Source organism: Stenotrophomonas muris (genome assembly GCF_052751275.1).
On sequence record NZ_CP199879.1, the window covers coordinates 3817501 to 3875171 of the forward strand.

A 57671-nucleotide genomic window follows, 5' to 3' on the forward strand; every position below is an offset into this window, starting at 1 on the left:
GGGGTGCATAACTTTGTTATGCGCGGTAGAGGAGCGTTCCGTAAGCCGTTGAAGGTGGATTGAGAAGTCTGCTGGAGGTATCGGAAGTGCGAATGCTGACATGAGTAACGATAATGCGGGTGAAAAACCCGCACGCCGAAAGCCCAAGGTTTCCTTGCGCAACGTTAATCGGCGCAGGGTGAGTCGGCCCCTAAGGCGAGGACGAAAGTCGTAGTCGATGGGAAGCAGGTTAATATTCCTGCACCTCGCGTAAGTGCGATGGAGGGACGGAGAAGGTTAGGTGTACCAGGCGTTGGTTGTCCTGGGGAAAGGCGGTAGGTTTGGATCTTTGGCAAATCCGGGATCCTCTAAGACCGAGCACCGAGACGAGCCTTTATGGCGAAGTCACTGATACCACGCTTCCAGGAAAAGCTCCTAAGCTTCAGCTTACGCAGACCGTACCGTAAACCGACACAGGTGGGTAGGATGAGAATTCTCAGGCGCTTGAGAGAACTCGGGTGAAGGAACTAGGCAACATGGCACCGTAACTTCGGGAGAAGGTGCACCCTTTTTGGTGGCTCGTGCGAGCTATAGCTGAAGAGGGTCGCAGTAACCAGGCCGCTGCGACTGTTTATCAAAAACACAGCACTCTGCAAACACGAAAGTGGACGTATAGGGTGTGACGCCTGCCCGGTGCTGGAAGGTTAATTGATGGGGTCAGCCGCAAGGCGAAGCTCTTGATCGAAGCCCCAGTAAACGGCGGCCGTAACTATAACGGTCCTAAGGTAGCGAAATTCCTTGTCGGGTAAGTTCCGACCTGCACGAATGGCGTAACGACAGCGGCGCTGTCTCCACCCGAGACTCAGTGAAATTGAAATCGCTGTGAAGATGCAGCGTTCCCGTGGCAAGACGGAAAGACCCCGTGAACCTTTACTATAGCTTTACACTGAACGTTGAGTTCGTCTGTGTAGGATAGGTGGGAGGCTATGAAACTGTGGCGCTAGCTGCAGCGGAGCCATCCTTGAAATACCACCCTGTCGTGCTTGACGTTCTAACCTGGGCCCATTATCTGGGTCGGGGACCGTGTATGGTGGGTAGTTTGACTGGGGCGGTCTCCTCCTAAAGAGTAACGGAGGAGCTCGAAGGTACGCTCAGCGCGGTCGGACATCGCGCACTGTGTGCAAAGGCATAAGCGTGCTTGACTGCAAGATCGACGGATCAAGCAGGTAGGAAACTAGGACTTAGTGATCCGGTGGTTCTGTATGGAAGGGCCATCGCTCAACGGATAAAAGGTACTCCGGGGATAACAGGCTGATACCGCCCAAGAGTTCATATCGACGGCGGTGTTTGGCACCTCGATGTCGGCTCATCACATCCTGGGGCTGTAGTCGGTCCCAAGGGTATGGCTGTTCGCCATTTAAAGTGGTACGCGAGCTGGGTTCAGAACGTCGTGAGACAGTTCGGTCCCTATCTGCCATGGGCGTTGGAGATTTGAGAGGGGCTGCTCCTAGTACGAGAGGACCGGAGTGGACGAACCTCTGGTGTTCCGGTTGTCACGCCAGTGGCATTGCCGGGTAGCTATGTTCGGAAGCGATAACCGCTGAAAGCATCTAAGCGGGAAGCGCGCCTCAAGATGAGATCTCCCGGGGCACAAGCCCCCTGAAGGAACCATGTAGACTACGTGGTTGATAGGTCAGGTGTGTAAGTACAGCAATGTATTGAGCTAACTGATACTAATGATCCGTGCGGCTTGACCATATAACCTCAAGTTGCCTTGGCTTTACGACAACGTCGTAAGAGCATCCAAGTGCACGCTACGTCACAAGAACTATGCGAGGCTGGCGCCTCGTCCCCCGGGACGAGTGCGACTCTCCAAAAGCCTCCCTGGTGAAATTAGCGCTGTGGAACCACCCGATCCCATCCCGAACTCGGAAGTGAAACGCAGCTGCGCCGATGGTAGTGTGGCTCAAGCCATGCGAGAGTAGGTCATCGCCAGGGTTTATACCCCAAACCCCGCTGCTCACGCAGCGGGGTTTTTCTTTGTGCGCAGAACATGTGGGTAGTACCGGCCGCCGGCCGGCACCGCCATAGCTGCACACCGGCCGGTAGATGCACGCCATGCGTGGATATTCTCCGCGGGCAGCCCCAGCGCCAACCAAGGTTGGCGACTACCGAGGGCATGCGGGCGCACAGTAGATCCACGCCGTGTGTGGATGCGGCGCCAGCCAGGGTTGGTCGCTCCTCACGGCAGGTCCGGAAGCGGACTTTCCTGACCCATCACGCAAAAGCAGGCAAAAAAACGGCGCCCTGCGGGCGCCGTCTTGACCGGGATGGAACTGCAGGCCCGGATCAGGCGGCCCGCGAGACCTCGTGCGGTTCCTGCTGGCGGAACACCGATACCGCCTCGGTAAGCGTACCCGCCTGCGATTGCAGCTCGCGTGCGGCCGCGGTGGCTTCCTCCACAAGCGCGGCATTCTGCTGCGTCGCCTGGTCCATCTGCACCACGGTCTGGTTGATCTGCTCGATGCCGACCGACTGCTCCTGCGAGGCCGCCGAGATCTCGTGCATCAGGTGGCTGACATTCTCAACGCCCCCGACAATGCCCTGCATCCGCTGGCCCGCATCGGCCACCAGCTGGGCGCCTTCGCCCACCTGGCGACCTGCCTCATCGATCAGCTTCTTGATTTCTTGAGCCGCAGCGGCGGAGCGCTGCGCCAGCACGCGCACCTCGCTGGCCACCACCGCGAAGCCACGGCCCTGCTCGCCGGCACGGGCGGCCTCCACTGCCGCGTTGAGCGCGAGGATATTGGTCTGGAAGGCGATGCCATCGATCACGCCAGTGATGTCGCCGATCCGCTTCGAGGCTCCCTCGATCGCCTGCATGGTGTCGACGACCCGCTGCATGGCGACGTTGCCATCGCTGGCGGCGCTCTGGGTGGTGATCGCCAGCTGGCTCGCCTCGCGCGCATGGGCAGCGTTCTGGCGCACGGTGGCAGTCAGCTCTTCCATCGAAGCGGCCGTTTCCTGCAGGTGCGCTGCCTGGCGCTCGCTGCGCTCGGACAGCGCGCCATTGCCCGCAGCGATTTCGCTGGCAGCGGTGCTGATCGAGGACGCGCACTGCTGGATACGGCCCACCATGCGCGCCAGCTGGCCGGCGGTGGCGTTGGCATCGCGCTGGATCGCGGCAAAGGCGCCGTGATACTCGCCATGCATGCGTCGATCGAGATCGCCGCTGGCCAGCGCCGAGAGCATCTGCCGCACCTCGTCAACCGTACTGCCCAACGTATCCAGCAGCCGGTTGATGCCACCGGTGAGGCCATCGAGGAAGCTGGCACCTTCGGTTGCCTGCAGGCGCTGGTCGAGGTCGCCGGCGGCGGCGGCCGCGACGATGCCGGCGACGGCGTTCTCCAAGGCGAGCTCATGGGTACGGTCATGCCACTCCACGGCAAAGCCCAGGCGCACGCCCTGTGCGTCGAAGACCGGAGTAACCACCTGTGCGAAGTGCACCGGGCCGATCTGTACCTTGCCGTTGTGGCTGACCTGCAGGCCATTGAGGATGGCGCGGATCCGGTCCGGGTTGGCGTGGAAGCGATGAATGCTGCTACCGACCAGGCGCTCGGCATCGAAATCGGGGAAGGCCTGGCGCAACGTTGCCTGCTGGTTGCGCAGCAGGGCCACCACCGAGCGGTTCACGTAGCGGATCACGTGATCGTTGTCGGCAATCATCATCGCGGTGCGCGAGGCATCGAGGGCCTGGCGGATCTGCGCGTTCTCGGCGTGTGCCTCCGCTTCGCGTCCACGCTGGGCCTGCACATGGCGTGCGGTGTCGGCCAGCGCATGGGCCAGCGAACCCGGTGCGTAGGCGGTGGTGTCAGCATGTGCACCAAGATCGGCGCCGGTGGCGATGTCGCGCGCCAGCGCGGCCAGCCGGCGGGGACCGTGGCCAAGTGCTTCGGTCTGCTGGCGGAGCCGCAGTGCGACCTGGCCAAGGAACAGGGTCAGGCCGGCCAGCATCGCGGCCTGCAGCAGCGCCGGCCCCACCGCAGCACCGGCCGGCAGCGGGGCCAGCAGTGCAAGCGTGCCGATGCTACCGGCCAGCCACACCGGCAGACGATCGCGATGGCCCAGCAGCACGCCCAGCAGCAGGGCGATCGGCAACGCCGGCGACAGGCCGGTGATCGCGGACAACAGGGCCAGCTGCAGCGCCACCAGGATCGCCAGGGCGTTGCGGGCGATGCCGCGGCCTGCCAGCGGACCGGCCAGCCACAAGGCGGGCAGCACAGCGCCCGCGGCCAACGCGGCGGCCACACCGTGCGGACCGCGCAGGGCCAGCACCAGCCCGGTCACGGCCAGTGCCGCGCTGCCGGTCAGCAGGCGGCGGTCAGCACCGCGGGCGAGCTGTTGCAGGTGCGACAGGCGGGCGGTATCGGGGGGACGGGCGGATGCAATGGACATCGGAGGCTCCTGGGTCAGCAGACGACAACGAGCACGCCGCAACGCACGCAGCAGGGCGTGACGAGGGCGGGTGCCGGGAATTCGAGGGATGCGGCGCGATCAGCGACGCGGAGAGGGGACACCGCGGCCACATCCTGTGGGTGACGGTGCAGCAGAGCGGGCATGCGGACTTCCTTGCAGAACCAGACACATGCCGCAGGACCGACCGGGCCCGCGTGCAGCGGGCGCAGGGGCCCGCAACTGATGTATCGGCCGCAAACGCGCGGAGTGAAGCGCGCGGACGCCTGCGCTCAGCCGGCGTTGTCGTTGCTGAAGAAGTGCAGGATCACGCCTGCGATCTGTTCCGGATCTTCCATGTGCAGGTGATGGTTGCCGGGAAACACTGCCAGCCGGCCATCCCGCAGGTGCTGCAGGCGATCGCTGCGCATCGGCTCGGGATAATACGACTGCGCCGGCGTGGCATAGATCACCTGTGTCGGGCACGCGATGGCCTGCAGCAGGTTGTCGATCTGGCCCTCGCTGAGGCGGATCGCGGTGGGCAGCATCAGGCGCGGATCGCTGCACCAGCGATACCCGCCTTCGACCGGTTCCACGCCGCGCTCGACCAGCAGTCGTGCGCACGGTTCGCTGAGCTGGTTGGTCATCATCCGTGCGCGGATCGGCGCGGCCAGGTCGGGGAACACGCGCAGCTGCTTGCGCGCCAACGCACGGGTTGCGTTCACGTGCTCGCGCAGGCGATGGGCGGTCTCTTCTTCGGGGCCGCGCAGGCCGCCGAGAGCTTCGATCGCCACCAGGCGTTCGACGCGGTCGCTGACCGAGGCGGTGAGGCTGGCGATGCCGGCGCCCATCGAATGGCCGAGCAGGCTGAAGCGGTCCCAGCCCAGGGCGTCGGCCACATCAAGCACGTGGCAGATCGCGGCCGCCGTGGTGTAGCTGGCACCGGCCGGCAGGTGCGCGCTGTGGCCATGGCCGGGCAGGTCGATCGCCACCAGCTGCAGCGACGCCAGGTGCGGCGCCAGCGGCACGAAGCTGGCGGCATTGTCGAGCCAGCCATGCAGGGCCAGCACGCGCGGGCCGTCGCCGCTGTTGCGCAGGCCGGCGACGCGGGTGCCGCCCACCTCGAGTTCAAAGGGTTGCAGACTCATGCCAGCGAGGCCACGGCCAGTCGTGCCAGGGCGCGCGCGTGTTCCGGTTCGGCATTGAGGCAGGGGATGTAGCGCATCGTCGCGCCACGTTCGGCCAGCGTTTCGGTGAAGCCCATCGCGACTTCTTCCAGCGTTTCCAGGCAATCGGTGGCGAAGCCGGGGCAGACCACGTCGATCTGCTTCACACCGGATTCGGCCAACGCCCACAGGCTCGGCTCAGCGTAAGGCTGCAGCCAGCGCTCGCGGCCGAAGCGCGACTGGTAACCCATCTGCCAGTCGTCCTTGCCCAGGCCCAGCGCGTTGGCGATGGCCTGCGCGCTGGCCTCGCAGCGCTGCGGATACGGATCACCCGCGTCGGCCAGGCGCTGCGGGATGCCGTGGAAGGAGAACATCAGTTTCTGGCTGCGGCCGTGCTGTTCCCAGTAGCGGCGGATCGAGCCGGCAACGGCCTCGACCCAGCCCGGGTCGACCGAGTAGTCGCGTACCAGACTGACGGTCACGCCCGGGTTGCGCCGCTGCCAGGCGTCGACGCGGTCCTCGACCGAGGCGGTGGTGGTGGTGGAGTACTGCGGGTACAGCGGCAGCACCACGATGCGGCGTGCGCCTTCGCCGGCGAGGCGGTCGAGCTCGTGGGCCAGGGCCGGTTCGCCATAGCGCATTGCGTGGCGCACTTTCAGGGTTGGCAGCAGGGCCTGCATCGCCTGCGCCAGCTGCCGGGTATGGACCATCAGCGGTGAGCCATCCGGCAGCCAGACCTGGGCGTACTTGGCCGCCGAACGGCTGCTGCGCAGCGGCAGGATCAGTCCGCGCAGCAGCGGCTGCCACAGCAGTGGCGGGATCGCGACCACGCGGCGGTCGGACAGGAATTCGGCCAGGTAACGGCGTACGGCGGGGGCCGTCGGCGTATCGGGCGTGCCTAGGTTGACCGCCAGCACGGCGGTATCGGGTGCGTCGAGCATGGGGTGCATTGTCGCCGATCCGGTGTCGCACCGGGATGCAGGGTTCGGATTGCAGGCATAGCGGGCATCTATGTGAGCGGGGAGCGCTCATTGGCGATTCATGACAACACTACTAATTTCAGTCACTTGCTATATCTTCCTATGGACTGACTTCTGGAGCCTGCCATGCGTCGCCCGATCCAAGCCCTGCTGATCGCCGCCAGCCTGCTGTCCAGCCAGGCCATGGCCGGACCGCAGGAAGACCAGCGCGCCCGCAATGCCGTGCGCGTGCTGGCGGAGATCCAGGAAATCCCTGAACAGGGAATTCCGGACAAGTTGCTCGACGAAGGCCGCGCGGTCATCGTCATTCCCGACACGATCAAGGCCGGCCTGGTCATTGGCGGTCGTCGCGGCCACGGGCTGATGTCGGTGCGCATGCCCAATGGCGCCTGGTCCAGCCCGGTATTCGTCAAGCTGACCGGTGGCAGCATCGGCTTCCAGGCCGGCGTCCAGTCTTCGGACGTGGTGCTGGTGTTCCGCAACGACCGCAGCCTGGACAACCTGGTCAATGGCAAGTTCACGCTTGGCGCCGATGCCGGCGTTGCCGCCGGTCCGGTCGGCCGCAATGCCGCCGCCGCCACCGACGGCCAGCTGAAGGCCGAGATCTGGTCGTGGTCGCGCGCGCGCGGCCTGTTCGCCGGTGTTGCGCTGGATGGCGCGGTGCTGCAGATCGACGATGCCGCCAACCTTGACGCCTACGGCAGCAACACCACGCCGCGCATGATCTTCGAAGGTCGCGCCGTCGGTTCGCCGTCGATGGACGTGGTCGCCTTCCGCGATCGCCTGGAAGAGGCCACCTACGCCGCCCGCAACAACCGCAACGGCAACGGTGGCAATGCACCGCGTCCGGCGCCGGCGCCGGCTGCCGCCCCTGTGCCTGCGCCTGTTCAGGCAGCACCGGCGGCCCCGGCCGAAGCCACCACCGCGCCGCTGCAGAACGTTCCGCAGAACCCGCCGCCGCAGCAGCAGGGCTTCCAGCCGGTCAACGACGGCGAAATCCGCACGGAAACGCTGGGCGGAAACTGACTTTCGTCACGCGCGCCGGCTAACAGCCGGTGCGCTATGCTCGACAGCCTGATCACTAACGTAACGAGCGTCTTTATGGGCAGTTTCAGCATCTGGCATTGGTTGGTCGTGCTGGCCATCGTCCTGCTGGTGTTCGGCACCAAGCGCCTGACCAGTGGCGCCAAGGACCTCGGTTCGGCGGTCAAGGAATTCAAGAAGGGCATGCGCGACGACGACAAGCCGAACGCGCAGCTGGGCGACGAGTCGCGCAGCCAGGACGCCTCGCGCACCGCGCAGGACGAGCACGACCGCACCCCTCGCTGATCCGGAGCGGTCGCGGTGTTTGATATCGGCTTCAGCGAACTGCTGGTGATCGCCGTGGTCGCCCTGGTGGTGCTCGGTCCCGAGCGCCTGCCCAAGGCGGCCCGCTTTGCCGGCCTGTGGGTGCGTCGCGCCCGCAATCAATGGGATTCGGTGAAACAGGAACTGGAGCGCGAACTGCAGGCCGAGGAGATCAAGCGGCAGATGCAGGACGTTCGCCAGGGCATGCAGGACACCGAGAACCAGCTGCGTGCCAGCGGCGAAGCGATCCGTCGCGAAGCGCAGGAGGCGCAGCAGCAGGGCGATACGCTGGCGCAGGAGGTACGCGCACCGGCGCCTGCGGATCTGCCGCCGCATATGAGCGGCCTGACCCGTGCCGATGCACCGGTACAGGAGGGCGTCGCTCCCGAGCCGACGCCGGCGACACCCCCTGAAGCCGGTGCGCCGCCGCCGCCGCGCACGGAGCGCCAGCCATGAGTGAACAGGATTTCGGCGAGAGCTCGCTGGTCGAACATCTGGTGGAACTGCGCGGCCGCCTGGTGCGCGCATTGCTGGGCCTGGGCGTGGTGCTGCTGGCGCTGCTGCCGTTCACCCAGAAGCTGTACAACGCGTTGGCCGAGCCGCTGGTCTCGCAGCTGCCGAACGGGCAGACGATGATTGCCACCAATCCGGCCGGCGCCTTCTTCGCGCCGTTGAAGCTGACCTTCTTCGTTGCCCTGTTCGTGGCGGTGCCGTGGCTGCTGTACCAGCTGTGGGCCTTCGTCGCGCCCGGCCTGTATGCGCGCGAGAAGCGCCTGGCGGTGCCGCTGCTGGTGTCCTCGGTGCTGCTGTTCTACACCGGCTGTGCCTTTGCCTACTTCCTGGTGCTGCCGGCGGTGTTCCACTTCCTCACCACCTTCAGCCCGGACGTGATTGCGATCACCCCGGATGCAAATGCCTACCTGGATTTCGTGCTGGCGATCTTCTTCGCCTTCGGCGGCAGCTTCGAACTGCCGGTGGCGATGGTGATCCTGGTGCTGCTGGGCTGGGTGACGCCGCAGCAGTTCAAGGAAGGCCGCGGCTACGCGATCGTCGGCATCTTCGTGCTGGCGGCGGTGCTGACCCCGCCGGACGTGGTTTCACAGCTGATGCTGGCGATCCCGATGTGCCTGCTCTATGAGCTGGGCATCCACGCCGCACGCTGGCTGGTGCCGTCGTCGGCAGTCAAGAAGCCCGCCGCCTGAAAGAAAAAAGGGGACGGAGGGGATTAAGTCGTTTATGCCCAGTGTGTGCAGCTAACGACTTAATCCCCTCCGTCCCCTTTTTTCATCAGGCGTGGAAGATGTCGCTCGAGGTCGGCGTGGTCGGGATCGGCGGTGCGGCGCGGCTGCCACGGTGCACGAACATCTGCTTCCACGCGGCGTAGACCGCGCCGACATACAGCGGCATCAGCACCGTGGTCAGCACCAGCTGGGCGATGAAGGCGGCGGCCAGCGGGCCGCCGATCAGCATCGCGATCTGGATCACGATCACGAACAGGATGTAGATGCAGAACGCGGCGATCAGGCCGAGCACGGCGAACACGATCATTGCGCCGATGTTCTCGATGCAGCCCTGCAGGCTCAGGCGCAGCGCGTGCATGCCGCTCTGCTTGTCGAACACCACCAGCGCCGGCTGGGTGAACATTGCCAGCGACAGTGCGACCGCGCTCAGGAACACCAGCAGCATCCACAGTGCGATGCGCTTGGCCGGCAGGTTGGCCACCAGCGCCGCGGCATCGTCCGGCTTGATCTGCTGGCCACTGCGGCTGATCTCTTCCATCTTGGTCATGACCTCGCTGAAGGCGGTGAAGCCTTCGCGGCCGATCATCAGGAACAGCAGCGCGCCCAGCAGCAGCACCGCCAGCACCTGGATCGCCAGCGGCACCAGCAGGTGGCTGACGCGGTGGTCGCGGATCGGCTGCAGCAGGTGCGAGGCCAGGCCCGGGCGACCTTCGTCGATCTCACCCACGGCGTACAGCATGCCGCCGAACATGATCGGCGAGATGGCCAGGGTCATCAGCTGCACGGCCATGCCGGCAGCGCCGGGAATCAGCGTCGACAACAGGGTGACCACCCAGCTCACCAGCAGCCAGGTCAGACCGATCCGGGCCAGCTGCAGCGGCGCACGCCGATACAGCGAGAACGTATCCAGCAACCACTGGGCGCCCGCCGAGGCCGGCAGCTTGCGAATCTCTTTCATGGACATCCGGGAAGGACAGGAGGGGGCCGGGCGCTTGCCCGTGCCGCCGATTATCCCTGTTTTGCCGCCGGCTGGGCTGAAGACAGCCGCGCCTGGCGAACGAAGCGGCGCAGCAGCTGGCGCGCCAGCGGTGCGGCGCTGACCGCGCGCTCGATGCTGCGGGCACAGCCGCCATGGCGGCCGATGCAGTCGGCGCGGGCACGCACGTAGCCGCGCATGTGGTGGGTGGCGAACTCGGGGTGGAACTGCACGCCCCAGGCCTGGCGCCCCCAGCGGAAGGCATGGCAGCCATCCAGCGGCGAGCGTGCCAGTACTTCGGCGCCGTCGGGCGCGCGCAACACGGTCTGCAGGTGGGTGGCGTGGGCGGCGAAGTGCTGCGGCAGGCCCTGGAACAGCGGGTCCTGCGCGGCCTGCGGCTGCAGCTCCAGTTCGATCGTGCCGGACTCGCGCCCGGCCGGGTTGTAGGCCACCTCCCCGCCCAGCGCGTGCGCCAGCAGCTGGTGCCCGTAGCAGATACCGAATACCGGCAGGTCGTCGTGGGCGGCCTGGCGCAGCCATGCGGCACTGCGCTCACTCCATTCGGCGTGGTCGGTGACGAAGGCGGCCGAGCCGGTCACCAGCACGCCGGCGAAGGCATGCGGGTCGGGCAGGGCATCCCCGTGTTCGACATCGACCACCACCGTCTCGTGCTCTTCCAGCCCGGCGGCCACCCGGATCCAGTGCGGGAAGCGCCCGTAGCGGCGCAGCGACGGCACCGGGCGGCCGGTTTCAAGGATCAGGAACGGGGCTGGGTTCATCCGGGGGCGGCAGGACTGACAGGACTTCCTCGATTGTAGTCAGCCCCTGCGCCACCTTTTCAAGCCCGGCCTGGCGCAGGGTTCGCAGCCCTTCAGCCCGCGCGGCACGGGTGAAACCGGCCAGATCCATGTCGGCGCGGATCTGCCCACGCAGCCGCGAGCCCAATGGCAGCAACTCATACAGGCCGATGCGGCCGAGGAATCCGGTGCGCCGGCACTCCAGGCAACCAACCGGCCGACAGGGCGTGGCGGCATCTGGATATGCAGCTTGGCTATCAGCCAGCACCGCCCAGTCGGCAGCACCAAGGGTGTGCGGCTGCTTGCAGTGCGGGCACAGGGTGCGCACCAGGCGCTGGGCGAGGATGCCGTTGAGGGTGCTGGCCAGCAGGTAGTGCGGCACGCCCAGGTCGAGCAGGCGGGTGACCGCCGACGGCGCGTCGTTGGTATGCAGCGTGGACAGCACCAGATGGCCGGTCAGCGAGGCCTGCACCGCCATCTGCGCGGTTTCCAGATCGCGGATCTCGCCGATCATGATGATGTCCGGGTCCTGCCGCAGCAGGGTGCGCACGCCGCTGGCGAAGTCCAGGTCGATGTTGGCCTGCACCTGCATCTGGTTGAACTCGGGCGCGATCATCTCGATCGGGTCCTCCACGGTGCACACGTTCACGTCCGGCGTGGCCAGCCGCTTCAGCGTGGAATACAGGGTGGTGGTCTTGCCTGAGCCGGTCGGGCCGGTGACCAGCACGATGCCGTGCGGGCGTTCGACCAGTGCATTCCAGCCGGCGGCCTCCTGCGGGCTGAAACCCAGCTGGTCGATGCTCTTGAAGGCGGCATCCGGGTCGAAGATGCGCATCACGCACTTCTCGCCGAAGGCGGTGGGCATGGTCGACAGGCGCATCTCGACCTCGCGGCCGCCCGGCGAGCGGGTCTTGATGCGGCCGTCCTGCGGGCGCCGGCGTTCGGCCAGGTCCATGCGGCCGAGCACCTTGATGCGGCTGACCACGGCGGTCATCACCGCCGGGGGCACCTCGAAGACCTTGTGCAGCACGCCATCGATGCGGAAGCGCATGCGCCCCATCTCGCGGCGCGGTTCCAGGTGGATGTCCGAGGCGCGCTGTTCGTAGGCATATTGCAGCAGCCAGTCGACGATGTGCACGATGTGCTGGTCGTCGGCATTGACGTCGCCGGTACGGCCCAGCTCGACCAGCTGCTCGAAGCTGGGCAGGGTGGTGCTGGCTTCGCCGCGGACATCGCCGCGCGCGCCACGCACCGAGCGGGTCACCCCGTAGAACTCCATGGTGTAGCGGTGCAGGTCGAGCGGATTGACCACCGCCAGCTCGATGCTGCGGCGGGTCAGGTGCTGCAGGTCGCGGCGCCACTCCTGCACCAGCGGCTCGCTGGTGGCCACCAGCACCCGTTCGGCATCCACCGCCAGCGGCAGGAAGCGGTGGCGGCGGGCGTAGGCATGGGAGACCAGCGCGGTGACCGCAGCGACGTCGACCCGGGTCGGATCGATGCGCAGGTAGCGGCTGCCGGTGCGCCGGGCCAGCCATTCGGTCAGGCGTTCCAGGGTCAGTTCGCCACCGTCGCGGGCGGCCAGCTTGAGGTTGGACAGCAACACCAGCGGGTGCACTTCACTGGCGTTGCGCGCGCCCTGTGCGGAAAACCGCATGCGCTCGACGTCGTGCTCGGCCACCAGGCCATCGGCCAGCAGCGCTGCGCAGACCTGTTCGAAATGCAGGCGGCCCCACGGCAGCGGGATGTCGCCTGGCTCGCCGGGCGTGCCCACCGGCAGCCGATGTTCCATCTGCCTGCTCCTCCCGGGTACGGAATGCCCCGCAGGTCGGCCGTTATACTAACGCACCCCCTTGCCGGCCAAGACTCGTACGCATGTCCGCGACCCCGACCGTTCCGATCACCTTCCAGGGCCTGATCCAGACCCTGAACCAGTTCTGGGCCCAGCAGGGCTGCGTGCTCATCCAGCCGCTCGACCTGGAGGTGGGCGCCGGTACCTTCCACCCGGCCACCTTCCTGCGTGCGATCGGTCCGGAACGCTGGAACGCGGCCTACGTGCAGCCGTCGCGCCGCCCGACCGATGGCCGCTACGGCGAGAACCCGAACCGCCTGCAGCGCTACTACCAGTACCAGGTGGCGATGAAGCCGGCGCCGGACAACATCCAGCAGCTGTACCTGGATTCGCTGAAGGCGCTGGGCATCGACCCGCTGGTGCACGACCTGCGTTTCGTCGAGGACAACTGGGAATCGCCGACGCTGGGCGCCTGGGGCCTGGGCTGGGAAGTCTGGCTCAACGGCATGGAAGTGACCCAGTTCACCTACTTCCAGCAGGCCGGTGGCCTAGAGTGCCGCCCGGTGCTGGGCGAGATCACCTACGGTCTCGAACGCCTGTGCATGTACCTGCAGAACTGCGACAACGTCTACGACCTGGTCTGGACCTACGGCCCGGACGGGCAACCGGTGACCTATGGCGACGTCTACCACCAGAACGAAGTCGAGCAGAGCACCTACAACTTCGAATACGCCGACGTGGACGAAATGTTCCACCGCTTCGATGCCTGCGAGCGTGAAGCGCAGAAGCTGGTCGAGGTGGGCCTGCCGCTGCCGGCCTACGAGCAGGTGATGAAGGCCAGCCACACCTTCAACCTGCTCGATGCACGCCGCGCGATCAGCGTGACCGAGCGCCAGCGCTACATCCTGCGCGTGCGCGCGCTGGCCCAGGCGGTGGCCAAGGCGTACTACGAGCAGCGCGAGAAGCTGGGCTTCCCGGGCGCGAAGAAGGCCTGACGGGCCGTCGGCACCCACCCGCTTTTCATCAACTACCCGGGGCGCCGGACGCGTCGCGCGCTGCGCCCCCACCACAGGATCGAACCGATGAGCCAACTGTCCCCCCTGCTGATCGAACTGGGCACCGAGGAGCTGCCGGTCAAGGCGCTGCCGGGCCTGGCCCAGGCGTTCTTCGACGGTGTTGTCGAAGGCCTGCGCACGCGCGGCGTCGCGCTGGAACTGGGTGATGCACGCCCGCTGTCGACCCCGCGCCGCCTGGCCGTGCTGCTGCCGGGCGTGGGCCTGGAACAGCCGGAACAGCACAGCGAAGTGCTGGGCCCGTACCTGAACATCGCACTGGACGCCGAAGGCCAGCCGACCAAGGCGTTGCAGGGCTTCGCCGCCAAGGCCGGGATCGACTGGACCGCGCTGGAGAAGACCACCGACAACAAGGGTGAGCGCTTCGTGCACCGCGCGGTGACCCCGGGCGCACGCACCGCCAGCCTGCTGCCGGAGATCCTGCGCGAGGCGATTGCAGCGATGCCGATTCCCAAGCCGATGCGCTGGGGCGACCACACCTGGGGCTTTGCCCGCCCGGCGCACTGGCTGGTGCTGCTGCACGGTACCGAGGTGGTGGAGGCCGAACTGTTCGGCCTGCAGGCCGGCCGTGTCAGCCGTGGCCATCGCTTCCACCACGACCAGCCCGTGTCGCTGGCCCAGCCGCAGGACTATGTTGAAGCCCTGCGCGCCGCCTTCGTGCTGGTCGACCCGCGCGAGCGCCGTGCGCGCATCGTCGCCGAGGTCGAGGCCGCCGCGGCCAGGGCCGGTGGCAGCGCCCGCATCACCGACGACAACCTGGAGCAGGTGGTGAACCTGGTCGAGTGGCCGTCGGCGGTGCTGTGCAGCTTCGAACGCGCGTTCCTGGCAGTGCCGCAGGAAGCGCTGATCGAAACGATGGAGATCAACCAGAAGTTCTTCCCGGTGCTGGATGCCGCAGGCACGCTGACCGAGAAGTTCATCGGCATCGCCAACATCGAATCGAAGGACGTGGCCGAAGTGGCCAAGGGCTACGAGCGGGTGATCCGCCCGCGCTTTGCCGACGCCAAGTTCTTCTTCGACGAGGACCTGAAGCAGGGCCTGGCGTCGATGGGCGACGGCCTGAAGACGGTGACCTACCAGGCCAAGCTCGGCAGCGTGGCCGACAAGGTGGCGCGCGTGGCCGCCCTGGCCGAAGTGATCGCACCCCAGGTGGGTGCCGATGCCGTGCAGGCCAGGCGGGCTGCCGAATTGGCCAAGAACGACCTGCAGTCGCGCATGGTCAACGAGTTCCCGGAGCTGCAGGGCATCGCCGGCCGCCACTACGCCGTGGCCGGTGGCGAATCGACCGAGGTGGCGCTGGCCATCGACGAGGCCTACCAGCCGCGCTTCGGCGGTGATGACATCGCGCTGTCGCCGCTGGGCAAGGTGCTGGCCATCGCCGAACGCGTCGACACGCTGGCCGGTGGTTTCGCCGCGGGCCTGAAGCCGACCGGCAACAAGGACCCGTTCGCGCTGCGCCGCAATGCGCTGGGCCTGGCCCGCACGATCATCGAAAGCGGCTTCGAGCTGGACCTGCGCGCGCTGCTGGCCAGCGCCAACGCCGGCCTGGCCGCGCGCAACGTGCAGGCCGATGTCGGCGAGCTGTACGACTTCATTCTCGACCGCCTGAAGGGCTATTACGGCGACAAGGGCGTGCCGGCCACGCACTTCAACGCGGTGGCCGAACTGAAGCCGGCCTCGCTGTACGACTTCGACCGCCGCCTGGATGCGATCGGCACCTTCGCCGCACTGCCGGAAGCCGAAGCACTGGCTGCGGCCAACAAGCGCATCCGCAACATCCTGCGCAAGGCCGAGGGCGACATTCCGGCGCAGATCGACCCGGCGCTGCTGCAGGAAGACGCCGAGCGCGCGCTGGCCGAAGCGGTCACCGCCGCCATCGACGACACCGGCGCCAGCCTGCACCAGAAGGACTACGTGGCCGTGCTGGCACGCCTGGCGCGCCTGCGCCCGCAGGTCGACGCGTTCTTCGACGGGGTGATGGTCAATGCGGACGATCTGGCGCTGCGTGGCAACCGCCTGGCGCTGCTGACGATGCTGGGCGAGCGCCTGGGCAAGGTCGCGGCGATCGAGCATCTGTCGAGCTGATGCCCGTATCGGTAGTGCCGGCCGCTGGCCGGCATTACCCCGCGCACCGCATCGCCGGTGGATGTCCATCGGGGTCATTGCCGGCATCGCGCACGATGCCGGCATCCTCGCCTGCATTCACGATGATCGCCACAAAGGTGCGTATTTTGACCGCCACTTAACAACCGATCCCGAATGACGTGATGCATTTCGCATCGTCACCTTCGGTCGGTATGCTGTCCCGCATGCAGCCAAAGAAATACGCCCTGCCGCTGATGGTCCTGTCGTTGGCCGCCACTTCCGTGGCCCACGCGCGCGGCACCATCGACAAGGTGGACATCAAGGGATTGGACAAGGGCGACGACGCCGCAATCATCGAGAACATCCAGGAATCGCTGTCGCTGTACGACACGATCGGCAAGGAACAGGGCGAATCACGCCTGGAGTACCTGCTGTCACAGGCCGAGCGGCAGACCCGCCAGGCACTGGAACCGTTCGGGTACTACAACCCGGTGATCAAGGTCGAGGCACCGCGCGAGGACGAACACGTGCGCGTGCTGATCCATGTCGACAAGGGCACCCCGGTGACCGTGCGCCGGGAGCACATCGACATCACCGGTCCGGCGATGTACGACCAGTACCTGCAGGATGACCTGGCCGCGTTCAAGCCGCGCAAGGGCCAGCGCTTCGAGCACACCCAGTACGAAGCCAGCAAGATCACCATCACCCGGCGCCTGGCCGAGCGCGGCTACTTCGACGCCGACTACACCCAGCGCCAGGTGCAGATCACCCGCGCCGACAACGCCGCCGACATCGACCTGACCTGGGACAGCGGCCGCCGCTACAACATGGGCCCGGTGCGCTTCCAGCAGGACTACTTCGTCGACAAGCTGTTCGATCCACTGGTCTACTGGGACCAGGGCAGCTACTACCACGAGGGCAAGCTGGACCGGCTGCGCGAGTCGCTGACCAAGCTGGACTACTTCAGCGTGATCGACATCCAGCCGCGCCCGGACCAGGCCGACGAGAACGGCGAAGTGCCGGTGGACGTGAAGCTGACGCGCGCCAAGCGCACCATCTATACCGCCGGCCTGAGCTACGGCAGCGAGAGCGGCCCGGGTGTGCGCGGTGGCATCGAGCGGCGCTTCCTGAACAACCGCGGCCACAAGATGAACACGCAGCTGGACTATGCGCAGAAGCGCAAGAGCCTGGTCACCAGTTACCGCATTCCGGCCTTCAACTGGCTCGACGGCTGGTACACCTTCGCCGCCAGCGCGTACGACGAGCAGACCGACTACATCGATCTGCGCAACTTCAAGCTGATCGCCAGCCGCAGCGGCGAGATCAACGAGCACTGGACCGCGATCGCCTCGATCAACGCACTGCGCGAGCGCTGGCGCTACGCGTCCGGCACCGAATTCACCGACGCCGTCTACAACACCTCGACGCTGGTGTACCCGCAGATGGTTGCCGACTACGTCAACGTCGACGACGAGATGTTCCCGCGCAAGGGCATCAGCGGCGCGGCGACGGTGCGTGCCGGCGTGGAAGGCGCCGGCTCGGATACCAGCTTCGTGCAGGCCAACGCCGTGCTGCGCTGGTACATCCCGGTGGGTGAAAGCAACCGCCTGATCCTGCGCGGTGAAGGCGGCACCACGTGGACCAGCGACCTGGTGGCGATGCCACCGAGCCTGCGCTACTTCGCCGGCGGAGACCGCAGCATCCGCGGCTACGCTTACCGCGAAGTTGGTCCGCGCACGCCCAAACCCGACAAATATGCGCTGGGCGCCAAGAACCTGGTGATCGGCTCGGCCGAGTACGAACACTACTTCAATGGCGGCCCCTGGGGCGCGGCGGTGTTCGTCGATACCGGCAGTGCCTTCGACAACACCATTGACCTGCATACCGGCGTCGGCTTCGGCGTGCGCTGGAAATCGCCGGTGGGCCCGGTGCGGGTGGATATCGCGCACGGCCTGAACAATCCGGACTCGCAGTTCCAGCTGTACCTCAACATCGGAGCGGACCTGTGAGCACGCCCGCACCGAGCCCCGGCACGCTACCGCCGCGCGTGCGCTTCTACCGACGCCGCCGCTTCTGGGCCTGGTCCGGCGTCGGCGTGATCGGCGTGGTGCTGCTGGCCCTGCTGGCGGTGTACTGGCTGCTGCAGACCGTGGCCGGCCGCGATGTGCTGCTGGCACAGGTGGTGGCGCGACTGCCGGCGGGCGCCAGCTTCACCTGGGACAAGGTGGACGGCCCGGTGGCCGGTCCGCTGACCCTGTACAACGTCGACTTCCGCTACGACGACATCCATTTCCACGCCGAGCGCGCGCACCTGGAGCCGGACCTGCGCCCGCTGCTGGGCCGCAAGCTGCTGCTGGACAAGCTGGAGCTGACCAACGCCACGCTGAACCTGGCCAAGAGTGACGAGCCGTTCAAGCTGCCGTCGTGGCCCGATTCGCTGCCGCAGATCGAAATGCCGCTGGCGATCCAGGCCGATGCCATTGCCATCGACGGCTTCCGCATCAGCCAGGCCAACGAGCCGGTGATCGACATCAGCCGTGTGCGTGGTGGCATCGAGATCGCCAATGGTGAGTTCCAGGCGCACAAGCTGGTGGTGGACAGCGACATGGGCAACTTCACCGCCCAGGGCCGTTACATTCCGGCCGAGGACTACGACACCGATGTGACGGTGACGGCGGTGCTGCCAGCACCGCGTGGGCGCACCGCCGCTACGGTGGGTCTGGTCGCACGTGGCGACCTGTCGCACATGGAAGTGGCCGTAGCCGGGCGCGCGCCGAAGCCGCTGCACGCGATGCTGGTGTTCGATGGCCGCACCGACCCGAGCTGGAGCGCCAGCATCCGCAGCGACGAGCTGGATCTGGCGCTGTTGTCGCCAGCATTGGCGAGCTCGGCGATTGCGCCGTTGTCGCTGGACTTCACCGCCGCCGGCAAGGGCGGCAATGCCAACCTGCGCGGCAGGGTGAAGCAGGGCGACCAGGAGCTGGAACTGGCACCGTCGGTGGTGTCGCTGCAGGACCAGGTGCTGAAGGTCTCACCGCTGCTGGTGAAGGGCCTCGGTGGCGAAGCGCGGCTGGAAGGCACCGCCGACTTCAGCCAGGACGATCAGCAGAAACTCAATTTCTCGGTGGTCGCACGCGATCTGACCTACGTGCCAGCACCCGACCCGAACACGGCTGGCAGCGCACCGGTGCCGGTCACCCTGAAGGAAGCACGCTTCGGCCTGGCCGGTACCCTGAAGGCCTGGGCCGCGATCGGCCGTGCCGAGATCGAACGCGAGGCGCAGAAGGCGCAGCTGCAGTTCGACGTACGCGGCAATGACCAGGCCGCGTCGATCCACCAGCTGCAGGCGCAGACGCCGGGTGGGCAGCTGCAGGTAGAAGGCCAGGTGGCCTGGGCGCCGCAGCTGGACTGGGACGCCAAGGCCACGCTGAAGGACTTCGACCCCGGCTATTTCGTGCCGGGCTGGAACGGCCGCCTGTCCGGCAACCTGGCCTCCAAGGGCCGTCAGCTGCCGCCGCCGGCCAATGCCGCACCGGGCACGGCCGGCACGCTGGAAGCCACCGTCGACCTGCCGTCGCTGAAGGGCATCCTGCGCCAGCGCAACCTTGATGCACAGGGCAAGTTCGCGCTGCAGGGCGCGCAGGGCCAGGGTGACCTGAAGCTGTCGCTGGGCAGCAGCCGGGTGACCGCGTCGGGCAAGGTCGGCGACCGCCTCGACATCGATGCACGTTTCGAACCGCTGCAGCTGAGTGACCTGCTGCCGGGCGCCGACGGTGGCCTGCGCGGCCAGGTGCAGGTGAAGGGGCCGCGCGATGCGCCGGACATCACCGCCGACCTGGTCGGCAACAATCTCAACTGGGAGGGCTACGGCGCCGAGAGCGTGAGCATCAAGGGCCACCTGCCGTGGCGCGGCGACAGCGGCACGCTGGCGGTGCAGGGCCAGCAGGTCAACGCCGGCATGCTGCTGGAGCGCTTGAACGTGGATGCGCAGGGCAGTGTGTCCAACCTGCGCCTGGCTGCGCAGACCCGCAATGAGATGGGCGCGATCGAGCTGCAGGGCAGCGTGCGCCAGCAGGGGGCGCAGTGGCGTGGCGAGCTGGCCTCGCTGCGCATCGCACCGGTGAAGGGTGATGCGTGGTCGCTGCGTGCACCGGCGGCGTTCGCGATCAACGGCAGCACCTACACCCTGTCCGAAGCCTGCCTGGCCGCCGCCAGCAGCGGCGCGCTGTGCGCACAGGCCAACTGGCCGCGAGAAGGCCTGGTGGTGCGCAGTGACGCGCTGCCGCTGGCGCTGGTGCAGCCGTGGCTGCCGCCGCAGTCCGGCCGCCGCATCTACCTGCGCGGCGACGTCAGCCTGGACGCGCAGATCCGCCCGCGCGGCGCGACCTGGGAAGGCCATGTGGAAGTGCGCTCGAAGGAAGGCGGCGTGCGCCTGGGCGAGAACCGCAACACCGTGGGCGATACCACCCGCGGCGAGCTGGTGCGCTATGACCAGTTCTCGCTGAAGCTCGACATGACCCCGGCCAGCATCAAGGGCTACCTGGGCATGGGCTTCCAGGGCAATGGTTTCGTCGACGCGAAGATGCAGACCGGCTGGGAAGCCAGCGCACCGCTGAACGGTGAGCTCTACCTCAACATGTCGCGGCTGTACTGGCTGGAGCTGTTCTCGCCGGACATCGTGCGCCCGACCGGCCTGATCGAAGGCCACGTCAGCCTGCGCGGTACGCGCGGGCAGCCGTCGCTGGGCGGCGACGCGCAGCTGAGCAACTTCAAGGGCGAATTCCCCGCGCTTGGCCTGACCTTCGACCAGGGCAAGGGTAGTTTCGTGGCCCAGCCCGACGGTTCGGCCAAGATCACCGCGCAGGCCAACTCGGGCCAGGGCACGCTGTATGTCGACGGCGGCCTGTCGTGGTTCGGTGATGCACAGCCGCTGCAGCTGAAGATCCACGGCGAGAACGTGCTGCTGTCCAACACCAGCGAGCTGCGCATCGTCGCCAACCCCAACCTCGACTTCACGTTGGCCAAGGCGGCGATGGAGCTGCGTGGCACCGTGCACGTGCCCGAGGCCGACATCGACCTGGAGCGCCTGGACCGTGGCACCTCGGTGTCCGAAGACGTGGTGGTGCTGGACCCGGCCGATCCGGAAGAGTCGCGCACCTCGCCGCTGGACATGGACCTGACGGTCAGCCTCGGCGACAAGGTGAAGATGACCGGGTTCGGCCTGAAGGGCGCGCTGACCGGCAAGATGCAGGTCTGGGCCAAGCCCGGCCGTGAAATGACCGCCAATGGCGGCCTGGAAGTGAGCGGCCGCTACAAGGCGTATGGGCAGGACCTGACCATCACCCGCGGCAACCTCACCTGGAACTACAACGCGGTGTCCGACCCGCGCATCAACATCCGCGCCGAGCGCCGGATCGGTGATGTCACCGCCGGCATCGACGTGACCGGGCGTGCGCAGCAGCCGCGCGCGGACGTATGGTCCGATCCGGCAATGTCGCAGTCCGAGGCACTGGCCTATCTGGTGCTGGGACGCAGCCTGACCGGTGCCAGCAGCGACCAGGCGCAGCAGGTCAACGCGGCCTCGGCGGCGCTCTCGGCGGGCAGCGGCCTGCTGGCTTCGCAGCTGGGCGCCAAGCTGGGCCTGGACGACGCCGGCGTGAGCCAGTCGCGCGCGCTGGGCGGCTCGGTGATCGGTGTCGGCAAGTACATCTCGCCCAAGCTGTACGTCGGCTACGGCGTGTCGCTGGTCGGTGCCGGTTCGGTGATCACGCTGAAGTACCTGCTGCGCCGCGGGTTCGACGTGGAAGTGGAGTCGAGCACCGTGGAAAACCGCGGGTCGATCAACTGGCGGCGGGAGAAATAACCCGCTGCCCCTCAACCACCCTCTGTGTCGGGATCGGTCTGGCTGACAACGGCGAAGGAGGGGGCTGGCCTGCGCGGACGAGGCCCGTGCGTGAGCATGCCGTGCCCATCAAGCGCCGACGGTGGCTCGACGGGCGCTGGCGCGGACGCCGTCCGCGATGGGGTGCCTCCAACGAAAGGCGTCAGCATGAGGACGCCAGACACGATGACCACCGAGGCATGGATTGCCACGTGTTTCATGCTGGACGTGCTGATCGCGATAGGGCGAGCGGCATCACCGAGCAATGCCAGCGCCGCCAGAACGGCCAGCACGACGAGAGCGCCCAGCAGGCAGCGGACAATGGCCACCTGCATCTTCATGAGATTGAAGTGCCCGGGTTGGGATACCGCCATCCAGAAGGCGACCTGATCCGTGTCCAGTGGCGCCAGCGTGTCACGGACACCATGCACTCCCAGACGCTGCATCGTTTGCCGCATGATGCCAGCACGCCCGGGCACGCTGGCCGACAGCAGCGATTGCAGCCAGTGCCACGGTCGGGTCAAGCGTTCCATGCGGGCATGGGCCTCGGTTACGGACACCCGGTCATGCGGTCGGTCCAGGGCTGCGGTGAGGGCCGTGTGGTTGCGCGGCTGCAGCTGCCAGCGGCGATGCAGCAGGTTGCGCCGTGCGCGGACCCGGTAGGGATCGATATCAGCCCGGATCTCATCCCAGCAGAAGTATCGACCCAGCAGATCGAAGTTGGACTCGCACAGCGGCTGGCCCTGGTGCAGCAGCTGCTGCAGTACCACGTCACCGATACGCGGCCTGTCGGCCAATGACCACAGCTCCGGGCGATGGGCCAGCCAGTGCTCGAAGCTGGCCGGGTCGGCGTCGCCGGCGGTGTTGATCAGCAGGCGCGCAAACCGGGGCAGGTTCAATGATGGCTCCACCACATCGTCCGGCATGTCGGTGTCGGGCGTGCATGGATGATGCAGCACCGGCATGTGGTCCATCGGCGAATGGCTGTCGTACGGCGCCGGTGGGCCGGGTGGGCTGTTGTCTGCAGGTGGCGTCGACAGCGCTTCTGCACTGCTTTCCTCCTGCCATTGCGTGCGGCTGCGTGCCCACAGCAGGGCCTGCTGGTAAGCCTCGTGCAGCGCCTGGAATGCCACCGGGTCTTCGTCCGGGCGTGCCGCGCGCAGTCTCTGCGCGTAGGCGCGCTTGATCGCCTTTTCGTCGGCGCTGGCGTCGAGCCCGAGAGCGTCCAGTGCCCGGTTCACACGGTGTTTCCAGAAGCAGGTGGAGGCAGGTCGATCGACAGGCGACGGCACCTGTCACGCAGGAACCAGGTGGTCCATAGCAGCAGGACCAGGACGCAGCCCACTTCGGGGACGAACATGCCGATGCCCGGTCCAATCAGGTTGCGCGGCCGGAATCCCCGGCCATCCTCGCGCCGGATCCAGCGTGCCGTCGCCAGAGCAAGGCCAGGGAACAGCAGCAACGTACCTTTTAGCCGCAGATCCAGGCCATGGACCAGGATCAGGCTGGCGAGGGCGATCAGCGGCGCTGGCAACGCCAGCAGCCATCCCCAGCGCGAAGGGGGCAGATCCAGCGTCAGCTGGCGCAGCGCCCAACGGACATGGACCCACAGAGCGCCGGCCAGGGCGAGCAGGACCCCGAGCAGCACGCCGCCTATGCCGAGCGCGGCGGCGGTGCGCAGGTCACGCTGGGCAAGACTCATGAGAGTCGAGCCACCGGCAATCGCGAGCGTCAGGGCAGCCAACAGGCCGCCCCGCAGCGCATTGACCTGGCAACGCCAGCGGTTGGGACGGGAAACGTCGGCAAGGCTGCGCCAGAACTGCACCTGCTGCCGATCCCAGGCGGCGGGCAATGGCTCCTGGCCGCCGCGTTCCAGCGCATCCAGCAGCGCGTTGACCTCAATGATGTGCTCGGGCAGCTGCGCCTGCCAGAGGGATCGTCGCGCGTGCCATGGCTGCGACAGGTAGCGCAGGCAACGCGCAAGGGTGACCCTCCCCAGCCGCAGGCTGCCCTCTTGTTCAAGCAGTGCCGACAGCTCTGCCGCATTCCCGGTCTCGGCGGCCCAGCGTCGATGACCGCGCGACTGGATCGATGCCAGCCTGTCCGGATCCACGCCATCGTGTACATCATCCCAGCCAAAGCAGCGTGCCAGCAGACCCATGTTGGCTGCGCTGACGCTGTTGTGACTGCGTGCCAGTTCATCCAGCAGCGCGTCGCCCACCAATGGCTTGTAGCGCAGCGACCACAGCACCGGCGTGGCCTCCAGCCAGGGGCCGAAGTCTTCAGGGGAAGCCAGATGGGCCATGCGCAGGATCGTGTGCGCATGGCCCGATACGTGGACCGCTCCCTCCAGTTCCGCCACTGGTGCCGTGCGCAGCAGCACAGGCGTGCCGCGAGGTGGCCATGGAGGCGAGTACGAACGCGTTTCGGGCGGCGCCCATGCCACGTCTGCGTCGGGCGGCCAGGGTGCGATGTCGGTTGCATGCTCCGCCGGTTCGTCTTCGTCCGCGATATCGGCCAGCGCTTCCTGGCGGACCCAGTCCAATGCCGCCTGATAGGCCTCATGCAGGTGCTGGAAGGCGATGGGATCCTCGTCGGGTCGCGTCACCCGCAGGCGCTTTGCATAGGCGCGCTTGACCGCGCGCTCGTCAGCCGTTTGGTCCAGCTCCAGGACGTGCAGTGCCCAGCTCATGCATCGCGCTCGAGGGCGTCGAGTGCCTCGTCCAGCTGACGGCGATGACGCTCGACGGCAACGGCATCCTGGCTCTCCAGCACATGGCGGAAGCTGCTCAGCCACGACTGCAACTGTTCACGGTGATGGATGCGTTCCTCGTACAGGCGCTCGGTGCGGGCGATCACCGCGAGGTTGGGCTGGGCGTCACGCGGGTGGATCTTCAGCGCTTCCAGCGCGCGCAGGCGCTGCTGGATCTCTTCGGGTGACAGCAGCCCGGGATTCTGTTCCAGGATGAGCTCGTGGCGCCTGCCGGTGGCATCCTCGGTGACTTCGACCTGCAGCAGCCCGTTCACGTCGTAGGTGAAGCGGGCGGTGACGCTGCGTTCCTGCATCGGGACAGAATGGGTCAGCGGCACGGTCAGCTCACCGAGCTTGATGTTGCGATCCACCGTCGGGCTCTCGCCCTGGAACACGTCGATGCGGATGGCACTTTGCCGCTCGTGCAGCGGGTAGAAGCGATCCTCGCGGCTGACCGGCACCACGCTGTTGCGCTGGATGATCGGGTGGAAATAGCCGCTGCGCTCGCCACCGGCAGCATCCTGGCGGGACACCTGCGTGCCAAGCGTGTAGGGGCAGACATCGGTCAGCACGACTTCGCGCAGCGATTCGTCGCGCGCCTTCAATCCCGCTGCAACGGCGGCACCCAAGGCAATCGCCTGGTCCGGATGGACATGGCGCAGCGGCAGCCGGCCGAACATGCGGGTCGCAAGCCTGCTGACCATCGGCATGCGTACCGCACCGCCGACCAGGATGATGTCGTCCAGCGCCTCGGGCTTGAGCCGGGCGTCGCGGATCGCGCGCTCGATGGGCGCGCGCATGCGCAGCAGCAGTGGCTCGCAGAGCTGGGCGTAGCGAGCTTCATCCAGCTGCCACTGGCGTTCGCTGCCGGCCAGGGGCAACTGCAGGCTGGCAGTGCCGCTCTGGCTGAGTTCGCGCTTGAACAGTTCCAGCCGACGCAGCAGCTGCGCCTGCTCGGCAGCGGACAGGTCGCTGGCGGACGTGCCCTGGTCGGCGTGGAAGGCCTGCACGAGTACCTGCAGGAAATCCTCGCCGCCCAGGAAATTGTCGCCGGCGCTGGCATGCACTTCGACCACGCCATCGAACAGTTCCAGGATGGAGACGTCGAAGGTGCCGCCGCCCAGGTCCAGCACCAGCACGCGGCCTTCGCCGTCACGCTCCTGCAGACCATAGGCCAGCGCAGCGGCCGTGGGTTCATTGATCAGGCGCTCGACGCGGATGCCGGCCAGTTCGCCGGCGGCCCGGGTGGCCTTGCGCTGGGCGTCGGAGAAGTAGGCCGGCACGCTGATCACTGCTTCCTCCACCTTGTGGCCCAGGGCGGCTTCGGCGTCGGCCAGCAGCGAGCGCAGCACCATGGCCGAGAGTTCCTCGGGACGGAAACTGCGCTCACCCAGCCGGGTCTCACGGTCGCTGCCCATCCAGCGCTTGAAATGGGCCACGGTCTGCTGCGGATGGCTGACCAGGCGGTCACGGGCCGGCTGGCCGACCAGTACGGCACCATCGACGAGGCTGACCACCGAAGGGGTCAACAGCTCGCCATGGGCATTGGGGAACAGCTGCGGCCCTGCTGCCGTGTGCCTGCCGATGAGGGAATGGGTGGTGCCAAGATCGATGCCGACGATCATCTGCGAACGTCCGATGTGCAGAAAACTGCAATTCTAGGAGCGCGGCGCAGGCCTGACTATCGGGCGTTGCCCGACAGCGCCCCACGGGCTATGGTCCCGGGCTGTTCTGTCGTACCGGATTGCCTCATGTCACCACGCAAAGCCCTCCCCACCGCCCTGGCCCTGGGCCTGACCCTCGCCACCGGCGCCCACGCCGATGAAGGCATGTGGATGCCGACGCAGCTGCCGGACCTGGCCCAACCGCTGCAGGCCGCTGGCTTCAAGGGCAATCCGGCCGACCTGGCCAACGTCACCGCGCCGCCGCTGAGCGCCGTGGTGCGCGCCGGTGGTGGCACCGGTTCGTTTGTGTCCGCCGACGGCCTGCTGCTGACCAACCACCACGTGGCGATGGGCGTGATCCAGTACAACAGCTCGCCCGAGCACGACCTGATCGCTGGTGGCTTCATCGCCAGGGACCGTGCCGACGAGCGCCCGGCCAACCCGGACTTCCGCGTGCTGGTCACCGTCGGCTTCGACAAGGTGACCGACCAGGTGCTGGCGCAGGCCCGTGGCAAGACCGGCCGTGCCTACTTCGATGCCGTGGATGCAGCCAGCAAGCAGATCGTGGCCGAGTGCGAGAAGGACGGCAGCGTGCGCTGCTCGGTGGCCAACATGTACTACGGCACCGATTTCTACCGCATTGCCCAGCTGGAACTGAGCGACGTGCGCCTGGTGTATGCGCCGCCGCGTGCGATCGGCAACTACGGCGATGAGATCGACAACTTCATGTGGCCCCGCCACACCGGCGACTTCACCCTGCTGCGCGCCTATGTGGGCAAGGACGGCAAGCCGGCCGCCTACAGCAAGGACAACGTGCCCTACCAGGCGCCGGCACACCTGCAGATGTCGGTGGAAGGCCCGAAGGAAGGCGATTACGCGATGCTGGCCGGTTACCCGGGCATCACCTACCGCCACCGCACCGCGGCCGAATTCGCCGGCCAGATCGATACCGTGCTGCCGCGCCGCGTATCGGTGTTCCAGCAGATGATCGACACCATCGAGGCCGCCAGCGCCAAGGACGCGCAGGCGCGTACCCGCTACGCCTCGCAGCTGCAGTCGCTGAAGAACAACCGCAAGCGCGCCGCCGGCGAACTGGAAGGCCTGCTGCGCAGCGATGCGAAGGCCCAGCGCGCCGCCGACGAGACGGCCATGCTGGCTGCCACCGACCGCAGGTACCAGGGTGACATCAAGGCGCTGCTGGCCAACCTGTCGCAGGGTGCGGCGGTGGGCGAGCGTGACCTGCTGCTGGAGCAGATGGCCGCGCAGAGCCAGCTGCTGCGCTCGGCGCTGCTGCTGGAGCGCCTGCGCATCGAATCGGCCAAGCCGGACGCGCAGCGCGAGAGCGGCTACCAGCAGCGCGACCAGGCGATGATCGAAGGGGTGCTCAAGCAGGTCCAGCGCCGTTACGCGCCGGAGGTCGAGAAGGCCCTGCTGACCACCCTGCTGACCCGCTACCAGCAGCTGCCGGACGCGCAGCGCGTGGCCGAGTTCGACGCGGCTTTTGGTCGTACCCCACAGCAGCTGGCCAAGGCGCTGGACACCCTGTATGCCGGTACCCAGCTGGGTGAGGAAGCGCAGCGCCTGTCGCGCTTTGCCGCCGCACGCGAAGGCAAGGCACTGGCCGCCGATCCGCTGATCAGCGTGGCCGGTCCGCTGGTGGCCGCGCAGCTGCGCATCGAGAACGAGAGCAAGACCCGCGAAGGCGAGCAGCTGCGCCTGCGCCCGGCGTACATGCAGGCGCTGTTCGCCTGGCGTGCCAAGCAGGGCCGCGCGGTGTATCCGGATGCCAACCGCACCCTGCGCATCAGCTACGGCAAGGTCGAGGCGCTGCACCCGCGCGATGGCGTGACCTACTCGCCGGTGACCACCGTGGCCGGCATCGTCGAGAAGAACACCAACGCCTACCCGTTCGATGCACCCAAGCCGCTGCTGGCCGCCATCGCCAAGGGTGACTTCGGCAGCACCGCCGATCCGGCACTGAAGACCCAGACGGTCAACTTCCTGACCAACCTGGACACCACGGGCGGCAACTCCGGCTCGCCGGTGCTCAACGCCAGGGGCGAACTGATCGGCCTGAACTTCGACAGCAACTGGGAGTCGGTCAGCGCCAGCTGGTGGTTCGACCCGCGCTACAAGCGCGCCGTGCACGTGGACATGCGCTACCTGCGCTGGCTGCTGGCCAAGGTCTACCCGGCGCCCGAGCTGCTGAAGGAAATGGGCGTGCCGGCCCAATAACGCCGGTACCTGGCAGGCGCCCACCGCTTCCTGGTGGGTGCCCATTGATTCCCGGTAGGTGCCCACTGTTAGTGGGCACGGATGTCCCCGTCACGACCAACGGTCGTGACCCACCAGACGGATCAACGATCGTGACCTACTGCCATGCCCCACCCTTGCGGTCCTTCCTCGTGACCTACCCGCACGACCAGCGGTCGTGATCTACTGACCCCTGTCCTGACGGAAACGCACGCGTGGTCTCCAGCTGGATCCTGCTGCTGGTCTCGGTTGCCTATGCCGCGCTGCTGTTCGGCGTGGCGTGGTGGGGCGACCGTCGGCCGATGTACCCCGACCGGCCGTGGCTGCGGCCGGTGGTCTACAGCCTGGCACTGGCCGTGTACTGCTCGTCGTGGACCTTCTACGGCGCGGTCGGCACCGCCGTGCGCAACGGCGTGGGCTACCTGCCCATCTACATCGGCCCGCTGCTGCTGCTGCTGTTCGGCTGGCGCATCATCGAGCGCCTGGCGCTGATCGCGCGCAGCCAGAACGTGGTCTCCATCGCCGACTTCATCTCCTCGCGCTTCGGTCGCTCGCGGCGGCTGGCGGCGCTGGTGGCGATCATCGCGCTGATCGGCATCATTCCGTACCTGGCGCTGCAGTACAAAGCGGTGGCGATGAGCCTGCAGGTGCTGACCGGCAACACCGGCCCGACCGGCTTCTTCACCGATCCCGCGCTGTACGTGGCGCTGCTGATGGCGCTGTTCGCCACCCTGTTCGGTACCCGCCAGGTCGATGCCACCGAACACCACCACGGCATGATGCTGGCCATCGCCTTCGAATCGGTGATCAAGCTGCTGGCGATGCTGGCCGTGGGCGTGTTCGCCTACCTGTGGCTGAGCAACCGCACCGACGCGGTGGTCGAGTCGGTGCATACGCTGTTCACCGGCCTGCCGCCGGTGGGCTTCATCTCGCAGACGCTGCTCAGTTTCCTGGCCATCATCTGCCTGCCGCGCCAGTTCCACGTGGCCGTGGTCGAGTGCGGCGATGTGCGCGACGTGCGCCGCGCGCGCTGGATGTTCGGCGGCTACCTGGTACTGATCTCGGGCATGGTGCTGCCGATCGCCACCGCCGGCGTGACCCTGTTCGGCACCGGCGGCAGCGTCGCCGACGACTCGATGGTGCTGGCCCTGCCGCTGGCCGAGGGCCGCAATGCGCTGGCGCTGATCGCCTACGTGGGCGGCTTTTCGGCGGCCACCGGCATGGTCATCGTGTCGTCCATCGCGCTGGCTACCATGGTCAGCAACGACCTGGTGATGCCGGTGCTGCTGCGTCGGAGCGGTGACCACCAGGAGGCCGCCGACGTCGCCTCGCGCGTGCTGTGGATCCGCCGCCTGGCGATCCTGCTGCTGGCGCTGATGGCCTACAGCTACTACCGCACCAGCAGCAACGACAGCACCCTGGCCTCGTACGGCCTGATGGCGTTCGCAGCGGTGGCGCAGTTCGCGCCCGGCCTGATCGGCGGCCTGTACTGGCGCGGTGCCAGCCGGCGTGGCGTCGAGGTGGGCATGCTGCTCGGCTTCGCCACCTGGCTGTACACCCTGCTGTTGCCGGCGATGACCATGGCCGGCTGGGTCGATGCCGCCTGGGTGCAGCACGGCCCGTTCGGCATTGAGTGGCTGCGCCCGCAGCAGCTGTTCGGCATGACCGGCTGGGATCCGCTGACCCATGGCACGTTCTGGTCGCTGCTGGTCAATGCGGCGACGATGATGCTGGTGTCCGCACGCTGGCGACCCGGCGTCGACGAGCGCCTGCGCGCTGCCCCCTTCCTCGACCCGTATGCCGAACGCCCGTCGGTGGCCGGCGGCTGGCCCGGCCACGTGCACGTGGGCGACCTGCTGGCACTGGCCTCGCGCGTGGTCGGCGAGCGTCACGCGCGGCGTTCGTTCTTCGAGCAGGCGCAGTCGCTGGGCCGCGAGCTGCAATCCTCGGCGCCTGCGGACCGGCCGTGGGTACAGTTCACCGAGCGTCTGTTGGCGGCCTCGATCGGCGCGGCATCGGCGCGCCTGCTGCTGACCAGCCTGCTGCGTGGCTCGGGCATGGACCTGGGCGAAGTGGTGGCGGTGCTGGACGAAGCGGGGCAGGAGCTGCGCTTCAACCGCGAGATCCTGTCGACCACGCTGGAGAACATCAGCGCCGGGGTCAGCGTGGTTGATCCGGACATGCGCCTGACCGCATGGAACCGCCGCTACCAGGACATGTTCGGCTACCCCGACGGCATGCTCTACGTGGGCCGCCCGGTGGCCGACCTGATCCGCTACAACGCCGAGCGCGGCGAGCTGGGCGAGGGCGATATCGAAGTGCAGATCAACCGCCGCATCGGCTACATGCGCGCCGGCTCACCGCACGTGTTCGAGCGCACCCGCAGCGACGGCAAGGTGATCGAGATGCGCGGCCAGGCGCTGCCCGGCGGCGGTTACGTGACCAGCTACAACGACATCACCGACTACAAGCACGCGGAAAAAGCACTGCTGGAGGCCAACGAGACGCTGGAACAGCGCGTGGCCGAGCGCTCGCACGAGGCCGAGGTCGCGCAGCAGTCGAAGACCCGCTTCCTGGCGGCGATCAGCCATGACGTGCTGCAGCCGTTGAACGCCGCACGGCTGTTTGCTTCGGCGCTGCGCGACAGCGACCATGTGAGTGACGAGCAGAAGCACCTGGCCGAGCGCGTGGATGCGTCGCTGCGTGCTGCCGAAGAGCTGCTTGATGGCCTGCTGGACGTGTCGCGGCTGGATGCCGGTGGCCTGCACCCGGTGATCGGCGAGTTCGACGTGAGCGCGCTGATGCGCGAACTGGCCGCGCAGTACACGCCGGTCGCCGCCGGCCGTGGCCTGCGCCTGGACCTGTTCACGCGTCCGGCCTGGGTGCGCAGTGATCGCCGCCTGCTGCGCCGCGTGCTGCAGAACTTCCTGGCCAATGCGCTGCGCTACACCCGTCAGGGCCGCATCGTGCTGGCGGTGCGCCAGCGTGGCAACGAAGTGGAGCTGCAGGTATGGGATACCGGCCCGGGCATTCCCGAGCACCACATGCGGCAGATCTTCGACGAGTTCCACCGCTACCAGCAGCCGTTCGATTGGGGCGAACAGGGGTTGGGCCTGGGCCTGTCGATCTGCCAGCGCATCTCGCGCCTGCTTGACCATCGCCTCAATGCGCGCAGCCGGGTTGGCAAGGGCTCGATGTTCTCGATCATCCTGCCGCGGGTGGCGCCGCTGCCGGGCTATACCGAACTGGCCGCGCCGGTACAGGCCGCAGCCGCGCCGCTGCGCAGCGATTCGCTGGCCGGCCTGCGCGTGCTGTGCGTAGACAACGACGAAGAGATCCTCGACGGCATGCGCGCGCTGCTCGGTCGCTGGCAGGTGCAGGTGATTACGGCATCGACGGTGGATCAGGCGCTGGAGAAAGTGGCCGAGCGGCCGCAAGTGATGCTGGTGGACTACCACCTGCACGACCGCATGGACGGCCTGGATGCGCTGGTGGCGCTGCGTGAAGCCGCCGGTTACCCGCTGCCGGGTGCGTTGTTGACCGCCGATGGCCGCGACGAACTGAAGCGGATGGCACGCGAACGCGGCTACCGCGTGCTGACCAAGCCGATCAAGCCGGCCTCGCTGCGCGCCTTCCTGGGCGCGCTGCGCGATGCCGGCAATAGCGATGCCTGATCGGCAATTGTAGAGCCGAGCCCGTGCTCGGCTCCCGAACGCATGGCGGCGCCGATATAGCCATCGCTATACAAACCAGCCCTGCCTGCGCGTTTCGCTGGAAATGCGCCACGTGCGGATCGCGATGCTAAGCTTCGCGTCCCCTTGGGGAGTAGCCGGATTCCTTCGCAGGAATCGTCCACGTCAACATACTCGGCCAGTGCGCCGTGGCGTGGACAACCATGATGGTTGGCGAGACCAGCGGCCCGCGCGCGCAACGTCAGGTTGGGCGCGAGCGCAGGCCGTGCGTCCGTCCCAGCCCGACCTCAGCCACCGCCCATGTCCCCCATTTCGATCCTCCTGATCGGCTTTGCCATGTCCACCGATGCCTTCGCCGCTGCAATCGGCAAGGGTGCGGCCATGCGCAAGCCGGTGTTCCGCGATGCATTGCGTGCCGGCATCATCTTCGGCGTCATCGAGGCGATCACGCCCATCATCGGCTGGCTGCTCGGTCGGGCTGCCCTACAATACGTCGAAGCCTTCGACCACTGGATCGCCTTCGGCCTGCTCGGCGCACTGGGCATCCACATGATCTACAACGGCCTGCGCCCGGACAGTGCTGAGGACGACGAAGACCCCTCGCAGCACCACGGCTTCTGGAAGCTGGCGCTGACCGGTTTCGCCACCAGCATCGACGCGATGGCGGTGGGCATCGGTCTGGCCTTCATGGACGTGCATATCGGCGTGATGGCCGCGGTCATCGGCCTGTGCACGCTGACCATGGTCACCGTCGGCATCATGCTCGGCCGCGTACTGGGCAGCATGGTCGGCAAGCGTGCGGAGATCATCGGTGGCGTGATCCTGGTGATCATCGGCGCAACGATCCTGTACGAACACCTGCACGGCGTGGGGTAACGCCCGCCCCTGTAGAGCCGAGCCCATGCTCGGCTGCTTCACATGGCAGCCGAGCGTGGGCTCGGCTCTACATTGGAGCATTCGCCGACATGCAGCACGGCATTTCGCTGATGGAGAGGCTGTCATGCGTGCCATAGCCTCTTCGCATGGCCAGTCCCGCACTCCGCTTTGGTCGCTGGTCGCAGACCGACAATGTCTACGCGATCACGGCTGTGACACGCGCACGCCGTCCCTGGTTCGACGACAAGGCCAATGTCGATCTGCTGATCGAAGCGCTGCGCACCGTAGAGCGGACGGGGCGGACCTCCTCCCTCGCCTGGGTGGTCATGCCGGATCACCTGCATTGGTTGGTCGAGTTGCGTACCGGAACGCTGGCCGGCTGCATGCAGATCCTGAAGTCCCGGAGTGGAAGATCCATCGCCAGGCGCGTTGATGCGAACGCACCGATCTGGCAGGCGGGGTTCTACGATCATGCGCTGCGCAGTGACGAGTGCCTGCGCACGCAGGCGATGTACATTGCAGCCAATCCAGTGCGTGCTGGGCTGGCCACGCGCATCGGGGAATACCCCTATGTATGGAGTCGATGGCGGCTTTGGGGGTGATCGGCATTGAGGCCAAGAGCAGCCGAGCATGGGCTCGGCTCTACAGGGGCATCATGAAGTCTGTAGAGCCGAGCCCATGCTCGGCTCCGCAGTCCGCCACCTTCAGTCTTCTTCCGGCGGCAGCACGATGGCGTCGTCGTCGATGGCCAGCTTGCCGGCCATCAGCACGGCCTGGGTGCGGTTGGTCACGCCCAGCTTGCGCAGGATGGCGGTGACGTGGGCCTTGATCGTCGCTTCGGAGACGTTGAGGTCGTAGGCGATCTGCTTGTTCAAGCGGCCGGCGCCCAGCATCTGCAGCACGCGGAACTGCTGCGGGGTCAGCTCGCGCAGGCGCTGGCCGACTTCGCGTTCTTCGCTGCCGGTGGGCGGCACGTTGTGCGCTTCCGGCGGTGCCCAGGTCTCGCCATCAAGGATGGTGCCCAGTGCGTGGCCGATGGTGTCCGAGTCGGCGGACTTGGGAATGAAGCCGAGCGCGCCGTGGTCGAGCGCGCGGCGCATCACCGTGGCTTCTTCGCGCGCGGACACCACCACCACCGGCAGGTGCGGATGCAGCGAGCGCATGTGCACCAGCGCGTTGAAACCTTGCGCACCGGGCATGTTGAGATCCATCAGGACCAGGTCGGCGTCATTGTGCTGGTCGGCCAGTGCATACAGCGCTTCCACGCTGTCGGCCTCGAACAACTGCACGCCGGGGATGACCCGCTGCACGGCCCCGCGCAGGGCTTCGCGGAACAGCGGGTGGTCATCGGCAATCAGGAGGGTGGTCATGGTCGGGGGGAACCGTGGGGGGAAACTGCATGGGGCCAGATCCTACGGGGGTCAGAGCCCGTTCCTGGCGGAACGGGATCCGGCCCCGGGATTCGGCCCCGGGTCGTACGTCAGCGCACCTTGCGCTCGTCCACCAGCGAGGCCACCACCGATGGGTCGGCCAGGGTCGAGGTATCGCCGAGCTGGTCCGGCGCGTTCTCGGCGATCTTGCGCAGGATGCGGCGCATGATCTTGCCCGAGCGGGTCTTCGGCAGGCCCGGCGCCCACTGCAGGTGGTCCGGCGTGGCGATCGGGCCGATCTCCTTGCGCACCCAAGCGACCAGTTCCTTCTGCAGCTCGTCGCTCGGCGCCTCTTCGGCCACCAGCGTCACGTAGGCGTAGATGCCCTGGCCCTTCACGTCGTGCGGGAAGCCGACCACGGCCGCTTCGGCCACCTTGGGGTGCGAGACCAGCGCGCTTTCCACTTCGGCGGTGCCGATGCGGTGGCCGGACACGTTGATCACATCGTCAACGCGGCCGGTGATCCAGTAGTAGCCGTCCTCGTCGCGGCGGCAACCGTCGCCGGTGAAGTAGCTGCCCGGGTAGGTGCGGAAATAGGTGTCGATGAAGCGCTGGTGGTCGCCGTACACCGTGCGCATCTGGCCCGGCCAGGAATCACGGATGATCAGGTTGCCTTCGGTCGGGCCGTCCTGGACCTCGCCATCGGCATTGACCAGCGCCGGCTGCACGCCGAAGAAGGGCAGGGTGGCCGAACCGGGCTTGAGGTCCATCGCGCCGGCCAGCGGCGAGATCAGGATGCCGCCGGTCTCGGTCTGCCACCAGGTATCGACGATCGGGCAGCGGCTGTCGCCGACCACTTCGTAGTACCAGCGCCAGGCTTCCGGATTGATCGGCTCGCCGACGCTGCCGAGCAGGCGCAGCGACGCGCGCGACGTCTTCTTCACCGGCTCCTCGCCTTCGCGCATCAGCGCGCGGATGGCGGTCGGGGCGGTGTAGAAGATGGTCACCTTGTGCTTGTCGATGACGTTCCAGAAACGCGAGGTATCCGGGTAGTTCGGCACGCCTTCGAACATCAGCGAGGTCGTGCCGTTGGCCAGCGGCCCGTACACGATGTAGCTGTGGCCGGTGACCCAGCCGACATCGGCGGTGCACCAGTAGACGTCGTCTTCGCGCAGGTCGAACACCGCTTCATGGGTGTAGGCCGCGTACAGCAGGTAACCGCCGGTGGTGTGCAGCACGCCCTTGGGCTTGCCGGTGGAACCGGAGGTGTAGAGGATGAACAGCGGATCTTCCGCGTTCATGCGTTCCGGTTCGCAGGTGGACGGCTGGCTGTCCACCACATCGTGGAACCAGCGGTCGCGCGGGGCCTGCATGTCCACCGCGCCGCCGGTGTGGCGCACCACCAGCACGGTTTCAACCGTATTCGTGCCCGGCAGCTTCAGCGCGGCATCAACGTTGGCCTTCAGCGGAATCCTGCGGCCACCGCGCAGGCCCTCGTCGGCGGTGATGATCAGCTTGCTCTGGCAGTCGCTGACGCGGTCGGCGATCGAATTCGGCGCGAAGCCACCGAACACCACCGAGTGGATCGCACCGATGCGCGCACAGGCCAGCATGGCCACCGCGGCGTCGACGATCATCGGCAGGTAGATGGTGACGCGGTCGCCCTTCTTGACGCCGAGGTTGCGCAGCGCGTTGCCGAGGCGGCAGGTGCGCTCGTACAGCTCGCGATAGGTCACGTGCTGGGCCGGTGCATCCGGGCCGTCCGGCTCGAACAGCAGGGCGGTCTTGTCGCCGCGCGTTTCCAGCTGGCGATCCAGGCAGTTCACGCTGGCATTGAGCTCGCCATCTTCGAACCACTTGATGTGGAAGTCGGACAGGTCATAGCTGACGTTCTTGATCTTCGTCGGCTTGCGCATCCATTGCAGGCGCTCGGCGGCCTTGCCCCAGAAACCATCCGGGTCGGTCACCGACGCCTGGTACTGCTGTTCGTACGACGTCTTGTCGATGCGTGCCTTGGCGGCGAACTGCGGATCGACGGGGTAGATATCAGCCATGGCACCCTCACTTGCACGTTGACTTTGTATGTGCGGTCGCAGCATCGCAACGACCGATCCCCCTCAGTTTGCCCCATCCACCCCCGGCCGCGTCACCACCCTGGTTAGACCATGGTCGAAAGTGAGCGCCCAGCAGGGCCGGGTTCGACCAATGGCCAATAGCCGCTGTGCGCGAACGCCCCGCAGTCTCGGCTCGACCGTGCCCCACGCGCGGCATCACCTTGCCACTTGGGAGAGAGGGCAACATGAGCCACCGTACGTTGAAAGCCGTGCGCACACCTTTGGCGGCCTGCCTGTTGGTCGCCCTGGTCGCACCGGGCATGGCGTTCGCAGAGACCGCCAAAGAGAAGGCACTGGAAGCACGCGTTGCCGAACTGGAGCGCCAGGTCCAGCTGCTGCTGTCTTCGCAGCAACAACAACAGACCCAGATCAGCCAGACCCAGCAGGCGGTGACCGAAGTGCGCACGGTGCAGGCCGGGCAGAAGCCGGTCGCCTCGGTGCCGGCGGGCAAGCAGCCGATCCAGGTCACCACCATCACCCCGGGCGCCGCGCCGGGCACCACGGTCAAGATCGGTGGCTTCATCAAGGCCGACTTCCTGGCCACCCAGACCAGCGATGGCCAGCTGGCCGACGACGCCACCGGCCGTTCGCTGTACCTGCCGGGCCAGACCCCGGTGGAAGGCGCCGGCGGCAGCGGCAAGCGTTCGGGCACCGACTTCAACGCCCACGCCAAGTTCTCGCGCTTCAACCTGGGCATCGACAACGTGAGCGAATCGGGCAACAAGGCCGGTGCGTTCTTCGAGATGGACTTCTTCGGCAACTCGCTGGGCAACCAGACCGCCACCAATACCTATGGCGTGACCCTGCGCCACGCCTACATGTACTGGAACAACTGGATGGCCGGCCAGACCTGGTCCAACTTCATGGACGCGGCCGCGCTGCCGGAGGCGGTCGACTTCGTCGGCCCCACCGACGGCGTGATCTTCGTGCGCCAGGCCCAGGTGCGCTACACCCAGGGCGGCTTCAGCGTCGCACTGGAAAACCCGGAAACCACCACCCTCACCGGTACCCGCAACCCGGTCACCGGGGCCTGGACCAACGCCAGCGCCAACTCCGACCGTGGCAGCCTGCCCGACATGACCATGCGTCATGGCTGGAAGGGCGACTGGGGCACCTTTGGTGTCGGTGGCATCGTCCGCCAGTTGAAGGTGGACAACCAGGCCACCGGCGCGAAGGCCGACAAGGTGGCTGGCGGCCTGACCCTGGGCGGCAAGTGGGTGATGGGTGGCAGCGATTCGCTGCACTACCAGCTGACCGGCGGCGAAGGCATCGCCCGCTACATCGGCCTGGGCATCACCGCCGACAGCGCCTACGACGTGGCCCGCGACGAGCTCAACCCGACCGGCGTGCTGGCCGGCTACGTGGGCTGGCGGCATGCGTTCTCGCCGAAGCTGCGCACCAACCTGATCTACGCGCGCAGCGACTACGACAACGACAGCATCCTCGGCCCGCTGGTGACCAAGAGCGTGCAGAGCATCCGCGGCAACATCTTCTATTCGCCGCTGCCCAAGGTCGATATCGGCGCCGAGCTGATGTACGGCCGCCGCGAAGTGGAGAACGGCAACAAGGGTGACATCACCCGGTTGCAGTTCACCACGAAGTACAGCTTCTAAGAGCGTGCCGGCCAGCGGCCGGCACCTACCGAGATGGGGTGCCGGCCAAGGTCGGCACCTACCGAATTGAGTGCCGGCCAACGGTCGGCACCCACCCACAACGATTGCTTCGGAGGGGAAGCGTCTTATGTCCAGCACTGCACCAGGCCCGCACCATGCGGCGGGCACCCTGACCAAGGGCCACAAGAAAGTCATCTTCGCCTCGAGCCTCGGCACGGTCTTCGAGTGGTATGACTTCTTCCTGTACGGCTCGCTCGCGGCCATCATCGCCAAGCAGTTCTTCAGTGGCGTCAATGAAACCACGGGCATGATCTTCGCCCTGCTGGCGTTCGCTGCCGGCTTCTTCGTGCGTCCGTTCGGCGCGGCCTTCTTCGGCAGCCTCGGCGACCGCATCGGCCGCAAGTACACCTTCCTGGTCACCATCCTGATCATGGGCATCTCGACCTTCCTGGTCGGCGTGCTGCCCAACTACGCCTCGATCGGTTTCGCCGCACCGGTGATCCTGATCATCCTGCGCCTGGCCCAGGGCCTGGCGATGGGCGGCGAGTACGGCGGTGCCGCCACCTACGTGGCCGAGCACGCGCCGGACGACAAGCGCGGCCTGTACACCAGCTTCATCCAGTGCACCGCCACGCTCGGCCTGTTCCTGTCGCTACTGATCATCCTGGCCTGCCGCATGACGCTGGGCAACGAGGCCTTCGAAGCCTGGGGCTGGCGCATCCCGTTCCTGGTCTCGATCCTGCTGCTGGGCATTTCGGTATGGATCCGCCTGCAGCTGAGCGAATCGCCGCTGTTCCAGCAGATGAAGGCTGAAGGCAAGGGTTCCAAGACCCCGTTCCGCGACAGCCTGAAGGGTGGCAACCTGAAGCTGATGCTGCTGGTCCTGCTCGGTGCGGCGGCTGGCCAGGCGGTGGTCTGGTACGGCGGCCAGTTCTACGCGCTGTTCTTCCTCAGCAGCATGCTGAAGGTCGATGCCACCACCTCCTACCTGCTGATCGCCGCTGCGCTGGCACTGGGCACGCCGTTCTTCATCTTCTTCGGCTGGCTGTCCGACCGCATCGGTCGCAAGAAGATCATCCTGGCCGGCTGCCTGCTGGCGGCCATCACCTACATCCCGATCTTCAAGGGCCTGACCCACTTCGCCAACCCGGCCATCGAAGAAGCCCGCAGCAGCTCGCCGGCCCTGGTCGTGGCCGATCCGGCTACCTGCTCGTTCCAGTTCGATCCGGTCGGCCTGCGCAAGTTCACCAGCTCCTGCGACGTGGCCACCGCCGCGCTGACCAAGGCCGGTGTGCCGTACGACGTGCAGCCCGCCGCCGCCGGTTCGCTGGCGATGGTGAACGTGGGCAGCGCCAGCGTCACCTCGTATGAGGCCGCCGGCCTGACCAAGGAAGAAGGCAAGGCCAAGGCCGATGCGTTCGGTGCGGAACTGAAGACCGCCCTGACCACCGCCGGCTACCCGGCCAAGGCCGATGGCGCCCGCATCAACATCGCCGGCACCATCTTCATGCTGTGGCTGCTGGTGCTGTACGTGACCATGGTCTACGGCCCGATTGCCGCCTACCTGGTCGAACTGTTCCCGACCCGCATCCGCTACACCTCGATGTCGCTGCCGTACCACATCGGCAACGGCTGGTTCGGTGGCTTCCTGCCGGCGATCTCGTTCGCGCTGGTGGCCGGTACCGGCAACCTGTACTACGGCCTGTGGTACCCGATCGCGATCGCACTGATGTCGGTGGTGATCGGCGGCCTGTTCCTGCGCGAGACCAAGAACGTGGATATCACCAAGTAACCGGTGGGTTCCATGCAGTGAAGGAAAGGCCGCGGTGCAGACCGCGGCCTTTCTGCTTGTGGGCCGTGCCCACTCGGCCCGCATCCGGTAGTGCCGGCCGCTGGCCGGCAACCTCCTGAATCGCCGCGGACATGAAGCCCTTGCCGGCCAGCGGCCGGCACTACCATTGCGTTGCGCAGCACCCCGTATAGTCGGCCCATGACCACCACCACGCCGGCCGACCTTCCCGCCCTCCTGCACACCCTGCGCAGCGCCTGGCAGGCCCAGCGCCCCACGCTCGACCAGCGCGAAGCCGACCTGCGCCGTCTGCGCGAGGCATTGAAGCCACGCCTGGACGAAATGGCCCAGGCCATCGCCGAGGACTTCGGGCATCGCGCCCACGTTGAATCGAAACTGGCCGATGGCATGAGTGTGCTGTCGGCCATCGACCACCTGCGGCGCCACCTGCGGCGCTGGTCGAAGCCGCAGCGGGCATCGGCGGGATGGAAGTTGTGGCCGGCGCGCGCGCAGCTGCGGCCGACGCCGCTCGGCGTGGTGGGGGTGATCTCACCGTGGAACTACCCGGTCACGCTGGCGCTGGTGCCGCTGGTCACCGCGATTGCTGCCGGCAACCATGTGCTGCTGAAGCCTTCGGAACACACGCCGCGCACCAGCGCGTTCCTGGCCGATCTGCTGGCCAGCGTGTTCCCGCCCGATCGGGTGGCGGTGGTGCAGGGTGGGGCGGACGTGGCGGCGGCGGTGTCCTCGCTGCCGCTGGACCATCTGTTGTTCACCGGTTCGACGGCGGTCGGCCGCAAGGTGATGGCTGCTGCGGCTGAGCATCTGGTACCGGTCACGCTGGAACTGGGCGGCAAGTCGCCGGCCATCGTCTGCCGTGATTTCCCGTTGGATAAAGCCGCCGCGCGGCTGGCCACCGGCAAGTGGTTCAACGCGGGCCAGACCTGCATCGCGCCGGATTATGTGCTGATCGATACCGCGCGCCAGCGCGAGTTCGTACAGGCGCTGCAGCAGCAGGTGCGCGAGCGCTATGGCGACTTCAGCGATGCCGACGACTACACCCGCATCATCAATGAAGGCCAGTACCGGCGCCTGCAGGGCTACCTGGCACAGGCGCGGCAGCGCGGGGTGCCGGTGATTCCGCTGGCGCAGGTGGATGACGCGCGCGCCGACCGCGAGCGCCTGCTGGTGCCGACCGTGGTGCTGGACCCGCCGGACGACCTGGACCTGATGCGCGAGGAGATCTTCGGCCCGATCCTTCCGGTGCGGGCCTACCCGGACCTGGAGGCGGCGCTGGCGGACGTGCTGTCCCGCGACCGGCCGCTGGCGCTGTATCCCTTCAGCCACGACCGCGCGGCGGTGGAGCGCATCCTCGGCCAGGTGGTGGCCGGCGGGGTTACGGTGAATGACACGCTGCTGCACTTCGCCGCCGATGGCCTGCCGTTTGGCGGGGTAGGGGCCAGCGGCATGGGCGCGTACCACGGCCGCGCCGGGTTCGATGCGATGAGCAAGCGGCTGCCGGTGCTGTGGCAGTCGCGCTGGGCGACCAGCGACCGGCTGCGGCCGCCGTATTCGAGGATTGCGGGGTTGTTGCGGTTCCTGCTGCGATGAAGCCACGCATGGCGTGGCTCCACTTGATTCAGGGCCTGATTCTTCTGTAGAGCCGAGCCCACGCTCGGCTGCTCTTGGCTGGTCCAGGCAGACACAGCCGAGCGTGGGCTCGGCTCTACAAGGCAACCCAAGCCCACCCGGGTAGAATGCCCCCATGAAGATCGCCTCGTGGAACGTCAATTCGCTCAATGTCCGCCTGCCGCACCTGGAGCAGTGGCTCAGGGACTTCGGCCCGGACATCGTCGGCATCCAGGAAACCAAGCTGGAGGACCACAAGTTCCCCGATTCGGCGCTGATCACCGCAGGTTATCGCAGCGTGTTCGCCGGCCAGAAGACCTACAACGGCGTGGCGCTGCTGTCGCGTGAGCCGGCGCAGGACGTGCAGATCGGCATTCCCGGTTTCGAGGACGAGCAGAAGCGCGTCATCGCCGGCACCTTCGGCGACCTGCGGGTGATCAACCTGTACGTGGTCAATGGCCAGGACATCGGCACCGACAAGTACGACTACAAGCTGCGCTGGCTGGAAGCGGTGCATGCCTGGATCGCCGGAGAACTGCAGCGCCACCCGAAGCTGATCGTGATGGGCGACTTCAACATCGCCCCGGACGCGCGCGACGTGCACGACCCGGCGGTGTGGAACGACAACCACATCCTGACCTCCACCGCCGAGCGCGGCGCATTGAACAAGCTGCTGCAGCTGGGCCTGCACGATGGCTTCCGCCTGCACAACGACGAGGCGGGTACCTTCAGCTGGTGGGACTACCGTGCCGCCGGCTTCCGCCGCAACCTGGGCCTGCGCATCGACCTGACCCTGGTCTCAGAGGCGCTGAAGGGCAGTGCGGTGGCCTCGGGCATCGACCGCGAGCCGCGCACCTGGGAACGCCCGAGTGACCATGCGCCGGCCTGGGTGCAGATCGGTTGAACGAACGGGGCCCGACGATTGCCGGGCCCGTTCTGGAACATCTGCCGGCCAGTGGCCGGCACTACCCTCAGATCACCGTATGCTCTTGCGGGTGAACAGGTTGACGATCGCCAGCAGGATCACCGCACCGATCAGCGAGAACAGGAAGGTGCGGAGGGTGATCGCTTCGTTGATGCCGCCGCCGAACAGCCAGCCGGAAATCAGCGCGCCGACGATGCCGACCACGATGTTGAGGATGATGCCCTGCTGGGCATCGCGCTTCATGATGATGCTGGCCAGCCAGCCTACGATGCCGCCGACGATCAGCCAGATGATGATGCCCATGATCGAACCTCCGGTGGGGAACTGTGACCAGTTGACGCGCAGGGCTGTGAACCCGTCGTGGAATTGCGTGATGGGCGTGTGCGGATGAGCCTGCCAGCCACCCTCGATGGCCCGTGGCGCTTCGGTCCGGTGACGGTCTGGCGGCGCCCGCATGTGCCGGGCCAGCGTGGTGAACCGCAGGCGCGGCAGGTGCTGGCACAGGCATTGGGCGCCGACCCGCAGACGCTGCCGCTGGTCCGTGATGACAAGGGCCGGCCGGAACTGAGCGGCCCGTTGGCCCACTACGGCACCGGCTGGAGCCACAGCGGCGAGGTGCTGCTGGTGGCGCTGGGCGAAGGCGTGCGGCTGGGCGTGGACCTGGAGCTGCTGCGGCCGCGACCGCGCCTGCTGGAGATCGTGCGGCGCTTCTTCCACCCACAGGAGGTGGCCTGGCTGGAACGCCTGGATGAGGCCGGGCGCGAGCACTGGTTCTTCCGCGTGTGGTGCGCCAAGGAAGCGATGCTGAAGGCGCACGGGCAGGGCATCTCGTTCGGCCTGCACCGCCTGCAGCTGGCGCCCGGGCCCGATGGCGCCCTGCACCTGCGCTGGTGCGACCCGGAACTGGGCGAGGCCGCGCGCTGGCACCTGCACGAGTGGCAGGCCAGCGGCCAGTTCCGCGCTGCATTGGCCTGGTATCCACACTGAAGCGGGGAATCGGCGCGCAAAACCGGCGATAATGCCGGCATGAGCGAACACCCACTTCCCGCCAGCGTGTCTGCCACGCTGGAACAGGGCCTGGCCAGCATGGGCCTGGACGCCGCGCTGGCGCCGCCGTTGCTGCGCTACCTGGCCCTGCTGCACCGCTGGAACGGCACCTACAACCTCACCGCCATCCGCGACCCGCAGGAGATGGTCACCCGCCACCTGCTCGACTCGCTGGCGATGCAGCCGTTCGTGGCCGACGGCAGCCTGGCCGACCTTGGCACCGGCCCCGGGCTGCCCGGCATCCCGCTGGCGATCGCCTGCCCGGGCCTGCAGGTCACCCTGGTCGAGAGCAACGGCAAGAAGGCGCGCTTCATGCGCGAAGCCGTGCGCCAGCTCGGCCTGGGCAACGCCCGCGTGGCCGAGTCGCGCGCCGAGGCGCTGGACGAGGCCGGCCGCTATGACCAGCTGACCGCGCGCGCGATGGACACCCTGGCCGGCATCGTCCGCGTCGGTGGCCACCTGCTGCGCCCCGGCGGCGTGTTGCTGGCCATGAAGGGCGTCTACCCGCATGAGGAGATCGCGGACCTGCCGGCGGGCTGGCAGGTGCGCGAGGTGACCCCGTTGAGCGTGCCCGGCCTGGCCGGCGAACGCCACCTGGTCACTGTTACAGGCCCCTGATTCCCGCCGCCAGCCCCTTGTGGAACAACGGGTTGGCGATCCACGATTTCCGCAAGGGGCCGGTTGTACGCATAATGACCGGTCCCAGCACACGTCGACGAGGCACACCCGCATGGCCCGCATCATCGCCATCGCCAACCAGAAGGGTGGCGTCGGCAAGACCACGACCGCCGTCAACCTGGCCGCTTCCCTGGCCAACGCACCCAAGCGCGTGCTGTTGGTCGACCTGGATTCGCAGGGCAACGCGACCATGGGCAGTGGCGTGGACAAACGCGAGCTGGCCGCCTCCACCTGTGACCTGCTGCTCGGCGAGAACAGCGCTGCCGATGTACGCGTGCAGACTGCCGAGGGTTACGACCTGCTGCCCGGCAATATCGACCTGACCGCCGCCGAGATCCAGCTGATGGGCCAGAGCGAGCGCGAGCAGCGCCTGAAGCGCGCGCTGGCGCCGATCCGCGACGAGTACGACTACATCCTGATCGACTGCCCGCCGGCGCTGTCGCTGCTGACGCTCAACGCGCTGGCCGCCGCCGACTCGGTGATCGTGCCGATGCAGTGCGAGTACTACGCGCTGGAAGGCCTGAGCGCGCTGGTGGAAACCATCGAAGCGCTGCGCACCAGCCTGAACCCGGCGCTGGAGATCGAAGGCGTGCTGCGCACCATGTTCGACGTGCGCAACAACCTGGCCAACGCAGTGTCGGCCGAGCTCACCGAGCACTTCGGCGACCGCGTGTTCCGCACCATCGTGCCGCGCAACGTGCGCCTGGCCGAGGCACCCAGCCATGGCCAGAGCATCGTCGGCTACGACCGCGCCTCGCGCGGTGGCGTGGCCTACCTGGGCCTGGCCGGCGAGATCATCCGCCGCAACAACGAACGCAACAAGGCCGGCAAGGCCGTGGAGATCGTCTGATGACCAGCAGCAAGCCGGCAGCCAAGAAGCGAGGCCTCGGCCGTGGCCTGGATGCGCTGTTGGGCCCGAAAGGCGCGGTCAGCCAGGTGCAGGCCACCACCGCGGTGATCGAGCCGCTGCCGGGTGAAGTGCTGCGCAAGTTGCCGGTCGGCCAGCTGCAGCCGGGCAAGTACCAGCCGCGCCGCGAGATGGACGAGGGCAAGCTGTCCGAGCTGGCCGACTCGATCAAGTCGCAGGGCGTGATCCAGCCGATCCTGGTGCGCCAGCTGCCGGCAGGCAACTACGAAATCGTCGCCGGTGAACGCCGTTGGCGCGCATCGCAGCTGGCCGGCCTGGACGAAGTGCCGGTGGTGGTGCGCGAGCTGGAAGACCGCACCGTCATCGCGATGGCGCTGATCGAGAACATCCAGCGCGAAGACCTCAACCCGCTTGAAGAAGCCGAGGCGCTGCAGCGCCTGATCAGCGAGTTCACCCTGACCCATGCCGAGGCCGCCGAGGCCGTCGGCCGCTCGCGCGCGGCGGTGTCCAACCTGCTGCGCCTGCTGGAGCTGCCGGTGGCGATCCGCCTGCTGCTGGAAACCCGCCGCCTGGAAATGGGCCACGCCCGCGCGCTGCTGACCCTGGCTCCCGAGCTGGCCGGCAAGCTGGCCCAGGAAGCAGCCGATGAAGGCTGGTCGGTGCGCGAGGTCGAGCGCCGTGCGCAGGCCTTCGCCGCCGGCAAGGTGCCGAGCAACCGCCCGGCGGCCACGCCGAAGGTGCAGCAGGCTGATATCGCCTCGCTGGAGACCGAACTGTCCGAAGCATTGGGCGCCAAGGTGGCGATCAATCATGGCCGCGGTGGCAAGGGCAAGCTGATCATCCACTACACCGACCTGGATACCCTGGACGGCGTGCTGGAAAAGCTGCGCACGCGCCAGGGCTGAGCCCGGCGCAGTGACAGTGGCGCGGCCCGTTCCTGCCGTGTCCCGCCAATGACAGGGAACGTACCGCCGCGCGCGCCGAGGGAATGCACTGCCTTCCGGTCCGTGGCCTCATCCAGGGAGCAGGACATGAGCAACGAATACGAGGACGTCAGCCCGGACGGCACCCAGATACTGGTACATCGCCGCGAAAAGGACTTCGTGCTCGCCACCGGCGAAGAACGCCACATCGAGGCGATCAGCGCCCACCTCGAACGCCATCTGGGCCCGGTATCCGGTGTCTTCCACGAGATCATCTCCGACCTGGTGCACATCGACGTGCACGTGGTGCCGGCCAATGACCACTGCCCTTACCTGCGCCTGGTCACCTCCGGCATGAGCGACCTGCCGATGACCGTGCCCGCCGAGGTGGACGCGGACGTGCCGCGCTACATGGAACTGATGGTGACCCTGCCGGCGGACTGGCCCATCTCCCAGGACGCCTTCGAGGACGAGCGCAATTACTGGCCGGTGCGCCTGCTGAAGGGCATGGCGCGGTTGCCGCACGAGTACGACACCTGGCTGGGCTTCGGCCACACCATTCCCAACGGCCATCCCAGCGAGCCCTATGCGCCGGGCGTGGGCTTCGACGGCGCCATCGTGCTGACGCCGGTAACCACCCCGGAGGACTTTGCCACGCTGGAACTGGACGACGGCAAGACCATCAGCTTCATGAGCCTGGTCCCGCTGTACCCCGAAGAGATGGACCTGAAGCTGAGGAAGGGCGCCGAGGCGCTGCTCGACCGCTTCGACGCGAAGAAGATCCAGGATGTAATCGAACCCGGCCGCACCAACGTGGCGAAGAAGCGTTTCGGTTTGTTCTGAGACCGGTAACATCAGGGGCCTGAACTTCGTTTCCAGGCCCCTGCCATGACCATCCTGCTCACCGGCGCTGCCGGCTTCATCGGTGCCTACACCGCCCGCGCACTGCTGGAGGCCGGCCAGGCCGTGGTCGGCCTGGACAACTTCAACGATTACTACGACCCGCAGATCAAGCGCGACCGCGTGGCCGCGCTGTGCCCGTCGCTGGACCTGCGCGTGCTGGACCTGACCGACCGCGAGGGCCTGGCTGCGCTGTTCGATGAAGTGCAGCCGACGGCGGTGATCCATCTGGCCGCCCAGGCCGGCGTGCGCTATTCGCTGGAAAACCCGCACGCCTACGTCGACAGCAACCTGGTCGGCTTCGTCAACATGCTCGAACTGTGCCGCCACCGCGGCGTGCAGCACCTGGTGTATGCCTCCAGCAGCTCGGTCTACGGCGATTCGGCCACGCCGCCGTTCTCCGAGGACCAGCGCGTAGACCAGCCGCGTTCGCTGTACGCGGCGACCAAGGCGGCCAATGAGCTGATGGCCCATACCTACGCGCAGCTGTACGGCCTGCATGCCACCGGCCTGCGCTTCTTCACCGTGTATGGCCCGTGGGGCCGGCCGGACATGGCACCGCTGCTGTTCTCCCGCGCGGTGCTGGCCGGGCGGCCGATCGACGTGTTCAACGAAGGCCGCATGCAGCGCGATTTCACACATGTCTCCGACATTGTGTCCGGTATCCTCGGCGCCCTCGCGCATCCGGCCGACGGCCCGGTGCCGCACCGGGTGTTCAACCTCGGCAACCATACGCCGGTCGAGCTGGAGCGCTTCATCAGCGTGATCGAGCAGGCCGCCGGCCGCCCCGCGCAGAAGGTGTACAAGCCCATGCAGCCCGGCGACATGGTGCGCACGATGGCCGATACCCGGCGCGCACATGACGCTTTCGGCTTCGATGCGGTGACCCCGATCGAAGAAGGCCTGCCGCCTGTGGTGCAGTGGTGCCGCGAGTATTTTGGCGATCGCGCCTGAGGATGGATCCTCACGCCGCGGGGTTCATCTTCGGATAACCTCGGCAGCGGAGAATGCGCGGTCTTTGTCCCCCCTTTGGCCGAGTGCCTTATGAGCCAACCCGAGCTTTCCGTTGTCGTCCCGGTATTCAACGAGCGCGACAATGTCGCCCCGCTGGTCGCCGAAATCACCGCCGCGCTGCGTGGCCGGCTGCCGTTCGAAATCGTCTACATCGACGATCACTCGCGCGATGACACCCTGGCGGTGCTGCAGGGACTGAAGGCGACCACCCCGGAACTGCGCGTGCTGCACCATGTGAACCAGAGCGGGCAGAGCACCGCGGTGCGCACCGGCGTCAAGCACGCGCGCGCGCCGTGGATCGCGACCCTGGATGGCGATGGCCAGAACGATCCGGCCGATATCCCCAAGCTGCTCGCCGCACGCGACGCCGCCGAGGCGCAGGTGAAGCTGTTCGCCGGCTGGCGCGTCAACCGCCAGGACAGCGGCAGCAAGCGCTGGGCCAGCAAATGGGCCAACGCCATCCGTGCACGCATGCTGCGCGACGATACGCCCGATACCGGCTGCGGCATCAAGCTGTTCGAACGCAGCGCGTTCCTCGACCTGCCGTACTTCGACCACATGCACCGCTACCTGCCGGCGCTGATGCAGCGCGCCGGCTGGAAGACCACCAGCGTGCCGGTCAACCACCGCCACCGTACCGCTGGCGTGTCCAAGTACAACAACCTCGGCCGCGCGCTGGTCGGCATCCGCGACCTGCGTGGCGTGGCCTGGCTGATCACCCGCAGCAAGCGCACCGCGGTGGAGGAGCGCTGATGGATCTGGAGCTGCATTGGCTCGACCAGCCGCTGACCTGGCTGTACTGGACCGGCCTGCACGTGACCGGCTGGAAGCTGATCGGCTATACCGGCGCGCTGATGTTCGGCGGCCGCTGGCTGGTCCAGTTCGTCGCGTCCAAGCGCGCCGGCAAGCCGGTGATCCCGCGCCTGTTCTGGTACATGAGCGTGCTCGGCAGCCTGATGACGCTGAGCTACTTCCTGTTCTCGGCCAAGCAGGACTCGGTGGGCGTGCTGCAGAACCTGTTCCCGGCGTTCACCGCGCTGTACAGCCTGCACCTGGACATCAAGCACCGCGGCTGGAAGCGCGACAAGGCCAGCCACTGAGGCCCCGGGGGTCGGATCCCTTTCCATGGGAAAGGGCTCTGACCCCGTCCGGATCACCCTGTCCGGATCCGCGGCGCATCCACGCATGACGTGGGTCTACTGCGTACCTGGCTACCGGGGCCCCGGTCTGCTGCGCAGGCAGGACCTTCGTCCCATGCCACGGGCGATGGGCGGTGCCATGATCGGGGTCTGCCTTCCCGGGAACCTGTGCTCGTGAAAACCCGTCTTGCCGTTGCCCTGCTGATCGCCCTGTCCGCCCCTGCCGTGGCCCTGGCCGCGCCGCCCGCCACCGCCGCACCGTCCGGCGTGGCCACTGAATCGCCCGCCGACGCCGCCTTCCGCGCGCTGTACGAGAAGGAATGGAAGTGGCGCCAGCAGGGCGGTGGCGAGGCCAGCGAGGACGAGGACGCCCCGGCCAACGCCACCCGCATGCCCGACGTCGGCCCGGCCGCGCAGCAGGCGCGCCTGAAGGTGTGGGATGAGACCCTGGCCGCGCTGAAGAAGATCGACCCGAAGACCCTGTCGGCCGACAACCAGGTCAACTACGCGATCTACCACGACCAGGTGTTCAACCTGGCCGAAGAGACGCGCCTGCGCGGCTACGAGATGCCGTTCAACGCCGATTCCTCGTTCTGGTCCAACCTGTCCTTCATGGCCCGGCGCGAGATGAAGACCGTGCAGGACTACCAGAACTACATCGCACGCCTGAATGATGTACCGCGCTACTTCGGCCAGCAGACCGAGAACATGCGCGCCGGCCTGAAGCGTGGTTTCAGCGTGCCGCGCGCGGTGCTCGATGGCCGCGAAGTGTCCATCGCCACCGTCGCCGAGCTGAAGGACCCGACCGAGTCGCCGCTGTACGCGCCGTTCAAGAAGCTGCCCACCACCATCCCGGCCGCCGAGCAGGCCAGGCTGCAGGCGCAGGCGCGCGAAGCAATCAGCGGCAAGGTGGTGCCGGCGTTCCAGCAGCTGCGCACCTTCTTCGTCAACGAGTACGTGCCGCAGGCGCGTACCACCCTGGCCGCCGAAGCGATGCCCGATGGCAAGGCGTACTACCGGCAGCAGATCCACGAGTACACCACGCTGGACCTGTCGCCGGACGAGATCCACCGCATCGGCCTGGATGAGGTCGCGCGCATCCAGAAGGAAATGAACGACATCATCAAGCAGGTGAAGTTCAAGGGCAGCTTTGCCGAGTTCCTGACCTTCCTGCGTACCGATCCGCAGTTCTATGCAAAGACACCGGAAGAGCTGCTGTCGCGTGCCGCGTGGATCTCCAAGCGGGCGGATGGCCAGCTGGGCAAGTACATGACGTTGCCGCGCGCGCGCTTCACCATCGTGCCGGTGCCGCCGGACATCGCACCGTTCTGGACGGCCGGCCGCGGTGGCATGGGCACCTACTGGCTCAACACCTACAACCTGCCGTCGCGCCCGCTGTACAACCTGCCGGCGCTGACCCTGCATGAATCCGATCCGGGCCACTCGCTGCAGGGCGCGATCGCCGCCGAGCAGAAGAACCTGCCGGAGTTCCGCCGCAACGCCTACATCTCCGCCTATGGCGAAGGCTGGGCGCTGTACTGCGAGAAGCTGGGCGTGGAGATGGGCATCTACGAAACCCCATACGAGGATTTCGGCCGCCTGACCTACGAGATGTGGCGCGCGGCGCGCCTGGTGATCGACACCGGCGTGCACAGCAAGGGCTGGACCCGCGAGCAGGCGTTGGCCTACCTGCGTGACCACACCGCGCTGAGCGAGCATGAAGTGACCACCGAGGTGGACCGCTACATCTCCTGGCCTGGCCAGGCGCTGAGCTACAAGCTGGGCGAGATCGCCATCGTGCGCCTGCGTGCGCAGGCCGAGAAGGAGCTGGGCGACAAGTTCGACATCAAGGGCTTCCACGACACCCTGCTCAAGCAGGGCTCGGTGCCGCTGCCGGTGTTGGAACAGCAGATCCAGGCCTACATCGCCGAGCGCAAGAAGGCCTGACCGTGCAAGGGTAGTGCCGGCCGCTGGCCGGCAACCCGACCCGGTCACGGGGTCGGATCCCTTTCCTGTGGAAAGGGCTCCGACCCCCTCTCGCCTCACCCCACCGGCCGCGGCTTGGCCACCCGTGCTGCGAAGGTCGGCAGCACCAGCAGGGTCAGCACGGTGGCGGTGATCAGGCCACCGATCACCACCGTGGCCAGCGGCTTCTGCACCTCCGCACCGGAACCGCTGGCAATCGCCATCGGGATGAAGCCGACGATCGCCACCAGCGCCGTGGTCAGCACCGCGCGGATGCGGCTGGAGGCACCGTTGATCGCCGCCTGCAGCGGCAGGTCGCCGGCATCCAGGCGTTCGCGGATCGCCTGCATCAGCACCAGGCCGTTCAACGTGGCCACGCCGGAGACGGCGATGAAGCCAACTGCCGCCGATACCGAGAACGGCATGCCTCGCAGCAGCAGCGCGAGGATGCCACCGACCAGCGCCAACGGCACGCAGCTGAACACCAGAATGGCTTCCTTGCCGCTGCGCAGGGCCATGAACAGCAGGCTGCCGATCAGCAGGAACACCACCGGCACCACGGTTGCCAACCGCTTCTCCGCGCGCTGCAGGTTCTCGAACTGACCGCCCCAGGTCAGGTAGGCGCCCGGCGGCAGCGCCACGTCGGCCACCGCAGCCTGCGCCTCGCCGACGAAGCCGCCCAGATCGCGACCGCGCACGTTGGCCTGCACCACCACGCGGCGGCTGCCGTTGTTGCGGCTGATCTGGTTCGGCCCTTCGCTCACGGTAATGCGCGCCACCGACGACAACGGAATCACGAGCCCCGATGGCGTGGCGATCGGCAGCGAGGCCAGCTGGTCCGGATCGTTGCGCGAGGCATCGTCCAGGCGCACCACCACGTTGAAGCGACGGTCGCCTTCGAAGATCTTGCCGGCCGTGGTACCGCCGATGCCGGTGGACAGCGCATCACTCACATCTGCAGCGCTCAACCCGTACTGTGCCGCCGCCACGTGGTCGATCGCCACGTTGAGCGTGGGCAGGCCGGAGATCTGTTCCACCCGCACGTCGGCCGCGCCATCCACCGCACGCAGCTTCAACGCCACCTGGTCGGCCACCTTCTGCAGCTGGCTGAAGTCATCACCGAAGATCATTACGGCCAGGTCGGTACGCACGCCGGAAATCAGTTCGTTGAAGCGCAGCTCGATCGGCTGGCTGAACTCGAAGCTGTTGCCCAGCTGCTGCCCGGCCAGTTTCTCGAAGCGCGCCACCAGTGCGTCCTTGGCCAGCGTCGGATCTGGCCAGTCCTTGCGTGGCTTCAACACGATCACGCTGTCGGAAATGTTGGTCGGCATCGGGTCGATCGCCGCCTCGGCGGTACCGGTGCGCGAGAACACGGTTTCCACTTCCGGCTGCTTGGCAATCGCCTTTTCCAGCGCCAGCTGCATTGCCAGTGACTGCTCCAGCGAGGTCGATGGCACGCGCAGGGCCTGCATCGCCACGTTGCCTTCATCCAGGGTCGGCATGAACTCGCGGCCCAGCAGCGAGAACGCGCCGATGCCCACCACCACCATCATCACCGCACCGGCCAGCACCGTGCGCGGGTGCGCCACGGCCTTGCGCACCACCGGTTCGATGCGCGCACGCAGCACGCGGATCAGCCTGGTTTCGTGCTCGCCGTCGTCCGCGTGCGCATCGCCGTCCTTCACCTTGGGCTCGCGCACCAGCAGCGCGGCCATCGCCGGCACGAAGGTGAAGGAAAACAGGAAGGCACCGACCAGGGCCAGCATGAACGTGGCCGCCATCGGGTGGAACGTCTTGCCCTCCACGCCCTCCAGCGTGAGGATCGGCGCGAACACCAGCAGGATGATCAGCTGGCCGAAGGCCGCAGGGCGCGCCATCTTAATGGCCGAATCGGCGGCTACGCGCAGGCGTTCCATCGCGGTCAGCGCACGGCCCAGTTCGGCGCGGCGCTGGCCCAGCATCAGCAGTGTCGACTCGACCACGATCACCGCACCGTCCACCAGGATGCCGAAGTCCAGCGCACCCAGGCTCATCAGGTTGCCACTGATGCCGAAGCGGTTCATGCCGATCACTGCGAACAGGAACGACAGCGGAATCACCAGCGCGGTGATCGTTGCCGCACGCAGGTTGCCCAGCAGCAGGAACAGCACCACCACCACCAGCAGCGCGCCCTCGGTGAGGTTCCTGGCGACGGTCTTGATGGTGGAATTGACCAGCACGCTGCGGTCCAGCACCGGTGCCGCCACGATGTCGGCCGGCAGTGACTTGTTTACCTGTTCCAGGCGCGCGGCCGCTGCCTGGGCCACGGTGCGGCTGTTGCCACCGGCAATCATCAGCGCGGTGCCCAGCACGGCTTCATGGCCGTTGCGGCTGGCCGCACCCAGCCGCGGCGCGCGGCTCAGTTCCACCGTGGCCACATCGGCTACGCGTACCACCACGCCATTGCGGGTCGCCACCGGGGCCTGTGCCAGGTCGTCGGTGGTCAGCGCCAGGCCGTCGGCACGTACCACCAGGCCCTCGCCGGCACGCTGTACGAAGCCGGCACCGGCCTGCACGTTGGAACGCTGCAGGGCAGTGACCAGGTCGGCCAGGCCGAGGCCATGCGCGGCCAGTCTGGCGCTGTCCGGATGCACGCCGTATTCCTTGACGTAGCCGCCAACCGTATCGACGCCGGCCAGCCCCGGGCTGGAACGCATCTGCGGCGCGATGATCCAGTCCTGCACGGTGCGCAGGTAGGTCGCACGTTCTTCGGGCGTACGCAGCAGGTTGCCTTCCGGTGTGCGGTAGACCTCGCCGGCCTGCCAGCCCGCTTCATCGGGTTTGGCCAGTTTGGCCGGATCGAACGCGGTGAAGTCCACCGTCCACATCAGCACCTCGCCAAGGCCGGTGGTGACCGGCGACAGCATCGGTGATGCACCATCGGGCAGGTCTTCCGATGCCTCGCGCATGCGTTCGGCCACCTGCTGGCGGGCGAAGTAGATGTCGGTGGCATCGGTGAAGATCGCGGTGACCTGCGAGAAACCATTGCGCGACAGCGAACGCGTGGTGGTCAGGCCGGGGATGCCGGCCAGCGCGGTTTCCAGCGGATAGGTCACCTGCCGCTCGATCTGCTCCGGTGTCAGCGCCGGTGCCACCGTGTTGATCTGTACCTGACGGTTGGTGATGTCCGGCACCGCGTCGATCGGCAGCTTGCCCAGCTGGAACAGGCCCACCGCGGCGATCAGTGCGGCCATGAACACCACCAGCCAGCGGTGGCGCACCGCTGTTTCAATGATCAGCTTGAACATGGTCGCCTCCTCAGTGGCCGTGCTCGGCTTCGCCCTTGGCCAGCTCGGCCTTGAGCAGGAAGGCATTGGCACCGACGATGCGCTCGCTGCCGGTCAGCCCAGCGAGGATCTCGATGCGGTCACCGGCACGGCGCCCGGCCAGGACCGGCTGCGCCTTGAAGCCACCTTCGACGGCGACAAACACCGCGCTGCTGCCATCAACCTTCTGCACTGCATCGGCCGGGACGCTGAGCGAGCCGTCCTGGCCTTCGGTGACCACCACGGCCGAGACCGGCGAACCGGCCGGCGGCAGCGACGCATCCACCGGCGTGGCACGGATCACCGCGACGCCGCCCTGCTGGCGCACATCGGCGGCCGAACCGGTGACGGTGGCGGTGAAGCTGCCACCCGGCACGCTCACTTCCAGCGTCATGCCGGGCGTGACCTGTGCGGCCAGCGCCGGCGGTGCGGTGAACACCAGCTCGTTCATTGTCGGGTCGGCGACATCGGCGACTGCACTGCCGGCGGCGACTACACCGCCCGGAGTGACCTGCACGTTGCCGACGATTCCGGCCACCGGGCTGGTGATGCGCACGCGGCCACTGGCATCGGGCGCACCGTTGGCAGCGGCCTGGGCCTGCGCGGCAGCGGCCTGGGCCTGTGCCGCCAGCGACCGTGCGCGCGAGGCTTCCATCTCCTGGCGGGCAACCACGCCCTGGTCGACCAGCGCCTTGTCGCGGCCATAGGCCAGGCGCGCGGCCTCGGCCTCGGCCGAGGCGGCCAGCGCATTGGCGCGGAACACCGCCGCTTCGCCGCTGACCACGATCGCCAGTGCCTGGTTCTGCTTCACCGCGGTGCCCGGTGCGACCAGCACGCGTTCGACGCGGCCGGTCACGGTCGAGGCCACCGAGGCGCGTGCACCGACCGACGGTTCGACCCGGCCGGACAGGCGCGTGGAGCTACCGCCACCACGACCGACCGCGACCACTTCGATACCGGACGCCTTGATCTGCTCAGGAGTCAGCTGCACGACACCCTCATCGCCATCGGCGGGCGCCTTTGCGGATTCGGCCTTGGCCTCCTTGCTGTCGGCGGCATGGCCGTGGCCATCGTCGGTGCCGGCCTTGGCCGCAGCCGGGTCTTCATTGGCAGGTGTCTGCGCGTTGCCGGCGCAGCCGGCCAGCAGCGCGGCCAGCAGCACGCCGCCGATCAGCGGGAAAGTACGGGAGAGCGTCATGGGACCTCCACAAAAGGTGCGCGCCCTTCAAGGCGGGCAAGATCGATTTCCGCGGCGACGCGCGACAGGCGCGCATCCACGGCGGTGCCGCGGGCGGCGATGAGGGCGCTGCGCGTGCTGCGCAGTTCCAGCTGCGAGATGCGCCCGGCGTCGAAGCCGATGCGGGCCAGGCGATACGCCTCTTCGGCGGCGACCACGCTTTCATCGGCGGCGCGGGTACGGCTGCCGGCGGCCTTCAAACCGGCCACCGCGGAGAGGCGTGCCGCCTCGCTGTCGCGGCGCTGCTGGTCCAGGCGTGCCTCGGCCGCGCGCTGGTCGGCATTGGCGGCGCGGATGCCCCCGCGGTTGCGGTCGAACAGCGGGATGCTGAGGCTGACCCCGAGGTTGTAGGCGCGCTCGCCCCCCTCGCGGAAGCGGGTCTGCGCGGCAGTGACGCTCAGGTCGGGCAGGGCGCGCTTGCGCTCCACGTCGACCAGCTTGCCCGCCGCATCCGCTTCGGCTTCGGCGATGCGCACCGCCAGCGCGGTATCGGTGGCACCGCGTGGCAACGGCGGCGCGCGGTCGAGCAGGCTGTCGCCGATCGACTGCACCGGCGCATCCAGCAGCGCGGCACCGGCCAGGCGGGCCAGCGCGGCATCGCGGAAGGCCTGCGCCTCATCCAGCGCGGCGCTGGCGTTGGCGACTTCGCTCTGCGCCTGCACGGCGCGCAGCTGCGGCTCGCGGCCCTGCTTGACCATCGCGTTGACCGCGTTGGCGTCAGCGCGGGTGAGGCTCAGTGCTTCTTCGGCCAGGGTGTAGCGGCGCAGTGCACTTTCCGCCTGTGCATAGACCACCGCCAGCTGGCTGGCCACGTCGCTGCGGCTTTGGGCACCACGCAGGTTGGCGGCCTGTGCCTCGGCACGGGCGGCACGGACACGCGCGCCACGCTGGCCCCAGACCTCCAGCGGCTGGGACAGGGTGAGCACGGTATCGGCCTTGCCCATGCCGCCATAGGAGCCGGTGCCCCAGGCGTTTTCGGCGGAGTAAGAGAGGGAAGGGTTGGGCAACGCACGGGCCTGGTCGGCGCGCGCGTCGGCGGCCTCGGCCAGCGCCGCACCGACGCGGGTGCCGGGCAGCTGGTCCAGGCGTTCAAGCAGGGTGTCGTAGGAAGGGGCGGCTTGCGCCATCACCGATGCCGCCGGGGCCAGGCCCAGCAACACGGCGACGACCCGCCCGGCCGCACGCAGCGGCCGACGTGTCAGGGTCGACATGAAGAATTTCCGGAGGTGAGGGGAACCGAAGCCCGCGAATGCGGGTCGCGCTCAACTCACGCCCGGGGAGGACGCGTCAGTTCATCCTGGGCGACCGCATAGGTCGCCGCGTCGCCGGCATTCATCCAGCGCGCCGGAAGCGGCGCACCGAAGGCGGCGAAGGTACTGGCCGGCAGGCTCAGATTGGAGTGGTGGCAGTGGTTGTGGCCACAGGCACCGACGTGCTTGCCGTCGGCATCGCCATCGGCATCCGGTGCGGACTCCACATGCACCGTGCTGGCATGCGGTTCCACCGTGCAGGCCAGCGCGTCGGCCACCGGCACGACCACGAATGCCGCCATCAGCAGCATCAGCAGGGTCGAACGGAGGTGGCGGGTGATCCAGCGCATGGACGGCAGGCTAGCAAGCGGTTTTCGCCGGATACAATATCAATGGACGCTTCGGGAATTCGTCGGAATCTCCCGTTCAGCTGGGCCGGGCGCGGGGTCGGATCCCTTTCCTCCGGAAAGGGCTCTGACCCCACCACACCGTTCGGGTGCGCCGCGCACATGTGCTCAGGTAGGTGTCGACCTTGGTCGACACGCTTTTCGACCCCACCGCGTTGCCGGCCAGCGGCCGGCACTACCCGTATCACGGCAGCTTCGCGATCACCTTGATCTCGAACTGGAACCCATACAGCCAGGTCACGCCGATACCGGTCAGGGTCGGGTGCGGCGCCTCGCCCCAATACTCCGGCACGATTGCCCAGGCCTTCTCAAAGTTCTTCTCTGGATCGACCAGGAACACGGTCACGTCGATCACGTCATCGAACGTGCAGCCGGCAGCAGCCAACACCGCATTGAGATTCTCGAAAGCGCGGCGCACCTGCGTTTCGAAGTCTGGCTCGGGCGAGCCGTCCTCACGGCTGCCGACCTGGCCGGAGACGAACAGGAAGCCATTGG

At 67.4% G+C, this 57671-nt stretch carries 42 protein-coding genes, 2 rRNA genes and 1 riboswitch (2 of these 45 only partly in view); of the genes, 27 read left to right on the forward strand and 17 right to left on the reverse strand.

Annotation, left to right across the window (positions count from 1 at the left end; all coding sequences use genetic code 11):
- Together ACUVWL_RS17735 and rrf are read left to right on the forward strand one after the other, a co-directional pair.
- Positions 1-1737 (forward strand): 23S ribosomal RNA (locus tag ACUVWL_RS17735); it begins 1143 nt to the left of the window's first position.
- A 125-nt stretch (positions 1738-1862) separates the two neighbouring features.
- Positions 1863-1977, forward strand: a 5S ribosomal RNA gene (gene rrf / locus ACUVWL_RS17740).
- A gap of 351 nt (positions 1978-2328) precedes the next feature.
- On the opposite strand, the gene ACUVWL_RS17745 is transcribed toward rrf, so the two are convergent.
- The 3 genes from ACUVWL_RS17745 to hemH form a co-directional block, all read right to left on the reverse strand.
- Positions 2329-4434, reverse strand: coding sequence for a methyl-accepting chemotaxis protein (locus ACUVWL_RS17745; RefSeq protein ID WP_049442114.1), 2106 nt, complete (start codon positions 4432-4434; stop codon positions 2329-2331).
- Between the two features lie 290 nt (positions 4435-4724).
- A complete protein-coding gene (locus ACUVWL_RS17750) occupies positions 4725-5579 on the reverse strand; it encodes an alpha/beta fold hydrolase (RefSeq protein WP_032957858.1) in 855 nt (284 codons plus the stop codon).
- Positions 5576-6538, reverse strand: coding sequence for a ferrochelatase (gene hemH, locus ACUVWL_RS17755; protein WP_032957857.1), 963 nt, complete (start codon positions 6536-6538; stop codon positions 5576-5578). The genes ACUVWL_RS17750 and hemH overlap by 4 nt, the downstream gene beginning before the upstream one ends.
- A 165-nt stretch (positions 6539-6703) precedes the next feature.
- Between hemH and ACUVWL_RS17760 the strand changes: the two genes are divergently transcribed.
- The 4 genes from ACUVWL_RS17760 (at position 6704) to tatC (ending at position 9126) form a co-directional block, all read left to right on the forward strand.
- Positions 6704-7603 (forward strand): lipid-binding SYLF domain-containing protein, encoded by a 900-nt coding sequence (locus tag ACUVWL_RS17760; RefSeq protein ID WP_046433307.1) that lies wholly within the window; start codon positions 6704-6706, stop codon positions 7601-7603.
- 75 nt (positions 7604-7678) lie between these two features.
- A complete protein-coding gene (gene tatA, locus ACUVWL_RS17765) occupies positions 7679-7906 on the forward strand; it encodes a Sec-independent protein translocase subunit TatA (RefSeq protein WP_014648907.1) in 228 nt (75 codons plus the stop codon).
- A 15-nt stretch (positions 7907-7921) separates the two neighbouring features.
- Entirely contained in the window at positions 7922-8380 is a 459-nt protein-coding gene (gene tatB / locus ACUVWL_RS17770; RefSeq protein ID WP_032957854.1) for a Sec-independent protein translocase protein TatB, read from the forward strand.
- On the forward strand, positions 8377-9126 hold the full coding sequence (gene tatC / locus ACUVWL_RS17775) for a twin-arginine translocase subunit TatC (RefSeq protein ID WP_005420449.1): 750 nt from the start codon (positions 8377-8379) through the stop codon (positions 9124-9126). Before tatB ends, tatC begins: the two co-directional genes overlap by 4 nt.
- Before the next feature lie 85 nt (positions 9127-9211).
- Here tatC and ACUVWL_RS17780 read toward each other — a convergent pair whose 3' ends face one another.
- Genes ACUVWL_RS17780 through ACUVWL_RS17790 form a run of 3 tightly spaced genes read right to left on the reverse strand, consistent with a single transcriptional unit; the run spans position 9212 to position 12727 of the window.
- Positions 9212-10123: a BPSS1780 family membrane protein gene (locus ACUVWL_RS17780; protein WP_014648905.1), complete on the reverse strand. Its 912-nt coding sequence runs from the start codon at positions 10121-10123 to the stop codon at positions 9212-9214.
- Between the two features lie 50 nt (positions 10124-10173).
- A complete protein-coding gene (locus ACUVWL_RS17785; RefSeq protein ID WP_014648904.1) occupies positions 10174-10920 on the reverse strand; it encodes a glutamine amidotransferase in 747 nt (248 codons plus the stop codon).
- Positions 10892-12727, reverse strand: coding sequence for a GspE/PulE family protein (locus tag ACUVWL_RS17790; RefSeq protein WP_014648903.1), 1836 nt, complete (start codon positions 12725-12727; stop codon positions 10892-10894). The genes ACUVWL_RS17785 and ACUVWL_RS17790 overlap by 29 nt, the downstream gene beginning before the upstream one ends.
- Before the next feature lie 83 nt (positions 12728-12810).
- Here ACUVWL_RS17790 and glyQ point away from each other — a divergent pair, with 83 nt between their 5' ends.
- The 4 genes from glyQ to ACUVWL_RS17810 all read left to right on the forward strand — a co-directional run bounded on the left by glyQ (position 12811) and on the right by ACUVWL_RS17810 (position 21748).
- Positions 12811-13722 carry a glycine--tRNA ligase subunit alpha gene (gene glyQ, locus ACUVWL_RS17795; protein WP_014648902.1) on the forward strand — a complete coding sequence of 304 codons (912 nt, stop codon included), beginning with the start codon at positions 12811-12813 and terminating at the stop codon, positions 13720-13722.
- An 87-nt stretch (positions 13723-13809) separates the two neighbouring features.
- On the forward strand, positions 13810-15885 hold the full coding sequence (gene glyS / locus ACUVWL_RS17800) for a glycine--tRNA ligase subunit beta (RefSeq protein ID WP_142235021.1): 2076 nt from the start codon (positions 13810-13812) through the stop codon (positions 15883-15885).
- A 212-nt stretch (positions 15886-16097) separates the two neighbouring features.
- The gene (locus ACUVWL_RS17805) at positions 16098-17894 is read left to right on the forward strand and encodes an autotransporter assembly complex protein TamA (RefSeq protein ID WP_111205391.1); all 1797 of its coding nucleotides are present in this window, start codon (positions 16098-16100) and stop codon (positions 17892-17894) included.
- The gene (locus ACUVWL_RS17810) at positions 17891-21748 is read left to right on the forward strand and encodes a translocation/assembly module TamB domain-containing protein (RefSeq protein WP_445978617.1); all 3858 of its coding nucleotides are present in this window, start codon (positions 17891-17893) and stop codon (positions 21746-21748) included. The genes ACUVWL_RS17805 and ACUVWL_RS17810 overlap by 4 nt, the downstream gene beginning before the upstream one ends.
- 11 nt (positions 21749-21759) lie before the next feature.
- On the opposite strand, the gene ACUVWL_RS17815 is transcribed toward ACUVWL_RS17810, so the two are convergent.
- From ACUVWL_RS17815 to ACUVWL_RS17825, 3 genes are read right to left on the reverse strand one after another with little or no spacing between them, the layout of a single operon-like run.
- On the reverse strand, positions 21760-23007 hold the full coding sequence (locus ACUVWL_RS17815) for a heat-shock protein (RefSeq protein ID WP_111205389.1): 1248 nt from the start codon (positions 23005-23007) through the stop codon (positions 21760-21762).
- Complete coding sequence (locus tag ACUVWL_RS17820; RefSeq protein WP_445978618.1) at positions 23004-24458, reverse strand: heat-shock protein; 1455 nt, start codon at positions 24456-24458, stop codon at positions 23004-23006. Before ACUVWL_RS17820 ends, ACUVWL_RS17815 begins: the two co-directional genes overlap by 4 nt.
- On the reverse strand, positions 24455-26143 hold the full coding sequence (locus ACUVWL_RS17825) for a molecular chaperone HscC (RefSeq protein WP_046433293.1): 1689 nt from the start codon (positions 26141-26143) through the stop codon (positions 24455-24457). Before ACUVWL_RS17825 ends, ACUVWL_RS17820 begins: the two co-directional genes overlap by 4 nt.
- Before the next feature lie 126 nt (positions 26144-26269).
- Between ACUVWL_RS17825 and ACUVWL_RS17830 the strand changes: the two genes are divergently transcribed.
- From ACUVWL_RS17830 to ACUVWL_RS17845, 4 genes are all read left to right on the forward strand, one after another.
- Positions 26270-28417, forward strand: a complete 2148-nt coding sequence (locus ACUVWL_RS17830) for a S46 family peptidase (protein ID WP_032957842.1) — start codon at positions 26270-26272, stop codon at positions 28415-28417.
- 233 nt (positions 28418-28650) lie between these two features.
- The gene (locus ACUVWL_RS17835; protein ID WP_014648893.1) at positions 28651-32109 is read left to right on the forward strand and encodes a hybrid sensor histidine kinase/response regulator; all 3459 of its coding nucleotides are present in this window, start codon (positions 28651-28653) and stop codon (positions 32107-32109) included.
- Between the two features lie 140 nt (positions 32110-32249).
- Positions 32250-32339, forward strand: a riboswitch (yybP-ykoY riboswitch).
- Positions 32340-32427: 88 nt separating this feature from the next.
- A complete protein-coding gene (locus tag ACUVWL_RS17840) occupies positions 32428-33003 on the forward strand; it encodes a manganese efflux pump MntP (RefSeq protein WP_032957840.1) in 576 nt (191 codons plus the stop codon).
- Positions 33004-33149: 146 nt separating this feature from the next.
- A complete protein-coding gene (locus tag ACUVWL_RS17845; protein ID WP_126411537.1) occupies positions 33150-33605 on the forward strand; it encodes an REP-associated tyrosine transposase in 456 nt (151 codons plus the stop codon).
- 102 nt (positions 33606-33707) lie between these two features.
- Here ACUVWL_RS17845 and ACUVWL_RS17850 read toward each other — a convergent pair whose 3' ends face one another.
- Together ACUVWL_RS17850 and acs are read right to left on the reverse strand one after the other, a co-directional pair.
- Entirely contained in the window at positions 33708-34373 is a 666-nt protein-coding gene (locus ACUVWL_RS17850; RefSeq protein WP_006477308.1) for a response regulator transcription factor, read from the reverse strand.
- A gap of 110 nt (positions 34374-34483) precedes the next feature.
- Positions 34484-36427, reverse strand: coding sequence for an acetate--CoA ligase (acs, locus tag ACUVWL_RS17855; protein ID WP_227864157.1), 1944 nt, complete (start codon positions 36425-36427; stop codon positions 34484-34486).
- Between the two features lie 245 nt (positions 36428-36672).
- Between acs and ACUVWL_RS17860 the strand changes: the two genes are divergently transcribed.
- From ACUVWL_RS17860 to xth, 4 genes are all read left to right on the forward strand, one after another.
- Positions 36673-38100: a DcaP family trimeric outer membrane transporter gene (locus ACUVWL_RS17860; protein ID WP_445978619.1), complete on the forward strand. Its 1428-nt coding sequence runs from the start codon at positions 36673-36675 to the stop codon at positions 38098-38100.
- Between the two features lie 127 nt (positions 38101-38227).
- Positions 38228-39892, forward strand: a complete 1665-nt coding sequence (locus ACUVWL_RS17865; RefSeq protein ID WP_014648890.1) for an MFS transporter — start codon at positions 38228-38230, stop codon at positions 39890-39892.
- A 198-nt stretch (positions 39893-40090) separates the two neighbouring features.
- On the forward strand, positions 40091-41500 hold the full coding sequence (locus ACUVWL_RS17870; RefSeq protein ID WP_445978620.1) for a coniferyl aldehyde dehydrogenase: 1410 nt from the start codon (positions 40091-40093) through the stop codon (positions 41498-41500).
- 154 nt (positions 41501-41654) lie between these two features.
- Entirely contained in the window at positions 41655-42422 is a 768-nt protein-coding gene (xth, locus tag ACUVWL_RS17875; RefSeq protein WP_111205384.1) for an exodeoxyribonuclease III, read from the forward strand.
- A 72-nt stretch (positions 42423-42494) separates the two neighbouring features.
- Here the strand turns inward: xth and ACUVWL_RS17880 are convergent, their stop codons facing one another.
- Positions 42495-42746, reverse strand: coding sequence for a GlsB/YeaQ/YmgE family stress response membrane protein (locus ACUVWL_RS17880; protein WP_014648887.1), 252 nt, complete (start codon positions 42744-42746; stop codon positions 42495-42497).
- A gap of 84 nt (positions 42747-42830) precedes the next feature.
- Here ACUVWL_RS17880 and ACUVWL_RS17885 point away from each other — a divergent pair, with 84 nt between their 5' ends.
- The 9 genes from ACUVWL_RS17885 to ACUVWL_RS17925 all read left to right on the forward strand — a co-directional run bounded on the left by ACUVWL_RS17885 (position 42831) and on the right by ACUVWL_RS17925 (position 50959).
- Complete coding sequence (locus ACUVWL_RS17885) at positions 42831-43430, forward strand: 4'-phosphopantetheinyl transferase family protein (RefSeq protein WP_111205383.1); 600 nt, start codon at positions 42831-42833, stop codon at positions 43428-43430.
- Between the two features lie 39 nt (positions 43431-43469).
- Positions 43470-44108 (forward strand): 16S rRNA (guanine(527)-N(7))-methyltransferase RsmG, encoded by a 639-nt coding sequence (gene rsmG / locus ACUVWL_RS17890; RefSeq protein WP_014648885.1) that lies wholly within the window; start codon positions 43470-43472, stop codon positions 44106-44108.
- Between the two features lie 112 nt (positions 44109-44220).
- Positions 44221-45018 (forward strand): ParA family protein, encoded by a 798-nt coding sequence (locus ACUVWL_RS17895; RefSeq protein WP_014648884.1) that lies wholly within the window; start codon positions 44221-44223, stop codon positions 45016-45018.
- Positions 45018-45941 carry a ParB/RepB/Spo0J family partition protein gene (locus tag ACUVWL_RS17900; RefSeq protein ID WP_014648883.1) on the forward strand — a complete coding sequence of 308 codons (924 nt, stop codon included), beginning with the start codon at positions 45018-45020 and terminating at the stop codon, positions 45939-45941. Before ACUVWL_RS17895 ends, ACUVWL_RS17900 begins: the two co-directional genes overlap by 1 nt.
- A 126-nt stretch (positions 45942-46067) precedes the next feature.
- Positions 46068-46802 carry a suppressor of fused domain protein gene (locus tag ACUVWL_RS17905; protein ID WP_049442094.1) on the forward strand — a complete coding sequence of 245 codons (735 nt, stop codon included), beginning with the start codon at positions 46068-46070 and terminating at the stop codon, positions 46800-46802.
- A gap of 45 nt (positions 46803-46847) precedes the next feature.
- Positions 46848-47813, forward strand: coding sequence for an NAD-dependent epimerase/dehydratase family protein (locus ACUVWL_RS17910; protein ID WP_445978621.1), 966 nt, complete (start codon positions 46848-46850; stop codon positions 47811-47813).
- A gap of 90 nt (positions 47814-47903) precedes the next feature.
- On the forward strand, positions 47904-48626 hold the full coding sequence (locus ACUVWL_RS17915) for a glycosyltransferase family 2 protein (protein ID WP_005420380.1): 723 nt from the start codon (positions 47904-47906) through the stop codon (positions 48624-48626).
- Complete coding sequence (locus tag ACUVWL_RS17920) at positions 48626-48973, forward strand: lipid-A-disaccharide synthase N-terminal domain-containing protein (RefSeq protein ID WP_014648879.1); 348 nt, start codon at positions 48626-48628, stop codon at positions 48971-48973. The genes ACUVWL_RS17915 and ACUVWL_RS17920 overlap by 1 nt, the downstream gene beginning before the upstream one ends.
- Positions 48974-49186: 213 nt before the next feature.
- Entirely contained in the window at positions 49187-50959 is a 1773-nt protein-coding gene (locus ACUVWL_RS17925) for a DUF885 domain-containing protein (protein ID WP_049442093.1), read from the forward strand.
- A gap of 95 nt (positions 50960-51054) precedes the next feature.
- On the opposite strand, the gene ACUVWL_RS17930 is transcribed toward ACUVWL_RS17925, so the two are convergent.
- The 5 genes from ACUVWL_RS17930 to ACUVWL_RS17950 all read right to left on the reverse strand — a co-directional run.
- Positions 51055-54264, reverse strand: a complete 3210-nt coding sequence (locus ACUVWL_RS17930; protein WP_049442091.1) for an efflux RND transporter permease subunit — start codon at positions 54262-54264, stop codon at positions 51055-51057.
- 10 nt (positions 54265-54274) lie between these two features.
- Positions 54275-55480: an efflux RND transporter periplasmic adaptor subunit gene (locus tag ACUVWL_RS17935; protein WP_126411526.1), complete on the reverse strand. Its 1206-nt coding sequence runs from the start codon at positions 55478-55480 to the stop codon at positions 54275-54277.
- Positions 55477-56730 (reverse strand): TolC family protein, encoded by a 1254-nt coding sequence (locus ACUVWL_RS17940; RefSeq protein ID WP_049407169.1) that lies wholly within the window; start codon positions 56728-56730, stop codon positions 55477-55479. Before ACUVWL_RS17940 ends, ACUVWL_RS17935 begins: the two co-directional genes overlap by 4 nt.
- Positions 56731-56786: 56 nt before the next feature.
- Positions 56787-57119: a hypothetical protein gene (locus ACUVWL_RS17945; RefSeq protein WP_014648874.1), complete on the reverse strand. Its 333-nt coding sequence runs from the start codon at positions 57117-57119 to the stop codon at positions 56787-56789.
- Positions 57120-57360: 241 nt separating this feature from the next.
- Positions 57361-57671: the 3' portion of a RidA family protein gene (locus ACUVWL_RS17950; protein WP_445392024.1), read on the reverse strand. Its footprint extends 79 nt past the window's final position; only the last 311 of its 390 coding nucleotides appear in the window; its start codon lies beyond the right edge, outside the window — the gene reads right to left on this strand; the stop codon is at positions 57361-57363.

Coding starts and splice junctions, on each gene's coding strand:
- ACUVWL_RS17745 (WP_049442114.1), bottom strand. CDS start 4,434: ATGTCCATTGCATCCGCCCGTCCCCCCGATACCGCCCGCCTGTCGCAC.
- ACUVWL_RS17750 (WP_032957858.1), bottom strand. CDS start 5,579: ATGAGTCTGCAACCCTTTGAACTCGAGGTGGGCGGCACCCGCGTCGCC.
- hemH (WP_032957857.1), bottom strand. CDS start 6,538: ATGCTCGACGCACCCGATACCGCCGTGCTGGCGGTCAACCTAGGCACG.
- ACUVWL_RS17760 (WP_046433307.1), top strand. CDS start 6,704: ATGCGTCGCCCGATCCAAGCCCTGCTGATCGCCGCCAGCCTGCTGTCC.
- tatA (WP_014648907.1), top strand. CDS start 7,679: ATGGGCAGTTTCAGCATCTGGCATTGGTTGGTCGTGCTGGCCATCGTC.
- tatC (WP_005420449.1), top strand. CDS start 8,377: ATGAGTGAACAGGATTTCGGCGAGAGCTCGCTGGTCGAACATCTGGTG.
- ACUVWL_RS17780 (WP_014648905.1), bottom strand. CDS start 10,123: ATGAAAGAGATTCGCAAGCTGCCGGCCTCGGCGGGCGCCCAGTGGTTG.
- ACUVWL_RS17785 (WP_014648904.1), bottom strand. CDS start 10,920: ATGAACCCAGCCCCGTTCCTGATCCTTGAAACCGGCCGCCCGGTGCCG.
- ACUVWL_RS17790 (WP_014648903.1), bottom strand. CDS start 12,727: ATGGAACATCGGCTGCCGGTGGGCACGCCCGGCGAGCCAGGCGACATC.
- glyQ (WP_014648902.1), top strand. CDS start 12,811: ATGTCCGCGACCCCGACCGTTCCGATCACCTTCCAGGGCCTGATCCAG.
- glyS (WP_142235021.1), top strand. CDS start 13,810: ATGAGCCAACTGTCCCCCCTGCTGATCGAACTGGGCACCGAGGAGCTG.
- ACUVWL_RS17805 (WP_111205391.1), top strand. CDS start 16,098: ATGCTGTCCCGCATGCAGCCAAAGAAATACGCCCTGCCGCTGATGGTC.
- ACUVWL_RS17820 (WP_445978618.1), bottom strand. CDS start 24,458: ATGAGCTGGGCACTGCACGTCCTGGAGCTGGACCAAACGGCTGACGAG.
- ACUVWL_RS17825 (WP_046433293.1), bottom strand. CDS start 26,143: ATGATCGTCGGCATCGATCTTGGCACCACCCATTCCCTCATCGGCAGG.
- ACUVWL_RS17830 (WP_032957842.1), top strand. CDS start 26,270: ATGTCACCACGCAAAGCCCTCCCCACCGCCCTGGCCCTGGGCCTGACC.
- ACUVWL_RS17840 (WP_032957840.1), top strand. CDS start 32,428: ATGTCCCCCATTTCGATCCTCCTGATCGGCTTTGCCATGTCCACCGAT.
- ACUVWL_RS17845 (WP_126411537.1), top strand. CDS start 33,150: ATGGCCAGTCCCGCACTCCGCTTTGGTCGCTGGTCGCAGACCGACAAT.
- ACUVWL_RS17850 (WP_006477308.1), bottom strand. CDS start 34,373: ATGACCACCCTCCTGATTGCCGATGACCACCCGCTGTTCCGCGAAGCC.
- acs (WP_227864157.1), bottom strand. CDS start 36,427: ATGGCTGATATCTACCCCGTCGATCCGCAGTTCGCCGCCAAGGCACGC.
- ACUVWL_RS17860 (WP_445978619.1), top strand. CDS start 36,673: ATGAGCCACCGTACGTTGAAAGCCGTGCGCACACCTTTGGCGGCCTGC.
- ACUVWL_RS17865 (WP_014648890.1), top strand. CDS start 38,228: ATGTCCAGCACTGCACCAGGCCCGCACCATGCGGCGGGCACCCTGACC.
- ACUVWL_RS17870 (WP_445978620.1), top strand. CDS start 40,091: ATGACCACCACCACGCCGGCCGACCTTCCCGCCCTCCTGCACACCCTG.
- xth (WP_111205384.1), top strand. CDS start 41,655: ATGAAGATCGCCTCGTGGAACGTCAATTCGCTCAATGTCCGCCTGCCG.
- ACUVWL_RS17880 (WP_014648887.1), bottom strand. CDS start 42,746: ATGGGCATCATCATCTGGCTGATCGTCGGCGGCATCGTAGGCTGGCTG.
- ACUVWL_RS17885 (WP_111205383.1), top strand. CDS start 42,831: ATGAGCCTGCCAGCCACCCTCGATGGCCCGTGGCGCTTCGGTCCGGTG.
- rsmG (WP_014648885.1), top strand. CDS start 43,470: ATGAGCGAACACCCACTTCCCGCCAGCGTGTCTGCCACGCTGGAACAG.
- ACUVWL_RS17895 (WP_014648884.1), top strand. CDS start 44,221: ATGGCCCGCATCATCGCCATCGCCAACCAGAAGGGTGGCGTCGGCAAG.
- ACUVWL_RS17900 (WP_014648883.1), top strand. CDS start 45,018: ATGACCAGCAGCAAGCCGGCAGCCAAGAAGCGAGGCCTCGGCCGTGGC.
- ACUVWL_RS17905 (WP_049442094.1), top strand. CDS start 46,068: ATGAGCAACGAATACGAGGACGTCAGCCCGGACGGCACCCAGATACTG.
- ACUVWL_RS17910 (WP_445978621.1), top strand. CDS start 46,848: ATGACCATCCTGCTCACCGGCGCTGCCGGCTTCATCGGTGCCTACACC.
- ACUVWL_RS17915 (WP_005420380.1), top strand. CDS start 47,904: ATGAGCCAACCCGAGCTTTCCGTTGTCGTCCCGGTATTCAACGAGCGC.
- ACUVWL_RS17920 (WP_014648879.1), top strand. CDS start 48,626: ATGGATCTGGAGCTGCATTGGCTCGACCAGCCGCTGACCTGGCTGTAC.
- ACUVWL_RS17930 (WP_049442091.1), bottom strand. CDS start 54,264: ATGTTCAAGCTGATCATTGAAACAGCGGTGCGCCACCGCTGGCTGGTG.
- ACUVWL_RS17935 (WP_126411526.1), bottom strand. CDS start 55,480: ATGACGCTCTCCCGTACTTTCCCGCTGATCGGCGGCGTGCTGCTGGCC.
- ACUVWL_RS17940 (WP_049407169.1), bottom strand. CDS start 56,730: ATGTCGACCCTGACACGTCGGCCGCTGCGTGCGGCCGGGCGGGTCGTC.
- ACUVWL_RS17945 (WP_014648874.1), bottom strand. CDS start 57,119: ATGCGCTGGATCACCCGCCACCTCCGTTCGACCCTGCTGATGCTGCTG.